Source organism: Pseudomonas sp. BMS12 (genome assembly GCF_001592875.1).
Classification (GTDB): domain Bacteria; phylum Pseudomonadota; class Gammaproteobacteria; order Pseudomonadales; family Pseudomonadaceae; genus Aquipseudomonas.
Genome location: NZ_LSOF01000013.1, coordinates 140569 through 195979, shown reverse-complemented (window position 1 = coordinate 195979; position 55411 = coordinate 140569). Strand labels below are relative to the sequence as shown.

56 protein-coding genes and 1 pseudogene (2 of these 57 running past the window's edge) are annotated in these 55411 nt (G+C 63.9%); 23 read left to right on the top strand and 34 right to left on the bottom strand.

Going from position 1 to position 55411, the window contains the following annotated elements; translation table 11 throughout:
- The 5 genes in view from pilV to AYB31_RS13335 are tightly spaced (at most 38 nt apart) and all read left to right on the top strand, a layout consistent with a single transcriptional unit that may run on beyond the window.
- Positions 1-98, top strand: partial view of a type IV pilus modification protein PilV gene (gene pilV, locus AYB31_RS13355; RefSeq protein WP_068829180.1) — the end only. 415 nt of this gene lie to the left of the window's left edge; only the last 98 of its 513 coding nucleotides appear in the window; its start codon lies beyond the left edge, outside the window; the stop codon is at positions 96-98.
- A gap of 2 nt (positions 99-100) precedes the next feature.
- Positions 101-850, top strand: coding sequence for a PilW family protein (locus tag AYB31_RS13350; RefSeq protein WP_068829179.1), 750 nt, complete (start codon positions 101-103; stop codon positions 848-850).
- Entirely contained in the window at positions 847-1410 is a 564-nt protein-coding gene (locus AYB31_RS13345; protein ID WP_068829178.1) for a pilus assembly PilX family protein, read from the top strand. Before AYB31_RS13350 ends, AYB31_RS13345 begins: the two co-directional genes overlap by 4 nt.
- Positions 1411-1448: 38 nt before the next feature.
- Positions 1449-5432, top strand: coding sequence for a pilus assembly protein (locus AYB31_RS13340; protein ID WP_068829177.1), 3984 nt, complete (start codon positions 1449-1451; stop codon positions 5430-5432).
- Entirely contained in the window at positions 5429-5857 is a 429-nt protein-coding gene (locus AYB31_RS13335; RefSeq protein ID WP_068829176.1) for a type IV pilin protein, read from the top strand. The genes AYB31_RS13340 and AYB31_RS13335 overlap by 4 nt, the downstream gene beginning before the upstream one ends.
- A gap of 57 nt (positions 5858-5914) precedes the next feature.
- Here AYB31_RS13335 and ispH read toward each other — a convergent pair whose 3' ends face one another.
- The 6 genes from ispH to murJ all read right to left on the bottom strand — a co-directional run bounded on the left by ispH (position 5915) and on the right by murJ (position 13256).
- On the bottom strand, positions 5915-6862 hold the full coding sequence (ispH, locus tag AYB31_RS13330) for a 4-hydroxy-3-methylbut-2-enyl diphosphate reductase (RefSeq protein WP_068829175.1): 948 nt from the start codon (positions 6860-6862) through the stop codon (positions 5915-5917).
- A gap of 62 nt (positions 6863-6924) precedes the next feature.
- Positions 6925-7362 carry an FKBP-type peptidyl-prolyl cis-trans isomerase gene (gene fkpB / locus AYB31_RS13325; RefSeq protein ID WP_068829174.1) on the bottom strand — a complete coding sequence of 146 codons (438 nt, stop codon included), beginning with the start codon at positions 7360-7362 and terminating at the stop codon, positions 6925-6927.
- Positions 7355-7861, bottom strand: a complete 507-nt coding sequence (lspA, locus tag AYB31_RS13320; RefSeq protein ID WP_068829173.1) for a signal peptidase II — start codon at positions 7859-7861, stop codon at positions 7355-7357. Before lspA ends, fkpB begins: the two co-directional genes overlap by 8 nt.
- Positions 7854-10685 (bottom strand): isoleucine--tRNA ligase, encoded by a 2832-nt coding sequence (gene ileS / locus AYB31_RS13315; protein ID WP_068829172.1) that lies wholly within the window; start codon positions 10683-10685, stop codon positions 7854-7856. Before ileS ends, lspA begins: the two co-directional genes overlap by 8 nt.
- A 14-nt stretch (positions 10686-10699) precedes the next feature.
- Entirely contained in the window at positions 10700-11638 is a 939-nt protein-coding gene (ribF, locus tag AYB31_RS13310) for a bifunctional riboflavin kinase/FAD synthetase (protein WP_068829171.1), read from the bottom strand.
- 73 nt (positions 11639-11711) lie between these two features.
- Entirely contained in the window at positions 11712-13256 is a 1545-nt protein-coding gene (gene murJ / locus AYB31_RS13305) for a murein biosynthesis integral membrane protein MurJ (RefSeq protein ID WP_068829170.1), read from the bottom strand.
- Between the two features lie 182 nt (positions 13257-13438).
- On the opposite strand from murJ, the gene rpsT reads away from it, so the two are divergent.
- Positions 13439-13711, top strand: a complete 273-nt coding sequence (gene rpsT, locus AYB31_RS13300; protein WP_068829169.1) for a 30S ribosomal protein S20 — start codon at positions 13439-13441, stop codon at positions 13709-13711.
- 94 nt (positions 13712-13805) lie between these two features.
- On the opposite strand, the gene AYB31_RS13295 is transcribed toward rpsT, so the two are convergent.
- The 5 genes from AYB31_RS13295 to rplU all read right to left on the bottom strand — a co-directional run bounded on the left by AYB31_RS13295 (position 13806) and on the right by rplU (position 17382).
- Entirely contained in the window at positions 13806-14264 is a 459-nt protein-coding gene (locus AYB31_RS13295; RefSeq protein WP_068829168.1) for a CreA family protein, read from the bottom strand.
- Between the two features lie 11 nt (positions 14265-14275).
- Entirely contained in the window at positions 14276-15394 is a 1119-nt protein-coding gene (gene proB / locus AYB31_RS13290) for a glutamate 5-kinase (RefSeq protein ID WP_068829167.1), read from the bottom strand.
- Positions 15395-15460: 66 nt separating this feature from the next.
- Positions 15461-16684: an Obg family GTPase CgtA gene (cgtA, locus tag AYB31_RS13285; protein ID WP_068829166.1), complete on the bottom strand. Its 1224-nt coding sequence runs from the start codon at positions 16682-16684 to the stop codon at positions 15461-15463.
- Between the two features lie 105 nt (positions 16685-16789).
- Entirely contained in the window at positions 16790-17047 is a 258-nt protein-coding gene (rpmA, locus tag AYB31_RS13280; RefSeq protein WP_043308927.1) for a 50S ribosomal protein L27, read from the bottom strand.
- 23 nt (positions 17048-17070) lie between these two features.
- The gene (rplU, locus tag AYB31_RS13275; RefSeq protein ID WP_068829165.1) at positions 17071-17382 is read right to left on the bottom strand and encodes a 50S ribosomal protein L21; all 312 of its coding nucleotides are present in this window, start codon (positions 17380-17382) and stop codon (positions 17071-17073) included.
- A gap of 306 nt (positions 17383-17688) precedes the next feature.
- Between rplU and AYB31_RS13270 the strand changes: the two genes are divergently transcribed.
- Together AYB31_RS13270 and AYB31_RS13265 are read left to right on the top strand one after the other, a co-directional pair.
- A complete protein-coding gene (locus AYB31_RS13270) occupies positions 17689-18657 on the top strand; it encodes a polyprenyl synthetase family protein (protein WP_068829164.1) in 969 nt (322 codons plus the stop codon).
- Positions 18658-18792: 135 nt separating this feature from the next.
- Positions 18793-19035, top strand: a complete 243-nt coding sequence (locus AYB31_RS13265) for a PA4570 family protein (RefSeq protein ID WP_068829163.1) — start codon at positions 18793-18795, stop codon at positions 19033-19035.
- A gap of 168 nt (positions 19036-19203) precedes the next feature.
- On the opposite strand, the gene AYB31_RS13260 is transcribed toward AYB31_RS13265, so the two are convergent.
- The 5 genes from AYB31_RS13260 to AYB31_RS13240 form a co-directional block, all read right to left on the bottom strand.
- Positions 19204-19821, bottom strand: coding sequence for an FKBP-type peptidyl-prolyl cis-trans isomerase (locus AYB31_RS13260; protein WP_068829162.1), 618 nt, complete (start codon positions 19819-19821; stop codon positions 19204-19206).
- 121 nt (positions 19822-19942) lie between these two features.
- Positions 19943-20431 carry a TIGR00645 family protein gene (locus AYB31_RS13255; RefSeq protein ID WP_068829161.1) on the bottom strand — a complete coding sequence of 163 codons (489 nt, stop codon included), beginning with the start codon at positions 20429-20431 and terminating at the stop codon, positions 19943-19945.
- Positions 20432-20611: 180 nt separating this feature from the next.
- On the bottom strand, positions 20612-20953 hold the full coding sequence (locus AYB31_RS13250; RefSeq protein ID WP_068829160.1) for a PA4575 family protein: 342 nt from the start codon (positions 20951-20953) through the stop codon (positions 20612-20614).
- 177 nt (positions 20954-21130) lie between these two features.
- Entirely contained in the window at positions 21131-23590 is a 2460-nt protein-coding gene (locus AYB31_RS13245; RefSeq protein ID WP_068829159.1) for a Lon protease family protein, read from the bottom strand.
- Positions 23591-23674: 84 nt separating this feature from the next.
- Positions 23675-23998, bottom strand: coding sequence for a TraR/DksA family transcriptional regulator (locus AYB31_RS13240; RefSeq protein WP_068829158.1), 324 nt, complete (start codon positions 23996-23998; stop codon positions 23675-23677).
- A 137-nt stretch (positions 23999-24135) separates the two neighbouring features.
- On the opposite strand from AYB31_RS13240, the gene AYB31_RS13235 reads away from it, so the two are divergent.
- Both AYB31_RS13235 and AYB31_RS13230 read left to right on the top strand, forming a co-directional pair.
- Positions 24136-25977: an Lnb N-terminal periplasmic domain-containing protein gene (locus AYB31_RS13235; protein WP_068829157.1), complete on the top strand. Its 1842-nt coding sequence runs from the start codon at positions 24136-24138 to the stop codon at positions 25975-25977.
- A gap of 137 nt (positions 25978-26114) precedes the next feature.
- On the top strand, positions 26115-26744 hold the full coding sequence (locus AYB31_RS13230; RefSeq protein WP_068829156.1) for a hypothetical protein: 630 nt from the start codon (positions 26115-26117) through the stop codon (positions 26742-26744).
- Positions 26745-26785: 41 nt separating this feature from the next.
- Here AYB31_RS13230 and ettA read toward each other — a convergent pair whose 3' ends face one another.
- Positions 26786-28453: an energy-dependent translational throttle protein EttA gene (ettA, locus tag AYB31_RS13225; protein WP_068829155.1), complete on the bottom strand. Its 1668-nt coding sequence runs from the start codon at positions 28451-28453 to the stop codon at positions 26786-26788.
- 358 nt (positions 28454-28811) lie between these two features.
- Here ettA and AYB31_RS13220 point away from each other — a divergent pair, with 358 nt between their 5' ends.
- Together AYB31_RS13220 and glyA are read left to right on the top strand one after the other, a co-directional pair.
- A complete protein-coding gene (locus AYB31_RS13220) occupies positions 28812-32861 on the top strand; it encodes an EAL domain-containing protein (RefSeq protein WP_082805296.1) in 4050 nt (1349 codons plus the stop codon).
- A 175-nt stretch (positions 32862-33036) separates the two neighbouring features.
- Complete coding sequence (glyA, locus tag AYB31_RS13215; protein WP_068829154.1) at positions 33037-34290, top strand: serine hydroxymethyltransferase; 1254 nt, start codon at positions 33037-33039, stop codon at positions 34288-34290.
- Positions 34291-34350: 60 nt separating this feature from the next.
- Here glyA and AYB31_RS13210 read toward each other — a convergent pair whose 3' ends face one another.
- Positions 34351-34857, bottom strand: a complete 507-nt coding sequence (locus tag AYB31_RS13210; RefSeq protein WP_068829153.1) for a DUF3015 domain-containing protein — start codon at positions 34855-34857, stop codon at positions 34351-34353.
- A 144-nt stretch (positions 34858-35001) separates the two neighbouring features.
- Between AYB31_RS13210 and AYB31_RS13205 the strand changes: the two genes are divergently transcribed.
- Positions 35002-35373: a PilZ domain-containing protein gene (locus AYB31_RS13205; protein WP_068829152.1), complete on the top strand. Its 372-nt coding sequence runs from the start codon at positions 35002-35004 to the stop codon at positions 35371-35373.
- A 56-nt stretch (positions 35374-35429) separates the two neighbouring features.
- On the opposite strand, the gene AYB31_RS21720 is transcribed toward AYB31_RS13205, so the two are convergent.
- On the bottom strand, positions 35430-35585 hold the full coding sequence (locus AYB31_RS21720; protein WP_161489382.1) for a hypothetical protein: 156 nt from the start codon (positions 35583-35585) through the stop codon (positions 35430-35432).
- A gap of 112 nt (positions 35586-35697) precedes the next feature.
- Positions 35698-37065: a DNA repair protein RadA gene (gene radA / locus AYB31_RS13200; RefSeq protein ID WP_068829151.1), complete on the bottom strand. Its 1368-nt coding sequence runs from the start codon at positions 37063-37065 to the stop codon at positions 35698-35700.
- A 64-nt stretch (positions 37066-37129) separates the two neighbouring features.
- Here radA and AYB31_RS13195 point away from each other — a divergent pair, with 64 nt between their 5' ends.
- Positions 37130-37621: a GNAT family N-acetyltransferase gene (locus tag AYB31_RS13195; protein ID WP_068829150.1), complete on the top strand. Its 492-nt coding sequence runs from the start codon at positions 37130-37132 to the stop codon at positions 37619-37621.
- Positions 37622-37624: 3 nt separating this feature from the next.
- Here the strand turns inward: AYB31_RS13195 and AYB31_RS13190 are convergent, their stop codons facing one another.
- Entirely contained in the window at positions 37625-37903 is a 279-nt protein-coding gene (locus AYB31_RS13190; RefSeq protein ID WP_068829149.1) for a YdcH family protein, read from the bottom strand.
- A gap of 158 nt (positions 37904-38061) precedes the next feature.
- On the opposite strand from AYB31_RS13190, the gene AYB31_RS13185 reads away from it, so the two are divergent.
- Together AYB31_RS13185 and mscL are read left to right on the top strand one after the other, a co-directional pair.
- Positions 38062-38316, top strand: a complete 255-nt coding sequence (locus AYB31_RS13185) for a YdcH family protein (protein ID WP_068829148.1) — start codon at positions 38062-38064, stop codon at positions 38314-38316.
- A gap of 69 nt (positions 38317-38385) precedes the next feature.
- Positions 38386-38796 (top strand): large-conductance mechanosensitive channel protein MscL, encoded by a 411-nt coding sequence (mscL, locus tag AYB31_RS13180; protein WP_068829147.1) that lies wholly within the window; start codon positions 38386-38388, stop codon positions 38794-38796.
- A 91-nt stretch (positions 38797-38887) separates the two neighbouring features.
- On the opposite strand, the gene AYB31_RS13175 is transcribed toward mscL, so the two are convergent.
- A complete protein-coding gene (locus tag AYB31_RS13175) occupies positions 38888-39664 on the bottom strand; it encodes a ferredoxin--NADP reductase (RefSeq protein WP_068829252.1) in 777 nt (258 codons plus the stop codon).
- 181 nt (positions 39665-39845) lie between these two features.
- On the opposite strand from AYB31_RS13175, the gene AYB31_RS13170 reads away from it, so the two are divergent.
- The 4 genes from AYB31_RS13170 to AYB31_RS21515 all read left to right on the top strand — a co-directional run bounded on the left by AYB31_RS13170 (position 39846) and on the right by AYB31_RS21515 (position 43678).
- Entirely contained in the window at positions 39846-40970 is a 1125-nt protein-coding gene (locus AYB31_RS13170; protein ID WP_068829146.1) for a methyltransferase, read from the top strand.
- A 157-nt stretch (positions 40971-41127) separates the two neighbouring features.
- The gene (locus AYB31_RS13165; protein ID WP_068829145.1) at positions 41128-42555 is read left to right on the top strand and encodes a cytochrome ubiquinol oxidase subunit I; all 1428 of its coding nucleotides are present in this window, start codon (positions 41128-41130) and stop codon (positions 42553-42555) included.
- Positions 42552-43556: a cytochrome d ubiquinol oxidase subunit II gene (gene cydB, locus AYB31_RS13160; protein ID WP_068829144.1), complete on the top strand. Its 1005-nt coding sequence runs from the start codon at positions 42552-42554 to the stop codon at positions 43554-43556. The genes AYB31_RS13165 and cydB overlap by 4 nt, the downstream gene beginning before the upstream one ends.
- A complete protein-coding gene (locus AYB31_RS21515) occupies positions 43556-43678 on the top strand; it encodes a DUF2474 family protein (protein WP_153020710.1) in 123 nt (40 codons plus the stop codon). Before cydB ends, AYB31_RS21515 begins: the two co-directional genes overlap by 1 nt.
- On the opposite strand, the gene AYB31_RS13155 is transcribed toward AYB31_RS21515, so the two are convergent.
- Positions 43675-44547, bottom strand: a complete 873-nt coding sequence (locus AYB31_RS13155; protein WP_068829143.1) for a LysR family transcriptional regulator — start codon at positions 44545-44547, stop codon at positions 43675-43677. The genes AYB31_RS21515 and AYB31_RS13155 overlap by 4 nt on opposite strands.
- Positions 44548-44644: 97 nt before the next feature.
- Between AYB31_RS13155 and AYB31_RS13150 the strand changes: the two genes are divergently transcribed.
- Both AYB31_RS13150 and AYB31_RS13145 read left to right on the top strand, forming a co-directional pair.
- Complete coding sequence (locus AYB31_RS13150; RefSeq protein ID WP_068829142.1) at positions 44645-45046, top strand: DoxX family membrane protein; 402 nt, start codon at positions 44645-44647, stop codon at positions 45044-45046.
- An 8-nt stretch (positions 45047-45054) separates the two neighbouring features.
- Positions 45055-45759: a glutathione S-transferase family protein gene (locus AYB31_RS13145; protein WP_068829141.1), complete on the top strand. Its 705-nt coding sequence runs from the start codon at positions 45055-45057 to the stop codon at positions 45757-45759.
- Here AYB31_RS13145 and AYB31_RS13140 read toward each other — a convergent pair.
- On the bottom strand, positions 45728-46063 hold the full coding sequence (locus AYB31_RS13140; protein WP_068829140.1) for a DUF3703 domain-containing protein: 336 nt from the start codon (positions 46061-46063) through the stop codon (positions 45728-45730). The genes AYB31_RS13145 and AYB31_RS13140 overlap by 32 nt on opposite strands.
- A complete protein-coding gene (locus AYB31_RS13135) occupies positions 46053-46682 on the bottom strand; it encodes a cation transporter (protein WP_068829139.1) in 630 nt (209 codons plus the stop codon). The genes AYB31_RS13140 and AYB31_RS13135 overlap by 11 nt, the downstream gene beginning before the upstream one ends.
- 61 nt (positions 46683-46743) lie before the next feature.
- Here AYB31_RS13135 and AYB31_RS13130 point away from each other — a divergent pair, with 61 nt between their 5' ends.
- Positions 46744-47154: a MerR family DNA-binding protein gene (locus AYB31_RS13130; protein ID WP_068829138.1), complete on the top strand. Its 411-nt coding sequence runs from the start codon at positions 46744-46746 to the stop codon at positions 47152-47154.
- Here AYB31_RS13130 and AYB31_RS13125 read toward each other — a convergent pair.
- The 9 genes and pseudogenes from AYB31_RS13125 to AYB31_RS22320 form a co-directional block, all read right to left on the bottom strand.
- Positions 47151-47723, bottom strand: coding sequence for a nucleotidyltransferase family protein (locus AYB31_RS13125; protein WP_177332296.1), 573 nt, complete (start codon positions 47721-47723; stop codon positions 47151-47153). The genes AYB31_RS13130 and AYB31_RS13125 overlap by 4 nt on opposite strands.
- Entirely contained in the window at positions 47720-48691 is a 972-nt protein-coding gene (locus AYB31_RS13120; protein WP_068829136.1) for an XdhC family protein, read from the bottom strand. Before AYB31_RS13120 ends, AYB31_RS13125 begins: the two co-directional genes overlap by 4 nt.
- A complete protein-coding gene (locus tag AYB31_RS13115; protein ID WP_068829135.1) occupies positions 48691-49896 on the bottom strand; it encodes a c-type cytochrome in 1206 nt (401 codons plus the stop codon). The genes AYB31_RS13120 and AYB31_RS13115 overlap by 1 nt, the downstream gene beginning before the upstream one ends.
- A gap of 4 nt (positions 49897-49900) precedes the next feature.
- The gene (locus AYB31_RS13110; RefSeq protein ID WP_068829134.1) at positions 49901-50440 is read right to left on the bottom strand and encodes a (2Fe-2S)-binding protein; all 540 of its coding nucleotides are present in this window, start codon (positions 50438-50440) and stop codon (positions 49901-49903) included.
- Entirely contained in the window at positions 50433-53264 is a 2832-nt protein-coding gene (locus AYB31_RS13105; protein ID WP_068829133.1) for a xanthine dehydrogenase family protein molybdopterin-binding subunit, read from the bottom strand. The genes AYB31_RS13110 and AYB31_RS13105 overlap by 8 nt, the downstream gene beginning before the upstream one ends.
- 193 nt (positions 53265-53457) lie before the next feature.
- Complete coding sequence (locus AYB31_RS13100) at positions 53458-53904, bottom strand: SecDF P1 head subdomain-containing protein (protein WP_068829132.1); 447 nt, start codon at positions 53902-53904, stop codon at positions 53458-53460.
- Entirely contained in the window at positions 53901-54458 is a 558-nt protein-coding gene (locus AYB31_RS13095; RefSeq protein WP_068829131.1) for a DJ-1 family glyoxalase III, read from the bottom strand. Before AYB31_RS13095 ends, AYB31_RS13100 begins: the two co-directional genes overlap by 4 nt.
- A gap of 17 nt (positions 54459-54475) precedes the next feature.
- On the bottom strand, positions 54476-55306 hold the full coding sequence (locus tag AYB31_RS22325) for a methyl-accepting chemotaxis protein (RefSeq protein ID WP_442961818.1): 831 nt from the start codon (positions 55304-55306) through the stop codon (positions 54476-54478).
- A 24-nt stretch (positions 55307-55330) separates the two neighbouring features.
- Positions 55331-55411, bottom strand: a pseudogene (locus AYB31_RS22320) (HAMP domain-containing protein) (its annotated part continues 252 nt past the right edge of the window); the annotation flags it as partial.

Genomic DNA, 55411 nt, shown 5'->3' with positions numbered 1-55411 from the left:
TTGCCTGGAGATCGCTTGGTGACGGATGCCTGGATGCATCAGCACCCGCCAATTCTGACCCTACCATCTGCCGGTTCCGCCTGAGAGGGGAGCTTTGAACATGCACAAACAGCGCGGCCTATCCATGGTTGAAGTGCTGATCTCCCTTCTGATCAGCAGCTTCCTTATTCTCGGCATCACCCAAGTCTATCTGGACAACAAGGAAAATAGCCTTTTCCAACAGAGTCAGGGTGGCAATCTGGAGAATGCCCGTTTCTCCATTCTGATACTGGAACAAACGCTCTCCAGAACAGGCTATCGCAGAATGCCTGACCAACCTCCGGAGACGGTCTTCCCAATCACCTCTACCAGCGACTGCGGGACGCTAAATGCAGGCCAGGTTGCCAAGAAAGTGAGTGACACCTCATTCTGCATTCGCTATCAACCCGCCTTCACTGGCGCCCAGGATTGTGCCGGTAACAATATCGCGGGCATCCCGACCAGCCCCTATCAAGATGGGCCAGTAGTGACCGAGTTCTACGCACTGGTTGACCTCGATACCAGCGACGCAGACAACTCCCTGCAACTGGCCTGCAACGGCAACGTGATCGCCTCCAATATCTCTGCAGTTCGCTTTGAGTATGGCGTCAACAGTAACAGCGAGAAAGTTGTCTCCAAGTACACCAGCTCACCGGCCACCAGCGAAAATATTCGCGCAGTGCAGTTTTCCATCATGGCGGCCAGCCCTACAGAAATAACCAAGAACGCGGGAAGCACAGCCTACACCTACTGGTTTGGCACCGCCCCTGCCGACAAGAAGCTCTACACCATGCTTTCCACCAGCACCAGCATGAGGAACCTGATGCCATGAATACAGCCCTCTCTGGCGCCAGCCTGAAAAGCACAAACAGGCAAAAAGGCGTGAGCCTGGTAATCGCCCTTGTCTTTCTGTTGGTCATTACCGTGCTGGCTATTGCCAACTTACGGGAGGTAACCCTGGAGTCCCGTATCACCGGCAACCTGATTGAAAACAAGCAACTGCTCCAGGTCGCCGATGCCGCCACCCGCGACGGAGAGCGCCGCACAGTTGCACGAGGCCCCCAGGAGCCTACGGATAATTGCTCCAATATCGCTACCGGCAAGCTCTGCCTGCTCAATCGTCTTCCCGATTATCAGATCGATATGACGGACAGCCAGGTGTACTCGCCCAGCGACGGTACCACCATGCACGGCACTGCGCAGTGGTATTCACAACCGGCGCCTAGCGGTGAAGCCGACGGCTCAACGGAAAACCCGGAGTACGGCAACATGGCCTTGGGCATCGGAGTTTTCCGCTACGAGGTTAACGGCATGGCCAGCAGCAACGGCAATCAAGCTGCCGTCAGAACTACCGTGGCACTCAACTCCAAAGGGTTGATTGAAGAAAAGTAAGCCATTACGGCTCGGCCGGTAACACCGGGGAGAATTTCATGAAGATGTCCATTGCCAACCACAAAACCCTGCTCAGCACCCTGGGTTTTTGCCTCTACTTTGCAGGCACATTCAATGTCAGCGCTGCTGCTCTGAATATCAGCCAGAAACCACTGATCCTTAGTGAAACCGTTGCGCCCAACCTGCTACTGACCATCGACGACTCGGGAAGTATGCGCTGGGCCTTCGCTCCAGATGGCATCGACGGCATCGGCAGCAGTCGCAGGGCCAAAGCACCGGCGTTTAACCCGATGTACTACGACCCCTCGGTGACTTACCGCATTCCGACGCGCTACGACAGCAACGGTAACGAATCGACTACTCCCTACAGCACCAGTTTTACCAATGGCTATCACAATGGTTTCAATACTGGGCGAGGAAGTTACAACCTATCGAATGGCTACCGTGTCACTTGGAGTTACGACCCACGTGGAAGTCTTCCCAACCCCCCAGACCCCACTAAAGACTATGGTTTCAACAGCACCGCAAACAAATTTGCCGAAAACCCACAAGCGGACTTCTACTTCAATAGCGGCAGTTTTTCAGGCCCTTCGAGCGGGTCGGAAACAAAGACCATTGGTGGTGTAACCTTCACAGTAACGCGCAAAAGTGGCGGGTCTGGCTGCACTGTTAGCATAGCCACCCCCCAGTTCAGCACTGCTACCCCATCCTGCAGCCGCACCAGCACGAACTACACAGTAACCGTAGACGCACGAAAAGCTGCTGTCCCAGCCTATTACTATGTCAGGGACACCTCGCTGCCCGGCTGTTCTGCATCTGACCTGACCGACGAAGACTGCTACAAATTAGTTCTCGTCTCGTCCACTTCGGGACAAAACCGCCCCGACGATACTGCCTCAGGTGCTGACGAAAGGCAGAACTTCGCCATCTGGTACTCCTTCTATCGCAACCGCGGCTTGGCCACCCAGGCTGCAGCACAGATCGCTTTTGCCACCCTGCCCCCGGAAGTACGTATCACCTGGCAGAACCTCAATGCCTGCACCACTTTCACCGGTAGTGATACAGACTGCAAGGATAACAAGCTCCGCGAATACACCACTGCCCATCGTGGACGCTTGATGTCCTGGCTGCAGGACCCACCTTTTTCAGGAAGCACATGGTTGCGCGCAGCCATGTACCGTGCTGGCGAATTTTATAAAACAACGACACCCTGGCAGAAATACCCAAACGACAGCTCGCAGACCAATAATGCGGGCAACACTTACGCCTGTCGTCCGAGCTATCACATTCTCATGACTGACGGTATCTGGAACCAAAACTTTACCAAACCTGCAGACTACAAGGATGACTCGTCTAGCGAAAATAATGGTGCTGGCTATACCTTGCCGGACGGCACAGTTTACGACGGAAAACGTCATCCTTATGCCGACAGCCAAAAGGAAACGGTTGCCGACTTGGCTTTCAACTACTGGGCCAATGACCTAAATACGACGCTAGCCAACAAGCTGCAGCCCTATTACCCCTTCAAAGATAGCGACCCAACAAAAAGCTATTGGGATGCTCGCAACGACCCGGCAACCTGGCAGCACATGGTCACCTTCACCATGGGTTTGGGATTGAGCAGTTCGCTCACCCAATCCGGCCTCGAATGGGATACCAGCCAGGGGACTTTTGGCGGTACTGGCTACAACAACTTAGTGAGCGGCAGTAAAACGTGGCCACCGGCTGCAAAGGACAGCAGCAATAACGTCTACGACCTCTGGCACGCGGCCATCAACTCCCGCGGCGAGTTCTTCAGCGTCGACAGCCCGGACGCAATGGTCAAAGCCTTCAAGGACATTCTCAACCGCATTGCCGACCGCACCACCTCGGCCGCACGCCCTGCCGTATCGGCATCGTTCGTTTCCGACGCCGATGACAGCGCCATTGAAAGCAATGTCTATGCGACCCAATTCTCCAGCAATGACTGGAGCGGGGAAATTATCAAGACCCTGATCGACGGCAGCGGCGCCCAAACCGTTAAGTGGAAAGCACAAACTGCTAACAAGAACCTGGCAGCAGCTACTCGCAAGGTCATGATGAAGGATCTGACCAACGCCACGACCAAGCTCAAAAGTTTCACCTGGGCCAACCTGAGCACGGCACAACAGAACCTGCTCAGCGTCAATCCAGAAAGCCTGGTTGGTGCAACCGACAGCCTAGGCTCGCAGCGCGTCGACTACATTCGCGGAGTTCGCACCCTGGAAGGTACTACCAGCCCGTCATTCCGTACCCGCAGCACCATCCTGGGCGACATCATCAACTCGAGCCCGGTTGTAGTTGGCACACCGGGTTACCTGTCCTATCTGGCAGATCGCATTGAGAACCCAACGGGTACTCTCAATGGCTATCAGAGCTATGCGACATTCAAAGCTGCCAACAAGCGCACGCTGCGCAAGGAAATGATCTATGTCGGTGGTAACGACGGCATGCTGCACGGTTTCAACGCTGAAACGGGTGTAGAGGAGTTCGCATTCATCCCCACCGAGGTAATCAAGAACCTCAACCGCCTCACGGGCCAGAACTACACAGGCGCCGAACACCGCTACTTCGTCGATGGCACCCCGATCGTTCGTGATGTCTACTTCGGCAATGCTGCAAATGAGGGCTGGCACACGGTCCTGATCGGTACGCTGCGTGCTGGCGGCAAGGCGTTGTTCGCCCTAGACATCACCAACCCGAATGACATAAAGCTGCTATGGGAATTCGACTCCACGACTGACACCGACCTGGGCAACACTTTCGCCCAACCGGAGATCGTCCGCCTGCACAGCGGTCAGTGGGCGGTTTTGATGGGCAATGGCTATAACAGCACCAACGACCGCGCCGCCCTGATGATCATCGATATCAAGACCGGCAATCTGCTGAAAAAATTGGTCGTACCTCAAGTCGTGGACTCTGGCGTTACCCTGCCGAACGGCCTGTCCAGTGTGCGCGGGGCGGACAACAACGGCGACGGCCTGGTCGACTACGCCTATGCCGGTGACCTTCAGGGTAATCTGTGGCGTTTCGATCTGGTGCCAACTGTCAGCCCAGTCAGCTCAGGCAGCACCGATACCTCTCTGACGGGCGACCCCTTCTCCCGCAGCTCACTGACGAATGTCACTACCAATGACTTCACTATTGCCTACGGCAGCACACCCATCTTTACCGCACGGGACTCTGTAAGCGGTCTTGGCAAACGTCAGGCCATCACCATCCAGCCATCCCTGGTACGCCACCCTTCCACCATTGGCTACCTGGTGTTGATTGGCACCGGCAAGTACCTGGAAAGCAGCGACGCCAACGTAGACACCAGCCGCGCCATGACGGTTTATGGCGTGTGGGATCGTCAGACCAAGCGCCAGAGCACTTCTGCCAGTACAGCCAAAGCGACGGATCGCGCCGGCATGCAGGCCCAAAAATTCACCTCACAGGTGGACAATGCAGTGATTGGCGACAGCTCACAGTCAGCTATCAACGACATTCGTCTGCTGAGCCAGGACACGGTCAAGTGGTTCAAGGACTACAACGCCAGCAACCCCAACGCAACCTCGAACGACACCAGCAACGATGCGTCGGTCAACCTCTGGGGCTGGTCACTCGACCTGTCCGTAGGTAATGTGCGAACGGGCGAGATGGTCATCAACAACATGTCGGCACGCGGACAAACCCTGTTCCTGAGCAGCCTGACACCCAATCAGGACCCTTGCGCCGCTGGCGCCGACACCTGGTTGTATGGCATCGACGCCTACACAGGTGGCCGCACCAAATACAACGTGCTGGACCTGAACAATGACAAGGTGGTCAATTCGAGTGACCAATATGGTTCAGCCAAGGATATCGTCTCCGGCCGACGCTTCCCGGCCATTGGCGGCTTCACCCTGGCCCCTGGCAACAAAGTCTACGGTAGCGACGGCGCAGGTGATCCTGCCACCGTTGGCGACGATCCAAACAACAGCGGCCGCCAGAGCTGGCACATTATTCCCGAGGAGTTCCAATGAGCAGTAAGCAGGCTGGATTTACTTTGCTTGAGATGATGCTGGCAGTTGCCATCATCGGCATCCTTGCAGCCATTGCGATTCCCAACTACTCCGAGTACGTAGCCCGTAGCAAACGCTCTGAAGGGCAAGCACTTCTCAGCGAAGGAGCAGCGCGCCAGGAGCGCTTCTTCGCGCAGAACAACAGCTACGTAACCAACGCTGCCAACATAGGTCAACTGGCCTTGCGCAACACATCTGGGACCAAGGTAATGTCAGAAAACGGCTACTACGAGATGACTGTAAGCTCTGAAGCCAATGATGGTGGCTATACCCTCACCGCCACACAAAAGTTCGGAGACGGATCTTGCGGTAACCTGAAACTCAACGCACTCGGAGTAAAAAACCGAACCGGCTCCGGAAAAACCGTGGAGCAGTGCTGGAAGTAAACCCCAACTATAAAAAGGCCCGGAATTTCCGGGCCTTTTCGTATGCGTATCCGCTGCTCAATCCAGAGCTACCACCCTGAGTTCCTTAGGCATCGAGAACGTCACATTCTCCGGCCGACCATCCAGTTCTTCCGCACCGGTCGCACCCCAGCTGCGCAGCTTCTCGACCACTCCGAGCACCAGCACCTCTGGAGCCGAAGCTCCAGCAGTGATGCCGATGCGCTCAGTGCCCTCGAACCACTCCTGCCGAAGGTCTTCGGCGCCATCGATCAGGTATGCAGGGGTATCCAGGCGCTCGGCCAGTTCGCGCAAGCGGTTGGAGTTGGAGCTGTTCGGGCTGCCGACAACCAGCACCAGATCGCACTCGGCGGCCAGTTGCTTGACCGCATCCTGGCGGTTTTGGGTGGCGTAGCAGATATCGTCCTTGCGCGGCCCACCGATGCTGGGGAACTTGGCGCGCAGGGCGTCGATGACCTTGCTGGTGTCGTCCATCGACAGGGTGGTCTGGGTGACGAAGGCCAGGGACTCCGGGTTGCGAACCTGCAACTCGGCCACATCGGCTTCGTCTTCCACCAGGTAGATATCGCCGCCGTTGCTGCGGTCGTACTGGCCCATGGTGCCTTCGACTTCCGGATGCCCCTCATGACCGATGAGGATGCACTCGCGGCCGTCGCGGCTGTAACGCGCCACCTCCATGTGTACCTTGGTTACCAGTGGGCAGGTGGCATCGAAGACCTTGAGACCACGGCGCTCGGCTTCCTGACGTACGGCCTGGGAAACACCATGGGCGCTGAAGATGACGATGACGTTGTCCGGTACCTGGTCCAGCTCCTCGACGAACACGGCGCCACGGGCGCGCAGGTCCTCGACCACGAACTTGTTGTGCACCACTTCATGGCGCACATAGATCGGCGCGCCGAACACTTCCAGGGCGCGATTGACGATCTCGATGGCGCGATCGACGCCGGCGCAGAAGCCGCGGGGGTTGGCGAGTTTGATTTGCATACGGAGAGTCTCGGCGCGCGGTAAAGGCAATGGGGAGAGTGTACGCCTCTCCCGCGGAGGGATCAGGCCGGGCGAACTTCGATGATTTCCACGTCGAAGCTCAGGCGTTTGCCGGCCAGCGGGTGGTTGAAGTCGATGGTCACCTGCTGCTCGTCGAAGGCTTTGACCACCCCGGGCAGCTCGGTGTTGGCGGCGTCATTGAAGATCACCAGCAGACCTTCGGACAGCTCCATGTCGACGAACTGCGTACGCGGCATCACCTGTACGTTCTGCGGGTTGGGCTGACCAAAGGCATTCTCCGGCTCGATCTGCAGGCTGCGCTTGTCGCCGGCCTTGAAGCCGTACAGCGCCGCCTCGAAGCCGGGCAGCAGGTTGCCGTCACCGACCTTGAAGGTGGCTGGCGCCTTGTCGAAGGTACTGTCGACCACATCGCCGCTTTCCAGCTTGAGGGCGAAGTGCAGGGTGACTTCCTTGTCCGGACCAATACGCTGCTCAGTCATGGGCGGGCTCTCCGGACTTCTTGCTCTTGAACATATCCAGCGCCAGCATCACGGCGCCGACGGTAATGCCGCTGTCGGCCAGGTTGAAGGCCGGGAAGCGGTAACGATCCTGCCAGTGCACCAGGATGAAATCGACCACGTGACCAAGCACGATACGGTCGTACAGGTTGCCCAGCGCTCCGCCGAGCACCAGGGCCAGGGCGATGGCCAGCCAGGTTTCGTCGTGCTTGAGACGCTTCATCCACACCACCAGCACGGCGCTGACACAGACGGCGATCGCGGCGAACAGCCAACGTTGCCAGCCGGATTCGCCGGCCAGGAAGCTGAACGCAGCGCCACGGTTGTAGACATGAACCCAGTCGAAGTAGCCGTCGATCACGGTAACCCGCTGGCCGTACTCCAGTACCTGCAGCACGACCTGCTTGCTGCCCTGGTCGAGGACAAATACCAGCACCGCCAGCCACAGCCAGACCAGGCGACCGAAGCGCGCATCAGACATGCTTACGCACCTCGCCAGCACCTTCGATGTTGCTCACGCAACGCTCGCACAGCTCGGGATGGGCGGCGTTGGCGCCGACATCGGCACGGAAATGCCAGCAGCGACCGCACTTGGCGTGGGCCGACTTGACGATCTTCAGCTTGAGCCCGGCCAGTTCGGTCGCCACCGTATCGGTCGGGGCCTCGGCCAGCGGCGCGACGGCAGCCGCAGAGGTGATCAAGGCAAAACGCAGCTCGTCGCCCAGCTTGGCCAGGGTCGCCTGCAGCGACTCGTCGCCATACAGGGTAACTTCCGCCTGCAGACTGCCGCCGATGGCCTTGGCCGCGCGCAGGTTCTCCAGCTCCTTGTTGACCGCCGCCTTTACCGCCATGACCTGATCCCAGTACTCACGGTCCAGCTCGAAGCCTTGCGGCAGACGCTCCAGGCCTTCGTACCAGGTATTCAGCATCACCGACTCGTTGCGCTCACCCGGCAGGAACTGCCAGATCTCGTCGGCGGTGAAGGCCAGGATCGGCGCGATCCAGCGCACCAGGGCCTCGGCGATGTGGAACAGCGCGCTCTGGCAGGAGCGGCGCGCCACGCTGTCGGCAGCGGTGGTGTACTGACGATCCTTGATGATGTCGAGATAGAAACCGCCCAGCTCCTGCACGCAGAAGTTGTGCACCTTGGAGTAGACGTTCCAGAAACGGTACTCGCCATAGGCCTCGATGATCTCGGCCTGCAGACGGGCAGTGGCGTCCACCGCCCAGCGGTCCAGATCGAGCATCTGCTCGGCCGGCAGCAGGTCCTTGGCCGGGTCGAAGCCATTTAGGTTGGAGAGCAGGAAGCGCGTGGTGTTGCGGATACGCCGGTAGGCATCGGCGCTGCGCTGCAAGATGACCTTGGACACGGCCATCTCACCGGAATAGTCGGTGGAGGCGACCCACAGGCGCATGATGTCGGCGCCCAGGCTGTCGTTGACCTCCTGCGGCGCGACCACATTGCCGAGCGACTTGGACATCTTGCGACCATTCTCGTCGACCACGAAACCATGCGTCAGCAACGCCTTGTACGGGGCATGCCCGTCGATGGCGCAACCGGTCAGCAGCGACGAGTGGAACCAGCCACGGTGCTGGTCGGAACCTTCCAGGTACAAGTCCGCGCGCGGGCCGACCTCATGGCCCAGCGGGTGCGAGCCACGCAGCACATGCCAGTGAGTGGTACCGGAGTCGAACCAGACGTCCAGGGTGTCGCTGATCTTGTCGTACTGCGCGGCCTCGTCACCGAGCAATTCGGCGGCGTCCAGCTTGAACCAGGCCTCGATGCCTTCCTGCTCGACGCGTTTGGCGACTTCTTCCATCAACTCGACGGTGCGCGGGTGCGGCTCGCCACTGGCCTTGTCGAGGAAGAACGGGATCGGCACACCCCAGTTGCGCTGACGCGAGATGCACCAGTCCGGGCGCCCGGCGATCATGCTGTGCAGGCGCGCCTGGCCCCAGCTCGGCACGAACTGGGTCTGCTCGATGGCGCCCAGCGCGCGCTCGCGCAGGGTGCTGCCGTCATTGGCCTGCTTGTCCATGCCGACGAACCACTGCGCGGTGGCGCGGTAGATCAGCGGGGTCTTGTGCCGCCAGCAGTGCATGTAGCTGTGCTGGATGCTTTCGTGTTTGAGCAGCGCGCCAACTTCTTCAAGCTTGGCGACGATGGCCGGGTTGGCCTTCCAGATGAACTGCCCGCCGAAGAACGGCAGATCGGCCACGTACACACCGTTGCTCTGTACCGGGCTGAGGATGTCGTCATTGCTCATGCCGTAGTGCTTGCAGGAGCGGAAGTCGTCCTCACCGTAGGCCGGTGCCGAGTGGACGATACCGGTACCGGCGCCCAGCTCGACGTATTCGGCCAGATAGACCGGCGCGAAGCGCTCATAGAACGGATGGCGGAAGCGGATATTTTCCAGCGCCGAGCCGACCGCAGTTGCGATCACCTGGCCTTGCAGGCCATAACGTGCCAGGCAGCTCTCGACCAGCTCCTCGGCCAGCAGCAGCAGGCGCTCGCCGGCATCGACCAGGGCGTAGGTGAATTCGGGATGGACGTTCAGCGCCTGGTTGGCCGGGATGGTCCAGGGCGTGGTGGTCCAGATCACGATGGCGGCTGGCTTGGCCAGCTCGCTCAGGCCGAAGGCGGCGGCCAGCTGGGCGGCATCCTCGACCACGAAGGCGACGTCGATGGCATCGGACTTCTTGTCCTGATACTCCACCTCGGCCTCGGCCAGCGCCGAGCCGCAGTCGAAGCACCAGTTGACCGGCTTCAGGCCCTTGAACACGAAGCCCTGCTTGACCATCTCTGCCAAGGCGCGGATCTCCCCGGCTTCGTTGGCGAAGGCCATGGTCTTGTAGGGATTGTCCCACTCGCCGAGCACACCGAGACGGATGAAGTCGGCCTTCTGCCCCTCGATCTGCTCGCCGGCGTAGGTGCGGCAGCGTTCACGGGTGATGTCGGCCGGCTGATTCTTGCCGAAGGTGGTCTCGACCTTGTGCTCGATCGGCAGGCCATGGCAGTCCCACCCCGGCACATAGGGTGCATCGAAGCCAGCCAGGGTCTTGGAACGGACGATCATGTCCTTGAGGATCTTGTTGACCGCGTGACCGATGTGGATGCTGCCGTTGGCATAGGGCGGGCCGTCGTGCAGGACGAACTTCGGCCGGGTTGCACCGATCTCCCGCAGCTTCTGGTACAGACCAATGCTGTCCCAGCGCGCCAGGGTTTCCGGCTCGCGCTGCGGCAGGCCGGCTTTCATCGGGAAGGCAGTATCCGGGAGGTTCAGCGTGGCTTTGTAGTCGGTCATCTCAGGCTCTTCGATCAGTCAAGCGGTTGGCCAAGCCAGTAGGCCCGGGCGGCGGCGACATCCGCGTCAATCGCCGTCTTCAGCGCCTCCAGGGAGGCGAAACGCTGCTCGTCGCGCAGCTTGTGGTGGAATTCCACCGTCAGGCGCTGGCCATACAGGTCGCCAGCGTATTCCAGCAAATGCACTTCCAGGTGTGGGCTGCCATCCCCGTCCACCGTCGGCCGCTGGCCGATATTGGCCACGCCGTGCAGGCGGCGCTGCTCGTGCAGCGTACTGACCAGAAACACGCCCTGCAGCGGTGGCTTGCGCCGCTTGAGCTGCACATTGGCGGTCGGCGTACCGAGCTGGCGCGCCAGCTTCTGGCCATGCAGCACGCGCCCGGCCAGCGCATAGGGGCGCCCCAGCAGGCGCTCGGCCAGTTCCAGCTCACCGGCCTGCAAGGCCTGGCGCACACGTGTGCTGCTGATGCGCTCGCCATCCAACTCGACGGTCAGCGCCGCCTCGACACTGAAGCCGTGCTGCGCGCCGGCCTGCACCAGAAAATCGAAATCACCACTGCGACCGGCACCGAAACGGAAGTCGTCGCCGACCTCCAGATGCTGGATGCGTAGCCCGTCGACCAGTACCTGGCGCACGAACTCATCGGCAGACAGCTCACGCAGGCGCCGATTGAAGGCCAGGCACAACACCCGGTCGACGCCCTCGGCCGCCAGCAGTTCGAGCTTCTCGCGCAGCCGGGTCAGGCGCGCCGGCGCGGTGTCCGGGGCGAAGAACTCGCGCGGCTGCGGCTCGAAGATCACCACGCAGCTGGGCACGCCCAGCTCGATGGCGCGCTCGCGCAGGCGCGCCAAAATGGCCTGATGGCCACGGTGCACCCCATCGAAATTACCGATGGTGGCAACGCAGCCCTGGCTCAGCGGAAGCAGATTGTGGAGGCCTCGGACCAGCTGCATAGCATGCTACTTGCTTACAAAGTGGCCGATTATACGCACAGGCGGCTATCGGTGACAGGCAGCACGTCCGCCATCAGCCCACCGCCCGCCGGGCAAAATCACGCGGACGAAAGCCGAGCAGCAGCAAGGTGCCGAAATAAGCCAGCACTCCGGACGCCACCAGCGCCCCGAGACGCAACAGACGCATCAGCATGTCGCCCTGCCCCCAGGCGGGCATGAAGTGCAACACTGCCAGCAGCACCGCGACCATCACCGCAACCGCCGCCACCAGCTTGCACAGGAAGATCGTCCAACCCGGTTGTGGCTGGTACATACGTCGACTGCGCAACTGCCAGTACAACAGCCCGGCGTTCAGGCAGGCCGCCAGACTGATCGCCAAGGCCAGGCCGGCGTGCTTGAGGTCCAGACCAAAGACGAACAGCGCATTCATCGCCTGAGTTGCCAGCAGACTGACAATGGCAATGCGCACCGGTGTCTTGATGTTCTGCTGGGCGTAGAAACCGGGCGCCAGGATCTTGATCAGGATCAGCGCCAGCAGACCGACCGAATAGGCGACCAGCGCCTGCTGGGTCATGGCCGAGTCATGGGCAGTGAACTTGCCATATTGGAACAAGGCAACGATCAACGGCTCGGCAATGATCGCCAGGGCCAAGGTGCAGGGCAGCACCAGCAGGAAACACAGGCGCAAGCCCCAATCGAGCAGCTTCGAGTACTCCTCGCGGTCGGCACTGGCGTAGGTCTTGGCCAGCGCCGGCAGCAGAATGGTCCCCAGCGCCACGCCGAGCACACCGGACGGCAGCTCCATCAGACGATCGGCGTAATACATCCAGGACACCGAGCCCGCCACCAGGAAGGAAGCGAAGATGGTGTTGATGATCAGCGAGATCTGACTCACCGACACACCGAAGATCGCCGGCCCCATCTGCTTGAGCACCCGCCACACACCGGTATCGCGCAGACTCAGGCGCGGCAGCACCAGCATGCCGATTCTTTTCAGCGCCGGCAGCTGCCAGAGGAACTGCGCCAGGCCGCCCACCAGCACCGCCCAGCCGAGCGCCATGATCGGCGGATCGAAGTAGGGCGTAAGCCACAGGGAAAAGGCGATCATGCTGAGGTTCAGCAAGGTCGGCACGAAGGCCGGCACCGAGAAGCGGTTCCAGGTATTGAGCACCGCCCCGACCAGGGACGACAGCGAGATCAGCAATATATAGGGGAAGGTCACCCGCAACAGGTCGGTGGTCAGCGCGAAGCGCTCGGGCTCGTCGGCAAAACCGGGGGCGCTGATCCAGACGATCCAGGGCGCGGCGAGAATGCCGAGCAGAGTGACCAGGGCCAGTACCAGTGTCAGCAGGCCGGCGACATAGGCGAGAAAGGTGCGCGCAGCCTCTTCGCCCTGCTGCGTCTTGTACTCCGCCAGGATCGGCACGAACGCCTGGGAGAAGGCGCCCTCGGCGAAAATACGCCGCAGCAGGTTCGGCAGCTTGAAGGCCACGACGAAGGCATCGGACGCCACACCCGCGCCGAAGGTCCGCGCAATGATGGTGTCGCGAACGAAGCCCAGCACGCGGGAAAGCATGGTCAGGGAACTGACGGCAGCCAGGGATTTGAGCAGGTTCATGGAGTCTCGGTGATCCGCAATGCCGGTGCAGGCGCCCCGGCGATAGAGGCGAGGAGTGTAACCAGCCACCGCTGGTCAGGCCAGCTCAGCAAAACTGATTCAGGCTTGACAGATGCGCCAGGCATCGGAATAATTCGCGGCCTTATTTGTTTGCTATCCCCTTATTTTCAAGGAGCTTGACGGTGGCCAATACACCTTCTGCCAAAAAACGCGCCAAACAGGCTGAGAAGCGTCGTAGCCATAACGCCAGCCTGCGCTCCATGGTCCGCACCTACATCAAGAACGTGGTCAAGGCTATCGACGCCAAGGACCTGGAAAAGGCTCAGACCGCCTACACCCTGGCTGTACCTGTGATCGACCGCATGGCCGACAAAGGCATCATCCACAAGAACAAGGCCGCTCGTCACAAGAGCCGCCTGAACGGTCACATCAAGGCCCTGGCTACCGCCGCCTAAGATGTAACGTTCAAAAAAAACCGGCCTCTGGCCGGTTTTTTATTGCCTGCAATTCCTGCAGACACAAAAAAGCCGGGGAATCCCCGGCCTTTCCCTACTGGCTGGTCCAGGGCCTGATCGGGATCGCCGTCACCGCATTCTGCGGACTACCCTCGATGACCCGGTCGCTGTACACCAGATAAACCAGCGTATTACGCCGCTCATCGAAGAAGCGCACCACCTGCATGGTCTTGAACACCAGCGAAGTGCGCTCCTTGAACACCTCCTCGCCATCCTTCAACTTCTCGGCAAAGCGAATCGGCCCGACCTGGCGACAGGCAATGGAAGCCTCTGCGCGATCTTCTGCCAAACCAAGACCACCCTTGATGCCTCCGGTCTTGGCGCGCGACAGGTAACAGGTCACCCCCTCAACCTTGGGATCATCGAACGCCTCGACCACGATCTTGTCGTTCGGCCCCATCCACTTGAACACGGTGGAGACCTCACCAATTTCCTCCGCCTGCGCGCACAACGGCAGCAGCAGACACAAGCCCAGCAATCCCTTGATGCGCATTGCGCGCCTCCTCAGACCAGAATCAGATTGTCCCGATGCACCAGTTCCGGTTCATCGACATAGCCCAGTAACTGCTCGATGGACTCCGAGGAACGCCCGGCGATCTTCTGCGCCTCCAGAGCACTGTAGTTGACCAGACCGCGAGCCACCTCGCGCCCATCGGGCGCCACACAGACCACCATCTCACCGCGCCGGAAGCTGCCACGCACCTCCTTCACACCAACCGGCAACAGGCTCTTGCGGTCCGCCGTCAGCGCCTTGACCGCACCAGCATCCAGCACCAGAGTGCCGCGCGTCTGCAGATGACCCGCCAGCCACTGCTTGCGCGCCGCCAGCAATCCGCGCTCAGGCGCCAGCAAGGTACCCAGGCGCTCACCCGCCTTGAGACGATCCAGCACACGCTCGATGCGCCCACCCACGATGATGGTATGCGCACCGGAACGAGCAGCCAGACGCGCCGCACGCAGCTTGGTCTGCATACCGCCACGCCCAAGGGCGCCGCCGGTTCCGCCCGCCACTGCATCCAGGGAAGCGTCGTCGGCGCGCGCCTCGGAGATCAGTTGGGCATCGGGATTGTGCCGCGGATCGGCATCGAACATACCGTCGCGGTCGGTAAGAATCACCAGCAGATCGGCCTCGACCAGGTTGGCCACCAGCGCCGCCAGGGTATCGTTATCACCAAAGCGGATCTCATCGGTAACCACGGTGTCGTTCTCGTTGATCACCGGCACCACACCCAGCTCGACCAGGGTGCGCAAGGTGCTGCGGGCATTCAGGTAGCGCTTGCGATCGGAGAGATCATCATGAGTCAGCAATACCTGCGCCGTGTGCCGGCCATGCTCGGCAAAGCTGCTTTCCCAGGCTCGCACCAACCCCATCTGCCCCACAGCAGCCGCAGCTTGCAGCTCATGAATGGCACTAGGACGAGCGCTCCAGCCCAGGCTACTCATACCCGCAGCAACGGCACCGGACGACACCAGTACCAGCTCCACACCCGCCGCCCGCAGGGCAACCATCTGCTCGACCCACACCGCCATGGCGGCACGATCCAGGCCGCGCCCGTCGGCGGTCAGCAAGGCACTGCCAATCTTCACCACCCAGCGCCGCGCGCCGGTCACCTTGTCCCGCATGATGCCCTCTACCCCAAGCCAGTCAGCACAACGCCGCTATAAAGCGGCGCTGCACGATACCTACTCTCAGTCCCTGACGTAAATGATCTCGGGACCGTCTTCATCATCCTCGAAGTCATCCCAATCGTCATCATCACCCACATCATCGACACTCTTCAGACCCGCGCGGCGCAGTGCCCGCTTGTCATCCAGCGCCTGCAGACGGGCGCGCGCCTCGTCCTCGATGCGCCGATCCAGCTCGGCCAGGCTCGCGGCAAACGCCTCGTCCTCCGCCATACGCTCGGCTCGCTCGTCCATGTAGCGCATGATCGCCTGGGTCAGCGCCTCGGTACCCTCGCTCTCCAGGGCGGAAATCACGAATACCGGCCCCTTCCAGTCCAGTCGATCGACTACCGCCTGCACACGCTCTTCGTGCTCTTCTTCCAGCAACTGATCGGCCTTGTTCAGCACCAGCCAACGCTCGCGCTCGGCCAGCGCCGGACTGAATTTCTCCAGCTCGCGCACGATCACTTCAGCCGCATCGGCCGGATCACTCTCGTCCAGCGGCGCCATGTCCACCAGATGCAGCAACAGGCGAGTGCGCGCCAGGTGCTTGAGGAAGCGGATACCCAGACCAGCACCCTCGGAGGCGCCCTCGATCAGACCGGGAATATCGGCAATCACGAAGCTCTTGTAGCGCCCGACACTGACCACGCCCAGGTTTGGCACCAGGGTGGTGAACGGGTAATCGGCCACCTTCGGCTTGGCTGCCGATACCGAGCGAATGAAGGTGCTCTTGCCAGCATTTGGCAGGCCGAGCAGCCCCACATCGGCCAACACCTTGAGCTCCAGCTTGAGATCGCGGGCATCACCCGGCTTGCCCGGCGTAGTCTGCCGCGGCGCACGGTTGGTGCTGGACTTGAAGCGAGTGTTGCCCAGACCATGCCAACCGCCCTGCGCCACCAGCAGACGCTGACCCGGCTTGGTCAGGTCGCCGATGATTTCCTGGGTCGCTGCATCGATCACCGTGGTACCAATCGGCACCGGCAGAATCAGATCATCACCCTTGGCGCCAGTACACTCGGTACTGCCACCCTTCTCACCATTCTTGGCATTGAAGCGGCGGGTATAGCGATAGTCGACCAGGGTATTCAGGTTCGGATCAGCCTCCATGAACACGGAACCGCCGTCACCGCCATCGCCGCCGTTGGGGCCACCCTTCTCGATGAATTTCTCCCGGCGGAAACTCATCATGCCGTTACCGCCGTCGCCGGCTTTTACAAATATCGAAACTTCATCGACGAATTTCATTGGATCGCCTCCCGCCGCGACAGCGGGCTAGTGAACAGAAAACACAGGATACACAGAAACAAAAAAGCCCCGTCGCGAGACAGGGCTTCTTCAGCAAACGCAACCTTAGGCGGTCACGATGCTCACGTAACGGCGGTTGAACTCGCCCTTTACGTCGAACTTGATCACGCCGTCGACTTTCGCGAACAGGGTATGATCCTTGCCCATGCCAACGCCGTAACCGGCGTGGAACTGGGTGCCGCGCTGACGCACGATGATGTTGCCGGCCTTGATGACCTGGCCGCCATACATCTTCACGCCAAGGCGTTTACTTTCTGAGTCGCGGCCGTTACGAGTACTACCGCCAGCTTTTTTGTGTGCCATGAGTCAAATCTCCTATAAAGGGATCAGGCCTGGATGCCAGTGATCTTGATTTCGGTGAACCACTGACGGTGGCCCTGACGCTTCATGTGGTGCTTACGACGGCGGAACTTGATGATGGTCACTTTGTCATGACGGCCCTGGCCAACCACTTCAGCGACAACCTTGGCGCCATCGACAACCGGAGCGCCGATTTTCACGTCGTCACCGTTGCCAACCAGCAGAACGCGGTCGAAAGTCACGGATTCGCCAGTAGCGATTTCCAGCTTCTCGACCTTGAGGAATTCACCTTCGGCGACTTTGTACTGCTTGCCACCGGTAACAATTACTGCGTACATGGATTTATCTCCGTTAAACCTGCTCACCCGACTCTTTATAGGAAGAGTTATTGGCCGGCATGGCTGCATGGGGCCGGAACTGACGCCCGTGCAATTGCGTAAGGCAGGGAGTGCCCATAGAAGTTAGGGGCCGCGATTGTACGGAAAGCCGCAAACCCGCGCAAGCCCCGCCAGGCCTCGCCTTGACAGTCCAGAACCCGCCCCCTAGCATGCCGCGCAGCCCGTCCCTGTGGGCTCGCCCCGCAAAATCTGCCCTCACCGACAATGGTAGGTGCAGACCCAAAGCTTCAGGAGTCCCCCTCACCGATGCAACCCCAGGCCTTCTATAGCGTGGTAGCGGACGATTTCGCCGCCGTCGACGGTATCATCCGCCAGCAGCTGAAATCCCACGTTCCCCTGGTGGAAAAGATCGGCGACTACATCATCTCCGCCGGTGGCAAACGCCTGCGCCCGCTACTGGTGCTGCTCAGCGGTCGCGCCCTGGGTTATGAGGCCGACGATCTGCGCCTGCTCTCCGCCACCATCGAATTCCTGCACACCGCCACCCTGCTGCATGACGACGTGGTCGACATGTCCGGCATGCGCCGCGGCCGTGCCACCGCCAACGCCCAGTGGGGCAACGCGCCGAGCGTGCTGGTAGGCGACTTCCTTTATTCGCGCTCGTTCGAAATGATGGTCGAGCTGGGCTCCCTGCCGGTCATGCAGATCCTTTCCCGGGCTACCCGGGTCATCGCCGAGGGCGAGGTCCTGCAACTGTCCAAGGTGCGTGACGCCAGCACCACCGAGGAGACCTATATGGAGGTCATCCGCGGCAAGACCGCCATGCTGTTCGAGGCCTCGACCCACAGCGCCGCCGCGCTGGCCGGCGCCAGCGCTACGCAGACCCAGGCCCTGCAGCGCTTCGGCGACCACCTGGGCATCGCCTTCCAACTGGTCGATGACCTGCTCGACTACCAAGGCGATGCCGCGACCCTGGGCAAGAACGTTGGTGACGACCTGGCCGAAGGCAAACCGACCCTGCCGCTGATCTACACCATGCGCGAGGGTAGCGCCGAGCAGGCTGCCCTGGTACGCACGGCGATCCAGAAAGGCGGCATCGAGGACCTGGAAAGCATCCGCGCTGCGGTCCAGGCCTCCGGCGCCCTCGACTACACCGCACGTCTGGCCCGCGAGCATGCCGAACAGGCGATTGCCTGCCTCGACGGCCTGGAGCGCAACGCCCACCGCGACGCCCTGGTCGAGCTGAGTCACTTCGCCGTCGCCCGCACTCACTGAGCCATCTCAGGCAGCGATCAAGCCCGTCCATGCGACGGGCTTTTTATTGCCCGACAGATGGAAGCGATTGACGCTTGCTATTTATGTAATAAGAATTATTCTCATCTCAATCATGAATTCACAAGGAGATGAGCCATGACTTATCTGATCGACGCTTGGCTGGATCGCCCGCACCCCTACCTGCGCATTCTCAATCGCGAAACCGGCGAAGTCTGTGCGGTGCTGGAGGAGGAAGCCATCGACGAACTGCGCGACCAGGGCGACCTCGACCTGGCCAGCCTCAACTCCAGCGAGCCCAGTGTGCTCAAGGAGCTGGTACGCGGCCTGTTCCTCTTCTGCTACGCCCGAGCGCTGCGCCCACACGGCGAGACGCACTGAGCCGAGAACCGCACAGGCGGCGCCGCGGACGAGGCCAACGGCGGCACACTCCGGCCGGATCACACCGAGATAGGGAAAGATCGCTGCATGGGCTTAGCCCCATGCGCGAAGGCAAAGGCGCCCTCGCAGATGCCCGGACGCTCAGGACGAGCGCCCGGGCATCGCTTCTTACAGGATGTCGAGCAGCTCGACGTCGAACACCAGCACGCTGTGCGGCGGGATGCTGCCGGCAGCCTGGCCACCATAGGCCAGCTCGCTCGGCACATGCAGGCGCCACTTGCTGCCGGTACCCATCAGTTGCAGAGCCTCAACCCAGCCGGCGATCACGCCGCCCACCGGGAATTCCGCCGGCTGGCCGCGCTCGTAGGAGCTGTCGAACACGGTGCCGTCGATCAGGGTGCCATGGTAGTGGGTGCGTACATGGTCTTCGCGCGACGGCTTGGCGCCCTCGCCTGCCACCAGCACTTCGTACTGCAGGCCCGATTCCAGCACAGTCACGCCTTCACGCTTGGCGTTCTCGACCAGGTACTCGCGGCCAGCTGCGGCGGCAGCTTCGGCCTTGGCAGCGGCCTCGGCCTGCATGACTTCACGGATCACACGGAAGCTGGCGTTCAGCGCTTCGGGGGAAACCTGGCTCGGCTGGTTGCCGAATGCATCGCGCAGGCCCGCCACAATGGCCTCCAGGCTGGCGCCCGGCGGCGGGTTGTCGCGCAACTGGTCACCCAGCTGGCGGCCAATACCGTAGCTGACACGGGCTTCGTCGGTGGAGAGGTTCAGTTCGGACATGGCCGGGGCTCCGTCAGGGGGCAAAAAAAGGTCGGCCAGACTAGCACAGCCACCCGCAAACGAAACCGCCCGAGCACGGCGAAGCGGTCGGGCGGTTGATACGCGGGCAACAGATACCAGGTCAGTGCTTGGTCAGCTTGTCCAGATAACCCATGGCAAAGGCCGAAGCCACAAAAGCCATATGGATGATCACGTACCACATCAGGTACTCGGTCTTGATGTTCTCGGCATTCATGAACACCTTGAGCAGGTGAATCGAGGAAATCGCCACGATGGACGCCGCGACCTTCATCTTCAGCGAGCCGGAGTCCATCTTGCCCAGCCAGCTGAGCTTCTCCTTGCCATCATCGATGTCCAACTGGGACACGAAGTTTTCATAGCCGGAGATCATCACCATCACCAGCAGGCCGCCGACCAGCGCCATGTCGATCAGCGACAGGATCACCAGAATCAGGTCAGCCTCTGCCATGGAGAAGATGTTGGGGACGATGTGGAAGACTTCCTGGAAGAACTTCAAGGCCAACAGCAGCAGGCCAAGCGACAAGCCGAAGTAGATGGGTGCCAGCAACCAGCGCGAGGCGTACATCGTGTTTTCGATAAAGCGTTCCATAGGGTCTCGCCGAGTGGGGAAAATCGGCCGCGAGTATAACCAGCCGCCTCGTCCGCACAAAGACACGAAGCTTTGCAGGGTTTATCCCCGCAATCTGTGGATAACCTTGTGGGCAGGCCCGGGAATAATCGCTCCAGCGCCCGGCCATCTGCGCTGGCTATCAGATTGGGCAAAAAGCGTTCAGCTCTCCGGACGGAACATGCAATCGTCGACGCGACGTGAGCACTCGCCGTTCAAGCGGCGCAGCTCGGCCTGCAGATGCAGGCGCCAGATGGGCGGTTCGGCACAGGGCGCGTAGCCTTGCACAGCGAGGCACTGGGCGATCGATTCGAGCACCGCCTCAGCCACCTGAGGCCCGTGGAACGGGCCTTGCGCCTTGATAGCAGAAGGCTGTGCAGCGGACATGCCGGCCGCACAGAGCAAGGTCCACAGTCCTCGCTCCCCGGCCAGAGGGCGAATCTCGCACTCGATACGGGTGATCAGGCCGAGGCACTGACGGGTAAGACAGAGGCTACGCGGCATGGCGACGGTCCTCGCGTGGTCTGGCCTTCAGACTACACCCCGATAGCGCGCCGGGAAAAGGCCAAAGTTATCCCCGCATACTGTGGATAACTCTGTGGAAGGACCTGGGAAAAACCGCTGCCGGCAACGCCCCGTGCGGGCGCCGCCGGACTGCTCGGCGACTGACCAGCCGCCACCTCACTCCTTGACGATCTTTGGCACCGGCTTGGCTCTGGGTTTTGCTACCTTGGCTTTGGCCACATCCTTTTCCTTGTCCTTCTCTTCCTCCTCCATACCCAGCTCGGCGATGCTGCGCAGGCGCTCCACCACTCGTGCATTGACGCTGCCCTTGGCGAACTGGCCCTTGGCATCCTGCGCGCCGGCCGCCTCGCCGAGCAGCAGACCCAGCGCATCGTCGACATGGCGCACGGCATACACATGAAACTGCCCGGCACGCACCGCCTGTAGCACCCGTTCATCGAGCATCAGGTTGCTGACGTTGGAATGCGGGATGATCACGCCCTGCTCGCCGGTCAGGCCGCGCGCCTCACACAGGCGGAAGAAGCCCTCGATCTTCTCGTTGACCCCGCCGATGGCCTGTACCTCGCCGAACTGGTTGATCGAGCCGGTAATCGCGAAGCACTGCTTGAGCGGCATGCGCGCCAGCGCCGAGATCAGGGTGCAGACCTCGCCAAGCGAGGCGCTGTCGCCATCGACATAGCCGTAGGATTGCTCCAGGGCGATGCTGGCGGAGATTTCCAGGGGGAACTCCTGGGCGTAGCGACTGCCGAGGAAACCGGTGAGGATCATCACGCCCTTGGAGTGAATCGGCTGCCCCAGGTTGACCTCGCCCTCGATGTCGACGATGCCGCTGCCGCCCGGGTAGACGGTGGCGGAAATTCGCGCCGGCACGCCAAAGGCCGAGTCGCCGACCTGCAGCACGGTGAGGCCGTTGCACTTGCCGATGGCCGAGCCTTGAGTATCGATCAGGATGATGCCGGCCAGCATGTCGTCGATGATCCGCGCCGAGACCCGCCCGGTACGGTCGGCCTTGGCCTTGAGCGCGCGTTCGATGTGGCCTACGTCAGTCACCGTGTCGCCCGCCAGCTGGCGCACGAAGTCGGCCTCGCTGACCAGCTGGAACAGGTCGCCGATGCGCGCCGACAGGCGCCCCTGGTGTTCGGCCAGGCGCGCACTGTAGGTGGCCAGGCGCGCCACCGCAGCGGCGGTCAGCGGCGCCATGCCCTCTTCCGATGTGCGCGTCTTAAGCAGCTGGGCAAACTGCTCGAGACTGTCGTCGCCGAGGCTGATCTCCTCGTCGAAGTCGACCAGCACCCGGAACATCTCCTGGAAGTCCGAATCCATGTCCTGCAGCGCGTAATACAGCTGGCGCGAACCTATGATGATGACCTTGAGCTGTAACGCAATCATCTGCGGGCTGAGGGTCACGGTGGCGATGCGGCCGAGGTCGCCCAGCGGCGACTCCATTTTCAGCTGGCGCGAATGCAGGGCACGTTTGAGTGCGTCCCAGACGAAGGGCTCACCGAGCAGCTTCTCCGCCTCGACAATCAGGTAGCCGCCGTTGGCGCGATGCAGTGCCCCCGGACGCAACTGCCGGTAGCTGGTGTAGAGCGCGCCCTGGTCGGTGTTGTACTCGATACGACCGAACAGGTTGTCGTAGGTCGGGTGCGACTCGAACACCACCGGCACGCCGCCATCGACATGGTGACCGACCACCAGGCTGGGGCTGTACTGCTCCTCGAGCATCTCGCGGCGCTGGGCGTCCGGCTTGTCGTCCAGCAGCTGGTCGACCACGGTTTTCAGCAGGTTGACCTGCACGGCCTGAAGATAGGCGCAGACGCCGGCATTCTCCGCGTACTGCTGTGACAACGGCGCCAACAGCGGCTGCAGGGCCAGGCTGATGGTCTCCTCGTTGAGCTGGCGCATCTGGTTGCTGCTCTCGCGCTTCCATTGCGGCAGGCTGGCCAGCTCCTCGTTGAGACGCTCCTCCAGCTCGGAAATATCGACATGGAAGCGCTCGCGCTCGGCGTCTGGCAACTGGGCGAACTCGGCCTCGTCGAGGGCCTTGCCGTCTTTCATCGGCGTGAAGGCGATGTTGGTGCTGTCGCGATACAGGGCGACATCACGCTCCAGCGCCAGCTTCTCGATCAGATCCAAGGCCTTGTCGTAGCGCTGGTTGAAGACGCGGTCGATGGCGCTCTTCTTCTGCTGGTAGGTCGGCGTCTCAAACACCGCCGGAAAGGTCGCCAGCAGATTGTCGATCAGGTGACCGATGTCGGCGATGAAGGCCGCCGCGCTGCCGGCGGGCAACTGCAGGGCACGCGGCTCGCGCGGTTCATCGAAATGGTTGACGTAGACCCAGTCCGCCGGGGTCGGCTGGCGCTTGGCCTCGGCCTTGAGATAGCGCTGCACGAAGGAGAAGCGGCCGGTGCCCGGCTCGCCCATCACATAGACGTTGTAGCCCGGGCGCGGCATCGCGACGCCAAACTGCAGGGCCTCGACCGCGCGCTCCTGGCCAAGCACGCCGCGAAAAGGCTCGAGATCATCGGTGGTAACGAAGTTGAACTGGTCAGGGGCACAGGGGCGGGTCAGAGCATCGGGCGCCAGACGCAGGCTGGCAGCGAAGGATTCGGGCATCGGAAGTCCTTGTCGAAGCGGCGGGCCGCGAGATGGAGCCATTCTGGCGCCGCCTCGCCGCCGCTGGCAAGGCGCATTAGCCGCTCATGCCTGGTGCTTATCGGCACAGGCCAGACAGCACTCCGCGGCCGGTAGTGCCTGCAGGCGTGCAGGTTCGATAGGCTCGCCGCAGCGCTGACACTGGCCGTATGTGCCCTCGGCCAGACGCAGGCGTGCCAGCCCGACCTGACGCAACCCCGCCTCGGCTTCCGCCAGCAGCGCCTGCAGCACCTCGTCGTTCTGCCGCTCCTGGGCCTGCTCGGCGAAATCGGCGTTATGCGGCAATCCCAAGTCGTGGCGGATGGCCTTGGCGCGCCGACTGTACTCGTCGAACAAGCGTTCCAGCGCAGATCCGGGGTCGAAGCTCATGGCACACCTCCTAGCTGATTAGCTTCAGTGTGGCCGCTTTGTCTGCACTTGCATTGATCGCGATCAGGGCCTTGCTTGACAGGCTTGAACGAGCCTGCGAAAAGCGTTGCACAAAGCCCCGGAAGAAGGCGCCCCGCTTGAAACGGAAGTTGCCCTGGCTGGCCCTGTGCCTGGCCGCCCCCCTGCATGCCGGCCAAGTCGATCTGACCCAGCTGGCCGCCGACCCCTACTGGATTTCCCTCGGGCACTACGAACGCGGCACGCTCGGCGGCTGGAGCAGCTATGTCGATGACCGCGACTTCTTCCTCGCCGCCAACGGCGATCACGACCCATTGGCCGAACTGCAGGCCACCCGCGACGCGCTCTATGCCTCGCCGAGCCTGGGCGACAAGCACCCGCAATGCGTATTCCCCGCCCGCACTCGCTGGCTGCGCGAACGCCTGAGTCTGAACGATCTGCCCCAGGTCGAGTGCAGCGAATTCCGCAACTGGTACGCCGACATCAAGCCGCACAGCACGGTGCTGGTGTTCCCGGCGGCCTACCTGAACAGCCCCTCATCGATGTTCGGCCATACCCTGCTGCGCATCGACCAGGTCGATATCGACAGCGACAACACCGCCATGCTCAGCTATGCGGTGAACTTCGGCGCCTTCATCGAGGGCGCCGACAACAGCATCCTCTACGCCTGGAAGGGCCTGATGGGCGGCTACCCAGGCCTGTTCGCCCTGCTGCCCTACCGCGAGAAGATGGCCGAGTACAGCCGCCTGGAAAACCGCGACCTGTGGGAATACCGCCTCGACCTCACGGCCGAGGAAACCGGGCGCATGGTCGAACACCTGTGGGAGCTGAAACAGATCCAGTTCGATTACTTCTTCTTCGACGAGAACTGCTCCTACCGCCTGCTGGAACTGTTGGAAGTCGCCCGCCCCGGCCTCGAACTGACCGATGAATTCCCCCTCACCGCCATTCCCGCCGACACCGTGCGCGCCGTGAAGGACGCCGGCCTGGTGCAGCGCATCGACTACCGCCCCTCGCGGGAGAAGGAGCTGATGGCCCGCGCCGCGCCACTGGACGCCAATGAACTGCAATGGACCCAGGTGCTGGCCGCCGATGCCGGGCAGCTGCAGAACGCCGAGCTTCAGGCTCTGCCCGCCGAGCGCCGGGCCCTGGTACAGGATGCTGCCTTCCGCCTGCTGCGCTACCAGGCCAACAGCACCACGCGCGAGCCGGACAGCGCCCAGCGCAGCTACCAGCTGCTGCGCGCGATCAACCAGAATCCACCGCCGACCTTGCAGGTTGCGCGTCCGGACCTGCCCGAAGAGGGCCACGAGTCACGCACCTGGCAACTCGGCGTCGGCAGCCGCGGCGACCGTGCCTTCGCCGAATACGGCTTGCGCATGGCCTATCACGACCTCAACGACAACCTCAGCGGCTTTCCGCTGGGAGCACAGATCGAAATCCTCGGCCTCAAGCTGCGCCAGTACGAGGAAAACCACTGGCAACTGCAGGAACTCAACCTCGCCACCATCCGTTCGCTGACCCCGCGCAACGCCCTGCTGCAGCCCTGGAGCTGGCAGGTCGGTGGCGGATTGCAACGGGTACCCGGCGAAGATGGCGAGGAAACCCTGGTCAGCCACCTGAGTGGTGGCGTCGGCGGCACCTGGCAGCTGGGCGAGAACACGCTCGCCTACGCCCTGGGCACCGGCCGAGTGGAGCACAACTCCGACTTCGCGCCCTATCTCGCCTCGGCCATGGGCTTCGACAGCGGCCTGCTGTGGCGCAACGGCCTGGGCAACCTGAGCCTGGAAGCCAAGGGCGATTACTTCCACAACGGCGAGGTGCGCCGACGCCTGGCGCTGACCCAGCAATGGGAAGTGTCGCGCGACCTGGGCCTGCGCCTGAGCGCCGCCCGCGACTTCAGCAAAGTGGGCGACAGCGACAACGAAGTGATGCTGCAGCTGCGCTGGTACTACTACTGATCATGGCCGGGGCTCGTATTGTCATCCGATGCGAGCCCCGGCAAAAAGCAGATGACGCGCCGCCACCGACAGGATAAAAATCGACCGGGACTCAGGAACGAGTCGCTGCCGCCCCCCGCACAGAACAAGGACGTGCCATGCCCCGCTCTCCCCGCTTGACCCAGCTGTGGTTCCTCTATCCCCTGGTGATCGTCACGCCGCTGGCGTTGCTGGGCTGGTTCGACCCGATACTGGTCAACCCGGGCCGCTACCTGGAGCTGCTGTTCGCCAGCCTGCTGCTGATAGTGCTGACGATCAGCCTGATACTGCTGGCGCTCGCCGGCCAGCGCTCGTACCTGTGGCACTACCTGCATGAAAAGCGCTGGAGCAAGATCGGCTTCGTGCTCGTCCAATTGGCAGCGCTGCTGTTGATGGCACCCCCAGCCATGGCCCTGGGCATTCCCAGCCTGCTGCATCGACTGGGCTCCCAACCGGCCGAGCAGGTGGTCACCGTCGTCGGCAAGCACGCCCGCTACGAAGCGCCGCTGGGTTGCGCCGGCAAGCTTTATATCGCCGAGTACGACCATCTGCTCAACGACAGCCTGTGTGACCTGCCCTACGAGCTGTGGGCCACGGCCAAGCGCGACGACACCCTGCTGCTGACCGGCGAGCGCTCGTTGCTGGGTTTCAAACCGCTCCTGATCAGCCTGAGAAACCCGAACGGAGTGGAGACCACCTCCGGCCTGCCGCTGTTCACCGACGGATCGCCGGTTGTGGAGGAGAAATAAGAAAGGGGCCTGCAGGCCCCTTTCTTGTTTGCCACCGACGCTTACTGCGCCAGCTTCTTGTAACGCACCCGGTGCGGCTGTGCGGCGGCGTCGCCCAGGCGCTTCTTGCGATCGGCTTCGTACTCGGTGTAGTTGCCTTCGAAGAACTCGATGTGCGAGTCATCCTCGTACGCCAGGATGTGCGTGGCCACGCGGTCGAGGAACCAACGGTCGTGGGAAATCACGATGGCGGCGCCAGGGAAGTCGAGCAGCGCCTCTTCCAGGGAACGCAGGGTTTCCACGTCGAGGTCGTTGGACGGTTCGTCGAGCAGCAGGACGTTGGCGCCTTCCTTCAGGGTCAGGGCCAGGTGCAGACGGCCACGCTCACCACCGGAGAGGTCCTTGACGAACTTCTGCTGGTCACCGCCCTTGAAGTTGAAGCGACCGACATAACCGCGCGACGGCACCTCGTAGTTGCCGATGCGGATCATGTCGAGACCGTCGGACACGGCTTCCCACACGGTCTTGCTGCCGTCCAGGTCTTCGCGGCTCTGGTCGACGCAGGCCAGCTGCACGGTATCGCCGATCTCGATGGAACCGGAGTCCGGCTGCTCCTTGCCCATCAGCATGCGGAACAGGGTCGACTTACCGGCGCCGTTACCGCCGATCACGCCGACGATGGCGCCTTTCGGAATGCTGAACGACAGGTCGTCGATCAGCACGCGATCGCCGTAGCCCTTGGTGACGTTCTTGAACTCGATGACCTTGTCGCCCAGGCGCTGGCCGGCCGGGATGTAGATCTCGTTGGTCTCGGCGCGTTTCTGGAATTCCTGCGACTGCATTTCCTCGAAGCGCTGCAGGCGGGCCTTGGACTTGGACTGGCGGGCCTTGGCACCTTTGCGCACCCACTCCAGCTCTTCCTTCATGGCCTTCTCGTGGGCCGACTGCTGTTTGGATTCCTGGGCCAGACGATCCGACTTGGCTTCCAGCCAGCCGGAGTAGTTGCCCTCGTAAGGGATACCGGCGCCACGGTCGAGTTCGAGAATCCAGCCGGCGACGTTGTCGAGGAAGTAACGGTCGTGGGTGATCGCCACCACGGTGCCGGGGAAGTCGTGCAGGAAGTGCTCCAGCCAGGCCACCGAGTCGGCGTCCAGGTGGTTGGTCGGTTCGTCCAGCAGCAGCATGTCCGGGGCCGACAGCAGCAGGCGGCACAGTGCCACGCGGCGCTTCTCACCACCGGACAGGTGCTCGACCTTGGCGTCCCACGGCGGCAGGCGCAGGGCGTCGGCGGCGACTTCCAGCTGGCGCTCCAGGTTGTGGCCGTCGCTGGCCTGCAGAATGGCTTCGAGCTTGGCCTGCTCGGCGGCCAGGGCGTCGAAGTCGGCATCCGGCTCGGCGTAGGCGGCGTAGACCTCGTCGAGGCGAGCCTGGGCCTGCTTGATCTGGCCCACGGCCTCTTCGACGATCTCGCGCACCGTCTTGCTCGGGTCGAGCTGCGGCTCCTGCGGCAGGTAACCAACGTTGATGCCAGGCATGGCGCGGGCTTCGCCGTCGAACTCGGTGTCGACGCCGGCCATGATGCGCAGCAGGGTGGACTTACCCGCGCCGTTCAGGCCGAGCACGCCGATCTTGGCGCCCGGGAAGAACGACAGGGAGATGTTCTTGAGGATTTCCCGCTTCGGCGGCACGACCTTGCCGAGCCGATGCATGGTGTAGACGTATTGAGCCATGGTGACCTTGGTTCTGAATGACGGGTAAAGACGAAGGGGCGCTGCAGCGTTGGCCGATCGGCCGTGGCATAACCCCGGAGCAGGGAGCATCATAGCCGCTCGTGCCCGCGTGCGCGCGGCAAAGCTACCGTAATGCCCCGGGGGCCGGCAAACCACTCGACGAGCAGTGATAGCACTTTGCCGCTTTTGCAGGCATGCTAGCCCGCTTCGATTTCCTGCCCATGCCCGCTCCGGCAGCCGTATCCGCAGGGTTTAACGCGTGCCCCGACTCCACCTCCGCAGCAGCCGTACCCCTGGTGATACCGCCAGACCTAATCGTGGCTCCCTGAAAGGCCTGCTGGCGCTGCTGGTAGCGCTGATGCTCGGCCTGTTGCTGTGGCAGCTGTATCAGGAAACCCGTCAGCTGGAGCAGGTGCAGCTGCAACGCAATCAGGAACACGCCGCACAACTGGCCGAACAACTGGGCCTGGTGCTGCGCCTGAAGGCCGAAGCCGGTCAGGCCTTTCTCTCCAGTTACGCCAGCCAACCCGTCGCCAGCGAGCAGCGCCAGCAATTGCTTGAGCGCCTGCGCGGCGTGTACCCCGCCCTGCACAGTCTGGCCTGGGTCGACGCGCAGGGTCAGTTGCAGGCCGATAGCGCACCGCAGGCAGCCGATGCAACGCTGGCCTGGCCGCAGCAGGATTACCACTTCGCCTACCACGACGGCCTGATTCGCCTCAGCCTGCACGCCGCCGATCACCCCGGCGGCTGGCGCATACGCCTGACCCCCGAGGCCTTCAGCCACTGGCTGCCCGCCCAGGCCGAGAGCCTGACCTGGCAACTGCGTGATGAACGCGACGGTGTCAGCATGCTGCGCCATGGTGGCCCCGGCCCTCGCGCCAGTGCCGTCGGCGACTACCCCGTACAGGGCAGCGACTGGCAGGTACAGGCGCTGTTCGACGCCACCCGCCTGCACATCCAGCTGCTGCCGCTGCAGGCCGGCAAACTGCTGCTGTTCATTCTCTGCGCCGTGCTGGCCCTGCTCGCCCTGTTCAGCCTGCTGCGCGAGCAACGCAGCCTGCGCGAATCCCAGGCGTTGTCGCGCCGCGCCCTGGAGGATGCCATCGGCGCACTCGGCGCCATCGACGAGCGCGTGCTGGTGACCCAACCCGATGGCCATATCAGTTACCTCAACCCCCGAGCCGAGCAGATGTTCGGTCTGGATCTGGGCACTGCCAGCCAGATGCACCTGTTGCAGTTGCTGCCGGGCCTGGCCCCCTGGCTGAACAGCGCCTTTTACGAACAGAGCGAACCGATCGAGGTGTTGCTGGACGGCCGCACCCGCCTGTTCAACGTCACCTGCCACACGCTCTACACCGACAATCCCGAGCCTGGACGGGCCTGGGTGCTGCGCGACGTGACCGAAGAACGCCAGGCCCTGCGCGTGCTGCAGGACACGCGCAGGCGCTATCAGGACATCTTCGAAGGCAGTGGTGTCGCCCTCTGCGTGCTCGACCTGTTCGAACTCAAGGCCTTCCTTGAGGCCCAGGGCCTGCGCCACAGCTCGCAGCTGCCGGCCTGGCTGGAAGGCGCCGAGGAACGCAGCCACGAACTGCTCAGCCACATACGGATCAGCGAGGTCAATCGCGTTGCCCAGCAACTGATCGGCGTGGAGTCACCCGCGGACATCTGGCAGCACCTGATCGGCAGCACGCCATTACGCCCGCAAGGCGCGCGTTTCGGCCTGATCGCCGCCCTGCTCGACGGCAACCGCGACATGATGGTGGAAACCCGCATGCGCACGCCCCAGGGCCATGAGCGCTACCTGTGGCTGACCCTGCAACTGCCCAAGCGCCGCGAAGAGCTGCGCGCGGTGACCCTGAGCATCCACGACATCACCAGTCGCAAGCGGGTCGAACTTTCGCTGGTCGAACGCGAGCGCTTCTGGTCCGATGTGCTGCGCGCGGTGCCGGACACCCTGTACGTGCACGACATGAGCAACAACCGCGTGTTGTTCAGCAACGACCGCCTGGGCCCCGACCTGGGCTACAGCAAGGACGAACTCAAGCGCTTCGGCGCGCGGCTGTGGGAAAAGATCCTCCACCCCGACGACGTCGAGCTGTACCAGCGCGTGCGCAACCTGCAGAAGGTGGTGGGCGACGGGCAATTGCTCAACTGCCAGTTGCGCTGGCGCCACCGCGACGGCAGCTGGCACTGGTTCGACATTCGCGAGCACGCCCTCAGTCGCGACCGTCACGGCCGGGTCAGCCGCCTGATCGGCGTGGCCAAGGACATCACCGGGGAAATCGCCGCCCAGGCCAGCCTGCGCGACAGTGAGCGCAGCTACCGCCTGCTGGCGGAAAGCATGAGCGACGTGATTCTCTCCAGCGACAGCCACCTGCGCCTCAACTATGTCAGCCCGTCAGCGCAGAACTTCTTCGGTTACAGCCCGGAATGGCTGCTGCAGAACGGCGTGCTCGGCACCCTCACCAACCCGCGCCAGCTCGAACAGCTAATGGAGTTGTGGGAGGAAATCAGCGACGCCCTCGGCAGCACCGAACAGCTGTTGACCATCGAGCGGCGCCTGGCCGAACAGACCCTGATCTTCGACAGCATGCGCGCCGACGATCGCAAGATCACGGTGGAGATGCGCCTGTCGCTGATGCGGGACGAGCAGGGCCGCTTCGAGGGCGTGCTTGGCATCGGCCGCGACGTGTCCCAGCAGCGCCGCGCCGAGCGCGACCTGCGCATGGCCGCCACGGTCTTCGAGCACTCCACCGCGGCGATCCTGGTCACCGACCCGGCCGGCTACATCGTGCGCATCAACGAAACCTTCCAGCGCATCACCGGCTATGCCGGCAACGAGGTGCTCGATCAGTTTCCCAACATGCTCACCGCCGACCGTCAGCAAGCCGCGCAATTCACCTACATCATCGCCCAGCTCAACCAGCGCGGCAGCTGGGAGGGTGAACTCTGGCTCAAGCGCAAGGGTGGCGAGCAGTTCCCGGCCTGGGTCGGCATTACCGCGGTGCATGATGATGACGGCGACCTGGTCAGCTACGTGTGTTTCTTCAACGACATCAGCGAGCGCAAGGCCAGCGAGCAGCGCATCCATCGCCTGGCCTACTACGACGCCCTGACCCTGCTACCCAACCGCACCCTGTTCCAGGACCGCCTGCACACCGCCCTGCAGCATGCCGAGCGGCATGACGAGTGGGTGGTGCTGATGTTCCTCGACCTCGACCGCTTCAAGCCGATCAACGACTCCCTCGGCCACGCCGCCGGCGACCGCATGCTCAAGGACGTGGCCGTGCGTCTGGCCGCCTGCGTCGCCGAAGACGACACCGTGGCGCGCATGGGCGGCGACGAATTCACCCTGCTACTACAACCGCGCAACACCCGTGAAGGCGCCCTGAATCGGGCCATCCACGTGGCCGAGCAGATCCTCGCCAGCCTGGCCCAGCCCTTCGTCCTGCAAGGCCGCGAGTTCTTCGTCACCGCCAGCGTCGGCATCGCCCTGGCACCGCAGGATGGCGACGAGCTGAGCCAGTTGATGAAGAACGCCGACACGGCGATGTACCACGCCAAGGAACGCGGCAAGAACAACTTCCAGTTCTACCAGGCAGAGATGAACGCCACCGCCCTGCAGCGTCTGGAGCTGGAGAGCGACCTGCGCCACGCCCTGGAACAGGAGCAGTTCGTGCTCTATTACCAGCCGCAGCTGTCCGGCGACGGCCGGCGCCTGACCGGGGTCGAGGCGCTGCTGCGCTGGAACCATCCACGTCGCGGCCTGGTGGCGCCGGACGAGTTCATTCCGGTGCTGGAGGAGCTGGGCCTGATCGTCCAGGTCGGCGACTGGGTCATCGCCGAAGCCTGCCGCCAGCTCAAGGCCTGGCATGAAGCCAAGATGCGCCTGCCGAAGATCTCGGTGAACCTGTCGGCCCGCCAGTTCGCCGACGGTCAGCTGGGCATGCGCATCTCGCGCATGCTCGGCGACAGCGACCTGCCACCGGCCTGCCTGGAGCTGGAACTGACCGAGAGCATCCTGATGCGCGACGTCGGTGAGACCATGCCGGTACTGGCAAGCCTCAAACGCCTGGGCCTGTCCATCGCCGTGGACGACTTCGGCACCGGCTACTCCTCGCTCAACTACCTCAAGCAGTTCCCCATCGACGTACTTAAGATCGACCGCAGCTTCGTCGACGGCCTGCCCGGCGAGCAGGATGCGCAGATCGCCCGTGCCATCATCGCCATGGCCCACAGCCTCAACCTGTCGGTGATCGCCGAGGGTGTGGAAACCCAGGAACAGCTGGATTTCCTACGCGAGCACGACTGCGACGAGGTACAGGGCTACCTGTTCGGCAAGCCCATGGCGGCCAGTCAGTTCGAGGCGCAATTCGGCGGCACAGCCCTGTTCGTGCTGACCTGAAATCCACAGGGTGAGCACCGCTTGTCCGCGACTTGACCGCCTTTCATGTGCCAGGCCGCAGGACATCGGGTAGAATGCGCGCCTTCCTTAGAACCTGTTGACGATCTGCCGCGCGTCGGTCCTGTGTCGTTAGACAGACTCTTACTACCGCCCGCTGATAGATCAGGTGACCACCATGTTCAGCCGTGATTTGACCATTGCCCGCTACGATGCAGAACTCTTCGCCGCCATGGAGCAAGAAGCCCAGCGCCAGGAAGAGCACATCGAACTGATCGCCTCCGAGAACTACACCAGCCCGGCGGTAATGGAAGCCCAGGGCAGCGTGCTGACCAACAAGTACGCCGAAGGCTACCCGGGCAAGCGCTACTACGGCGGCTGCGAATACGTCGACGTGGTCGAGCAGCTGGCCATCGATCGTGCCAAGGAGCTGTTCGGCGCCGACTACGCCAACGTCCAGCCGCACGCCGGCTCCCAGGCCAACAGCGCCGTCTACCTGGCCCTGCTCAGCGCCGGTGACACCATCCTCGGCATGAGCCTGGCCCATGGCGGCCACCTGACCCACGGCGCCTCCGTCTCCTCCTCCGGCAAGCTGTACAACGCCGTGCAGTACGGCATCAACGACCAGGGCCTGATCGACTACGACGAAGTCGAGCGTCTGGCCGTCGAGCACAAGCCGAAAATGATCGTCGCCGGTTTCTCCGCCTACTCGCAGGTACTGGACTTCGCCCGCTTCCGCGCCATCGCCGACAAGGTCGGTGCCTACCTGTTCGTCGACATGGCCCACGTGGCCGGTCTGGTCGCCGCCGGCGTGTACCCGAACCCGGTACCGTTCGCCGACGTGGTCACCACCACTACCCACAAGACCCTGCGCGGCCCGCGCGGCGGCCTGATCCTCGCGCGCAAGAACGAAGAGATCGAGAAGAAGCTCAACTCCGCCGTCTTCCCAGGCGCTCAGGGTGGCCCGCTGGAGCACGTGATCGCCGCCAAGGCCATCTGCTTCAAGGAAGCTCTGCAGCCCGAGTTCAAGGCCTATCAGCAGCAAGTGGTGAAGAACGCCCAGGCCATGGCCAGCGTGTTCATCGAGCGCGGTTTCGACGTGGTTTCCGGTGGCACGCAGAACCACCTGTTCCTGCTGTCGCTGATCAAGCAGGACATCACCGGTAAGGACGCCGACGCCGCCCTGGGTCGTGCCTTCATCACTGTGAACAAGAATAGCGTGCCGAACGATCCGCGCTCGCCCTTCGTCACTTCCGGTCTGCGCATCGGTACCCCGGCAGTCACCACCCGCGGCTTCAAGGAAGCCGAGTGCCAGGAACTCGCCGGCTGGATCTGTGACATCCTGCAGAACATGGGCGACGAGTCCGTGGTCGACGCAGTACGCGAGAAGGTCAAGGCCATCTGCGCCAAGCTGCCGGTGTACGGCAACTAAGCGTCAGACGCACAAGAAAAAGCCCGGCCAAATGGCCGGGCTTTTTTGTTGCTGCCAGGTTTAAGCAGGCTGCTTGGCGTAGCGCGCCAGACGCCCGTCGCGGCTCATCACCTCCAGGGTGGCTGCCAGCACCTGCTCGCCGGTAGCAGTCTCGCTGGCGAAGATTTCGCCGAAGTGCTCATGGGTCACCTGGGCGAAGTGCTGACGATCCTGCTGTTCGATGCCGAGCAGGGTGGCATAGGCGTCCAGCGCCTCGCCCTGGCCCTGGGCCATGTCTTCGGCAATGTTGTCGAGCATGCCGTTCATGGCGAAGATCGAGCGGCCGCCGTACCCCAGCTTGACACTGGTGTCACAGCCGTTGGTGCCGGAGGTCATGCCGAAAGTGGCATTACCCGAAGTACCATTGGTGGTGGTTGCCAGGAAGTGCGGAACAAAGCCGCGCTGGCCGTCGAATACCATGTTGCCCCAACCACAACCATTGCCACCCGCAGCCTCGGCGAAAACACCCGCGCTGGCCATACTCAGCACACCGAACAGCAACCCTTTGCCCAACAGTCGTTTTGTCATGTCCATTGCTCCGCAATTAGTAGGTCATCAAACCGCCATAGCAGCTTTGGTTACAGTTGCCACTCTGTCAAACCAGCACGGCCCACCCATCGGCAAATGGCTGACCGTTGGCTATAGTGTCTTAAACCCTTCAGGAGTCTTGGCATGAGTGAATCTGCCACCGAGCGTCGGCGCTTTCAGCGCATAGCCTTCGACGCCGCCACCGAACTCGCTCAGGGCGAGCGGCGTTGGGCGGTCAGCCTGCATGACGTGTCTCTCAAGGGGCTGCTGGTCAAACGCCCGCGTGGCTGGAACGGCGATCCGGACCAACCCTTCATGGCCACCATTACCCTGGATGCCAATACCCAGCTGCAGATGGAAGTGGTGCTCACCCGTACCCGCGACGAGCTGCTCGGCTTCGTCTGCCGGCACATAGACTTGGATTCGATCAGCCACCTGCGGCGTCTGGTGGAGCTCAACCTCGGTGACGAGAGCCTGCTGGAGCGGGAACTGGCGGCGCTGGGCGAAGACGACTAGCTCAAGCGTTGATGAACAAGGGCGCCAATCGGCGCCCTTGTTCTATCTGATCTGGCTCACTTGCCCCCGCTGGTGCCAGGCTTCAGCCGACGCAAGCGCGTCAGCACCCGGCGCGCACCCATGCTCGCCTCGCGACGCGCCTCGGCGTTATCGCGCGGCCGACCCGGCTCGTAATTGAGGGTTTTGGCGAAGAAGTCGAAGAACAGGAACATGGGGCCATCTCCTTTTTATGGACAGCCCCATGCTCCCAGCTCGCCGCCCGGAGGCGCTTGATCTGCGACAACACTGACTAGCAGCCGTCAGCGACAGAGCGTCGCAGCCCGCCTACTCGAAAAGGGCATCCAGCGCCTGCTCCAGGCGCGTCACGGCGATCACCTGCAGCCCTGGCGGCGCCTCCTTGGGCGCATTGCCCTTGGGCACGATGGCGCGCTTGAAGCCGTGTTTGGCCGCCTCCTTGAGGCGTTCCTGACCGCTCGGCACCGGGCGGATCTCGCCAGACAGACCGATCTCGCCGAACACCAACAGGTCGTGCGGCAACGGCTTGTTGCGCAGGCTGGAGATCACCGCCGCCATCAGCGCCAAATCCGAGGCCGTCTCCAGCACCTTGACCCCGCCGACCACGTTGAGGAACACGTCCTGGTCGTAGGTGGGAATGCCGCCATGGCGGTGCAGCACGGCCAGGAGCATGGCCAGGCGATTCTGATCCAGACCCAGCGTGACGCGTTTCGGGTTGGCCATGTGGCTAGTGTCGACCAGCGCCTGCACCTCCACCAGCATCGGCCGGGTGCCTTCCCAGGTCGCCATCACCACGCTGCCGGGCACCGCCTCCTGGGCACGGGTGAGAAAGATCGCCGAGGGGTTGGTGACCTCCTTGAGGCCCTTGTCGGTCATGCCGAACACACCCAGCTCATTGACCGCGCCGAAGCGGTTCTTCACCGCACGCAGCAGGCGCAGGCGGCCGTCGGATTCGCCCTCGAAATACAGCACGGTGTCGACCATGTGTTCCAGCACGCGCGGGCCGGCCAGGGCGCCCTCCTTGGTCACGTGGCCGACCAGGAAGATCGCCGTGCCGCTCTGCTTGGCGTAGCGCACCAGCAGCGCCGCGCTCTCGCGCACCTGGGCCACGCCACCGGGCGCCGACTGCAGCTGCTCGGTGAAGATGGTCTGGATCGAGTCGATCACCATCACCTTGGGCTGCTCGCGGCGGGCCACGTCGATGATCGACTCGATGCAGGTCTCGGTCATCACCTTGAGCTTGTCCTGCGGCAGCTCCAGGCGCCGCGCGCGCATGGCCACCTGCTGCTGGGATTCCTCGCCGGTGACGTATAGAGCAGGGAGGCGCTGGGCGATATTGCACAGGGTCTGCAGCAGGATGGTCGACTTGCCGATGCCAGGATCGCCGCCGATCAGCACCACCGAGCCGTCCACCAGGCCGCCACCGAGCACCCGATCCAGCTCGCCGGAGACGGTGGAAAAACGCGGCACCTCCTCGACGCTGACTTCGGCCAGGGTCTTGATCTGCGCCTGCTGCCCGGCCCAGCCGCCGCGCCCGGACGGCGCAGCGGCGCCGCCGCTCTCGATCACGGTCTCGGTCAGGGTATTCCAGGCGCCGCACTCGCCGCACTGCCCGGCCCACTTGGGGAAGGTGGCGCCGCACTCGGTGCAGCCATACATGCGCTTGGCCTTGGCCATGGAACTCTCCGCCGCGTCAAAAGCGGCGATAATAGCGCCACGCCACGCCACGAGTCGCCCCATCATGCAGATCGAACTGATCCCCACCACGCCCGAGCAGCTGCCGCTGATCGCCAACCTCTACCAGTACTACGCCTACGAGTCGTCGGACTGGGAGCAGGAGGACGTGGAAACGGATGGTCGCTTCTACATCCACCAGCCCCATCTGCAGCGTTACTGGCAGGACGAAGGCTGGAGCGCGCAGCTGATCCTGGTCGATGGCTTCATCGCCGGCTTCCTGCTGATCGAACGCAGCGAGCTGCCCGGCATCGACGCTCTGGAGCTGGCCGACCTGTTCATCCTGAAGAGATACCGCCGTCAGGGCATCGGCCGCGCGCTGGTACAACAGGTACTGGGCAGCGGCGGCACCTGGCTGTTGCGTTTCTATGGCCAGGACGAGCTGGCCGCAGCCTTCTGCCGGCAGATGCTCGTCGAGGTGCCGCTGGGTACGCGGCAGATCTGGCCGGACGATGATGCCGAGCTACTCAGCTACCTGATCAACCCGCCGCTGCACTGAGGCTCAGCCCTTGCAGCCGTTGCCGCAGCCACAGCACTGCCCGGCGGCACGCTTGAGCTGGCGAGCCAGATCGTCCTTGAGACCGACACGTGTCTGCTTCAACTGACCGAGCGCGGCAGTGTCGAGCGTCTCGATACCGTCCTCGACCCGGCAGATGCGCTTGTCCAGCGCCTCGTACTCCTCGGCCAGGCGGGCGAAGTGCTCGTCGCCCTGGCGCAACTGCTGCAGCTGGGCACGCAATTCCGGGAAGTCGCGGACGAGGGGATGATGATCGACATGCATGGCACTACTCCTGAATGGGCATGCGCTCACCCTAGCCCTCCGCCGCATCGGCCTCATTGATCGGGATCAAGCCAGTACGACCGTCCGCCACCTGAGCAACGCCGACACCAAGCACTGAGCTAGGCTGAAACAAGCCAGTACTATCGGGAGTCCCCACCATGCCGCTCGAACATCATCCCCTCGTCCGTGAGTTTCCCGAGTTCCGCCAACAGATGCAGGCCCTGCATGCCAGTGACCCGCACTTCGCGCAAATGGCCCTGCACTACGAAACGCTGGATAAACGCATCTACGAAGTGGAGGACGGCCGCCAGTCTCTCGATGACCTGGCCCTGCAAGCCCTGAAGAATGAGCGGGTGATACTCAAGGACCAGATCGCCGAACGCCTGAGCAAAGCCAACGGCGCCGGTGGCTGAAGCCGACCGTGGCAGGCCTCCCTGGCTGGTTTACACTGCAGCGCATAACCAGAAACCAGGGAGTGAAACATGAGCATCCTCAGCGAATTCAAAGCCTTCGCAGTCAAGGGCAACGTGGTCGACATGGCCGTCGGTATCATCATCGGCGCCGCGTTCGGCAAGATCGTCAGTTCTTTCGTCGGCGACGTGGTCATGCCACCGATCGGCCTGCTGATCGGCGGGGTCGACTTCTCCGACCTGGCCATCACCCTCAAGGCCGCCGAGGGCGACATTCCCGCAGTGATGCTGAGCTACGGCAAGTTCCTGCAGACCCTGCTCGACTTCCTCATCGTCGCCTTCGCCATCTTCATGGGGATCAAGGTGATCAACCGCCTCAAGCGCGAGGAAGAAGCTGCGCCGGCCGCACCGCCTGCACCGACCAAGGATCAGGAACTGCTCAGCGAGATTCGCGACCTGCTCAAGTCGCAACAGAAGCAGTAAAAGGTAACGGCGCCCAAGGGCGCCGTTGTCATTCAGGGGTCTGCGCGATGTCTGTTCGCGGCTAAAGCCGCTCCCACGCCCCTCAATCAACCTACCAGTAGTTCTCCACCGCCACCGCACCGGGCCGGCGACTGAGCGACAGCTGCATGTCGCGGGCTTTCAGCACGGCGCGGGTGTCCTCGATCATCTGCGGATTGCCGCAGAGCATCACCCGCGAATGCTGCGGGCTCAGTGCCAGGCCGGCGGCGTGCTCCAGCTCGCCGCTGGCGATCAGCGTGGTAACCCGTGCGTTGAGCGCGCCGGGCACCTGCTCGCGGGTCACCACGGGCACATAGGTCAACTTGTCCCCGGCGCCTTCCAGCCACTCACGCTGCGGCAGCTCGGCAATCAGGTCCTGGTAGGCCAGCTCGCCACGGTCGCGGGCGCTGTACACCAGCACGATGCGCTCGAAACGCTGCCAGGCCTCCAGATCCTGCAGGATCGACAGGAACGGCGCCAACCCGGTGCCGGTGCCAATCAGCCACAGATCACGACCATCGGGGAAACGATCGAGAGTGAGAAACCCGGTCACCATCTTTTCCACCAGCAGCTCATCGCCAGCCTTGAGGCGACTGAGTTCGGAGGTAAATTCACCGCCTGGCACGACAATGGAGAAGAACTCCAGATAGTCATCGTGCGGTGCCGACACCAGCGAATAGGCACGCCAGACCACCTTGCCATCGGCCTTGCGCACCCCCAGGCGGACGAACTGCCCGGCACGGAAGCGAAAGCCGGGGTCGCGCGAACAGCGCAGGCTGAACAGGGTCGGCGACCAGACGCGGACCTCGCTAAGGCGCTGGCGGGTGAACTTCTCTTCGCTGGCGGTCATACTTTCCCCCTTGCTCATAACCACTGCTGACCAGAACGCTCAAGTGGGAGCGGCTTTAGCCGCGAAGCTGCCATAGGGCTTTCATCGCGGCTAAAGCGGATTGCCGCCCAGCCGCTCCCACACAAATGCCCAGCTGTTGCAGTCTCGCGCAAAGCGCCGCCCACAAACACCGACGGTTTCCATGCCTATTCTCGACACGCCCTTCGCCCAGCTCGACCTGATCCGCCAGCCCGAGATGGCCAACGAGCCGCTGCAGGCCTTCGACGCCGCCGACGAGTACCTGCTCGCACGCACCCACGAACTGGGCCTGCAGCCGGGTAGCCGGGTGCTGCTGCTCAACGACGGTTTCGGTGCCCTGGCCTGCTCGCTGGCGGCGCATTGCCGGGTGACCAGCAGTGGCGACTCGCACCTGGGACATCTGGCGCTGCAGAAAAACCTGGTGCGCAACAGCCTGGCCGCAGACAGCGTGGGTTTCATCCCGGCCAGTGAAAGCGTGGAAGGTCCCTTCGACCTGGTGCTGATCCGCGTACCCAAGACCCTGGCCCTGCTGGAAGAACAGCTGATCCGCCTGCACGGCCAGTTGGCGCCGGGTGCCCAGGTGATCGCCGGCGCCATGATCAAGCACCTGCCCCGCGCCGCTGGCGAGCTGCTGGAACAGTACATCGGCCCGCTGCAGGCCTCGCTGGCGGTGAAGAAGGCGCGCCTGCTCACGGCCACGCCCACGAGCAAGCCGGCGCCCGTGTCACCCTACCCCACGCGTTATCGGCTGGATAAACCGTCCATCGAACTGCGCAACCACGCCAACGTGTTCTGCCGCGAGGGCCTGGATATCGGCACCCGCGCCTTCCTCCCGCATCTACCGAAAAGCCTGGCGCCGCAACGCGTGGCCGACCTCGGCTGCGGCAATGGCGTGCTGGCCATCGCCTTCGCCCTGGGCAACCCCGAGGCCGAGCTGACCCTGGTCGACGAGTCCTACATGGCCGTGCAGTCGGCCGAGGAAAACTGGCACGCGGCACTTGGCGCGCGCCCGGCGATCTTCCGCGCCGCCGATGGCCTGGCCGGCCAGGAGCCGGACTCGCTGGACCTGGTGCTGTGCAACCCGCCCTTCCACCAGCAGCAGGTGGTCGGCGACTTCCTCGCCTGGCGCATGTTCCAGCAGGCCCGCGCCGCGCTGGTCACCGGCGGTGAGCTGTGGATAGTCGGTAACCGCCACCTTGGCTACCACGCCAAGCTGGCGCGACTGTTCCGCGGCGTGGAGCAGATCGCCGCCAACCCCAAGTTCGTGGTGCTCAAGGCCAGCAAGTAACCCGATGGCCGGAGGTCGCCCTGCGGACAGGATGTAGCCCTGCACCGCCCAGCGCGGAGACACTGCGGCAATTTGCCCAATGCGACAATCCGCCGGCTACGCCCGTGGTCTAAGGTGGCGGATGATTGATCCAGATCAATTTATGGAGCGAGCATCCATGTTCGGCCTCGACGCATTGGAACTGGCGCGCCTGCAGTTCGCCTTCACCGTCTCATTCCACATCATCTTCCCGGCCATCAGCATCGGCCTGGCCAGTTACCTGGCCGTGCTCGAAGGCCTGTGGCTGAAGACCAAGCGCGAGGTCTACTACGACCTGTACCGCTTCTGGCTGCAGATCTTCGCCGTGACCTTCGGCATGGGCGTGGTCTCCGGGGTGGTGATGAGCTACCAGTTCGGCACCAACTGGAGCCAGCTGTCCACGGCGGCCGGCAGCATCATGGGGCCGCTGCTGACCTACGAGGTGCTGACCGCCTTCTTCCTCGAGGCCGGCTTCCTGGGGATCATGCTGTTCGGCCTGAACAAGGTCGGCCGCGGCCTGCACTTCTTCGCCACCCTGATGGTGGCCATCGGCACGCTGATCTCGACCTTCTGGATTCTCTCTTCCAACAGCTGGATGCACACTCCGCAAGGCTTCAGCCTGGTCGACGGAGTGTTCACCCCGGAGTCCTGGTGGGACATCGTGTTCAACCCGTCCTTCCCCTACCGCCTGGCACACATGGCGGTGGCGGCCTTCCTCAGCACCGCCTTCGTGGTCGGCGGCACCGCCGCCTGGCACCTGCTCAAGGGCAAGCGTGACGAGGCCACCCGCATGATGTTCTCCATGGCCCTGTGGATGGCACTGCTGGTGGCGCCGATCCAGGCCTTCATCGGCGATGCCCACGGCCTCAACACCCTCGAATACCAGCCGGCCAAGGTGGCGGCGATGGAAGGCCACTGGGACACCGAGAAAGGCGTGCCGCTGCTGCTGTTCGGCATTCCCGACATGCAGGCGGAAACGACCAAATACGCCATCGGCATACCGCGCCTGGCCAGCCTGATCCTCACCCATGACCTCGACGGCGAGATCAAGGGGCTCAAGGAGTGGGCACCAGAGGATCGGCCCAACGCGCTGATCGTGTTCTGGAGTTTCCGCGTGATGGTCGGCCTGGGGCTGCTGATGATCCTCTGTGGCGTACTCGGTCTGTGGCTGCGCCGCGGCGGCAAGGTCTACGAGGCCAAGGGCTTCCAGCGCCTGATGCTGCTGATGGGGCCGAGCGGGATCATCGCCCTGCTGGCCGGCTGGGTGACCACCGAAGTCGGTCGCCAGCCCTGGGTGGTGTACGGCCTGCTGCGCACCTCGGATGCCGTGTCCAACCACAGCGCCGGGCAGATGGGCACCTCGCTGGCGATCTTCGTGGTGGTCTACTTCGCCGTGTTCGGCGTCGGCATCACCTACCTGCTGCGCATGATGCGCAAGGGCCCGGTACTCGGCCTGATCAGCGCCGAACTCGCCGAGCAGGGCGGTCCCGGCCACAGCCGCACCCCGGCGCGCCCGCTGTCGGCCTCCGCCGAAAGTGTCGAAGACGAACAGGAGCAACGCCCATGAGCATCGACCTGCCACTGATCTGGGCCGGGGTGATCGCGTTCGGCATCTTCATGTACGTGGTGATGGATGGCTTCGATCTGGGCATCGGCATCCTCTACCCCTTCTTCCGCGACAAGGACGAACGCGACGCCATGATGAACACCGTCGCGCCGATCTGGGACGGTAACGAGACCTGGCTGGTACTGGGCGGCGCCGGGCTGTTCGCCGCCTTCCCGCTGGCCTACTCGGTGGTGCTCAGCGCGCTGTACCTGCCACTGGTGATCATGCTGATCGCGCTGATCTTCCGCGGCGTGGCCTTCGAGTTCCGCTTCAAGGCCAAACGCACCCGCTACGTCTGGGACGCCGCCTTCATCGGCGGCTCGGTGCTCGCCACCTTTGCCCAGGGCGTGGTGCTGGGGGCCTTCATCGAAGGCATCAAAGTGGAAAACCGCCAGTTCGCCGGGGGCGCCTTCGACTGGCTGGCGCCCTTCCCGCTGTTCTGCGGAGCCGGCCTGGTCGTCGGCTATGCCATGCTCGGCTGCGCCTGGCTGCTGCTGAAAACCGAGGGCGAGCTGCGCCGCAAGATGTACCGCCTGATGCTGCCGCTGACCTGCCTGCTGCTGCTGTTCATCAGCGCGGTGAGCATCTGGACGCCGCTGAGCCACGCGGCCATCGCCGAGCGCTGGTTCACCCTGCCCAACCTGTTCTACTTCATGCCGGTGCCGACGCTGGTGGCGGTGACCGTGCTCGGTATCGTCCGCGCCGTGCACCTGAAGATCGACTGGCAGCCCTTCGTGCTGACCCTGGCGCTGATCGCCCTGGCCTACACCGGCCTGGCCATCAGCCTGTGGCCGAACATCATCCCGCCGTCGGTGAGTATCTGGGAGGCCTCGGCACCGCACAGCAGCCAGGCCTTCGCCCTGGTCGGGGTGGTGATCATGGTGCCGATCATCCTCATCTACACCGCCTACAGCTATTACGTGTTCCGCGGCAAGGTGAAGGTCGGCGAGGGTTACCACTGATGAACGAGCACAAGCCACCGCTGGCCCAGCGCCTGGCCTGGTTCGCCGCCCTGTGGCTGGGTGGCGTGCTGGCGGTGGGCATCCTCGCCTACGCCATCAAGTGGGGCATGGGCCTGGCCTAGTGGGCCAGGCGCGGGTCCTCGCGCAGGCGCTCATAGAGGAAGTCGGACAGGGCGCGGATGCGCCCCACCCGCCGCAAATCCGGGTGGGTGAGAATCCAGATCGGCGTATCCAGCTCGGGCCTGGGCTCCTCCAGCCGAACCAGCTCCGCGCAGCCCTCGGCCAGCGGACAGAGCAGCAGCCCCAAGCCCATGCCCTGGCGCACACACTGCAGCATGCCGACCAGACTGTCGCTGCGCGTCACTATCCGCTCGACGGGTACCTGCTCGGCCATCCAGGCCGCCTGTTTCAGGTGCGCCAGCGACTCGTCGAGGCCGACCCACAGGTGTTCTCTCAAGGGCCGTTCGCCCATGCGGGCCAGGTACTCGCGCGAGCCGTAGAGCGCAGTCTGCATGCGCCCGGCACTGCGCCCCAGCAAATGTTCGGGCGGCTGATGGGTACCACGCACCGCCATATCCGCCTCCCGGGGCGTCAGACGCAGGAAGTCGTTGCGGCTGACCAGCTGCAGGCTGACAGCCGGGTGCAGACGCTGGAACTCGGCTAGCAGCGGCGTGAGCAGGCTAGCGAACAGGGTGTCGGTGGAAGTCAGGCGGATGCTGCCGCGAATCTGCTGTTCCAACCCGCGCACCTGGCGCTCGGCGCTACCGATCTGCTCGTCCAGGCCGCCCAGCCGTGCCACCAGCTCGTCCCCGGCCGGGGTCAGCACATAGCCCCCGGACTGCCGTTGAAATACGGCGACGCCCAGCCCCTGTTCGAAGTGCTGCAGCCGACGCAGCACGGTGCTGTGGTTGACCCCGAGGTGACGGGCGGCGGCGCTGAGCGAGCCATGCCGGGCAACCGCCAGGAAAAACTGCAGATCACTCCAGTCCATCTTTGCATTTCCGCATAAAGGAAATGCGGATATTGCAAATTTTCAGGCATCCATGCAAAGCGCAGACTGGCCACCCACCACCCTCTCGGGAGTCGCCATGACCACGCTCACCCTCTCCGCTCGCCCCGACCTCGGCCTGTTGCTCCTGCGCGCAGGCCTGGCAGGCATGTGGCTCAGCCACGGGCTGCTGCTCAAACTGCTGACCTACGGCGCACCCGGCCTGAGCGCCTGGCTAGAGGAGACCGGCCTCCCCGGAGCCCTGGCCTGGCCCCTGATCCTGGCCGAGACGCTGGGCGGGCTACTGATCCTGCTGGGCCTGCATGGCCGCTGGGTGTCCCTCGTCCTGTTGCCGATCCTGTTCGGGGCAGTCTGGGTGCATGCAGCCAACGGCTGGGTGTTCAGCAATGCCGGTGGCGGTTGGGAATATCCGCTGTTTCTGGCCGGCGCCTCGCTGGCGCATGTCCTGCTGGGCGACGGTCGCCTGGCCCTGCATCGGTGAGCGCCGCCATGATCACTGCGCAGCTGGTCAGCCACCCACTCTGCCCCTACGTGCAACGGGCCGCCATCGTCATGGCGGAAAAGGGCATCGCCTTCACCCGTAGCGACATCGACCTCGCCAACAAGCCGGACTGGTTCCTGCGCCTGTCGCCGCTGGGCAAGGTGCCTCTGCTGCAGATCGACGGGCAGACGCTGTTCGAGTCCGCGCCCATCGTCGAGTATCTGGAAGAAATCGCCGAGCCGAAGCTGCACCCGCAGCAGCCGTTGCAGCGGGCCCAGCACCGCGCCTGGATGGAGTTCGCCTCCACCCTGCTGAGCGATATCGCCGTGCTCTACCGGGCCACTCCGGAAGGCTTCGACGAGGCCTGGCAGCGCGTGCAGCAGCGCCTCGAAACCCTGGAGCAGGCGCTCGGCGAAGGGCCCTTCTTCAGCGGTAACACCTTCCACCTGGTCGATGCTCTGTTCGCCTCGGTGCTGCGCTACTGGGAGGTCTTCGACCTGCTGGTGGAGTCTCGCCTGCCGGCGCGACTGGTTCGCCTGCACGCCTGGCGCCAGGCCCTGCTGCAGCGACGCAGCGTCAGCAGCGCGGTGGCGCCCGATTACCCGCTGCGCCTGCGCGACTTCATCGAGGCGCTGCCGGGGAGCCATCTGGGTACTCGGCTGCGGGCATTGCACACGCCACTCAGCCCAGCAGGCGCCGCAGCTCCTCGCTGATCGGCATCGGGCGGAACGCGCTGACCCGCGCCCGCCCGCTGTTGCCCAGCGGCACCCAGAGGCGCGAGAACAGCAGCGCGGCGAGGATTCGCGGCACCTGCCCGGCCACCTCACGCCAGTCGCCGGCCATCCAGCCGGCGCGCAGCATCAACCAGTGCGAGCGCGCATGGCGCAGCGGCAGACGCTGACCGAGGATATGCGCACGCTCCAACCAGACCAACGCCCCCGGCGCATCGCCACGCTGCAGCGCCGCCTCGGCCTCGGCGAAGGCCTGGTCCAGGGCCACTGCCAGCTCAGTGCGCATGGCCGTGCTCGCTCTTCAGCTCGCCATCGGCGTGACGCAGCACCTGCACCGCCGAGCTGATCGCCAGGGCAGCCATGATGCCGGCGACAATCAGGTCCGGCCAGGCGCTGCCCGTACCGAACACGCCCAGCGCGGCGGCCAGCACGGCGAGGTTGCCGAGGGCGTCGTTGCGGGTACAGAGCCAGACGCTGCGCATGTTGCTGTCACCCTCGCGGTAGGCATACAGCAGTACCGCCACGCCTAGGTTGGCCAGGAGCGCCAGCGTACCCACTACGCCCATGGTCGGCGCACTCGGTACTTCGCCCTGCCACCAGTGCCACAGCGCCGCGCCCAGCACGCCGAGGCCGAACAACAGCATGCTCGCCGCCTTGAACTGCGCCGCACGCGCCCGCAGGGCCAGGCTCATGCCCAGCACCCAGAGGCTGATCGCGTAGTTGGCGGAGTCGCCGAGAAAATCCAGCGAGTCGGCCAGCAGCGAGACCGAGCCCGCCTTGAGGCCGGCACCGATCTCCACGGCGAACATTGCCAGGTTGACCAGCAGCGCGATCCACAGGATGCGCCGGTAACGCCCGTCGTTCTGTGCGGGTCCGTTGTCGTGGTTGCAGCAGTGAGCACCCATTTGGCATCTCCTTGGTTCAGGTGCAGACTAGGCTAAACCCTGTAGCAACTACGGAGTCAACATGAGCAAACCCATCACCATCGGCCTGCTCGCCCGCGAGAGCGGCGTCAACCTCGAGACCGTGCGCTTCTACGAGCGCAGCGGCCTGCTGCCCGAGCCACAGCGCAGTCCGTCCGGCTATCGCCATTACCAGGAGCAGGACGTCCGGCGGCTGCGCTTTATCCGACGCGGCCGCGAGCTGGGCTTCAGCCTGGAGGAAATCCGCAACCTGCTGGAGCTCGCCGCTCACCCCGAACAACCCTGTGCCAGTGCCGACCAGATGGTGCGCGAGCACCTGGACAGCATAGATGCGCGCATCCGTGACCTGCAGAACATGCGCGCCGAGCTGGGCAAGCTGGCCGACTGTCACAGCGAACACGCCGAGCACTGCCGCCTGCTGGAGGCACTGGATAGCCGCGAGTGCTGCCTCTAGGACTGCTCGATGAGCGCCGCGGGCTCGTCGACATCGCGCAGCACGCCGGGGTCGTCCAGCGCCACGCCAATACAGGCCTGTGGATGCGCGGCCAGCACTGCGCGCGCGCCCTGGTCGCCCTGCAGCGACTCCAGCTCGCTCCAGAACTGCCGCCCGAACAGCACCGGATGGCCACGTTCGCCACGGTACAGCGGAAACACGATGCGCTCGGCTGCGGCCTCCGCACGCAGGGCCTGCAGGCTGGCCGGCGCCACCCAGGGCATATCGCCGAGCAAGACCGCCACGGCCTCGCCGGGCACCTCGCGCAAGGCCCGCATGCCAGCCGCCAGGCTGTGCCCCATGCCCGCGGCAGACTCGGCACAGTGCAACACATGCACACCGGGAGGCAGGTCGAACGCCTGCGGGTCATCCTCCTCGCGCAGCACCAGCCAGACCTCGCCGAACTGCGCCTGCGCCCGCGCCACGCTGGCGGCCAGCAGGCCACGGCCATCGGCCAGGCGCGCCACGCGCTTGTCGCTGCCGAAGCGAAGACTGGCGCCGGCGGCCAGCATTAGGGCGACAACCGTCACAGGTGCTCGCGGGGGATGCCGTTGCGCACCCGCAGGATGTCGGCCAGCACCGCCAGGGCAATTTCCGCCGGGGTGCGACTGCCCAGGTTGAGACCGATCGGCGCCGTGATCCGCGCCAGCTGCGCGTCATCCAGCCCACCAACCCGATGCAGGCGCTCCATACGCTTGGCGCTGGTGACCCGGGACCCCATCACGCCGATATAGAAGGCATCCGTACGCACCGCCTCGATCATCGCCAGATCGTCGATACGCGGGTCGTGAGTCAAGGCCACCACGGCCGTGTCGGCGTGACAAACGCCGGCACGAATCACTTCGGAGGGCAGCTCGCGGCGTACGTCCACGCCGGGCAGCTCGACGCCTTCAAGTACCTCGTCGCGCGGGTCGCACAGCAGCACCTCGAAACCCAGCGCCAGGGCAAACTCGGCACAACACTGGGCGACGCTGGAGTAGCCGGCCAGCAACAGGCGCTGGGCGGCCCCCATGCGGATCCGCAAGCTCTGCCCCTGGCGCTCGATGCGCGGCCCCTGCGCATGATCATCACGCAGCCGGCGCGGTGCGCCGCTCAGCGAGATCTCGCGCAGCAGCCGGCGCTGACCGTCCAGGGCACTGGCCATCTCGCGCAGATAGGCCTGGTTGTCGCAGTCCGGCGCGAGGTTCTCCACCAGCACGTCCAGCACACCGCCACAGGGCAGACGAATGTCGCCACTGGCCTCGCCGCCATCGCCATAGCGCACCAGACTGGCGGGGGCAGCGAAGGCGCCGGCGGCCAGGCGTTCGAGAAAGGCCTCTTCGACGCAACCGCCAGACAGCGAGCCGACCCACTGACCGGCACCGTTGGCCGCCAACAAAGCCCCGGGCGAGCGCGGCGCCGAGCCGTAGGTGGCCAGCACCGTGCACAGCCATACCCGTTCGCCGGCTGCCGCCCATTGCAGGGCGCGGGCGACAACCTGTTGGTCGAGCTGTTGCATCAGTGCCCCGTCTCGCCGCGCAGCGTACTGACGGCAGCAGGGCTCAGGTCGCCATCAAGGCCACCCCAGGTCTGACGCAGGTAGTTGAGCAGGTCGGTCAGCTCGGCGTCGTCGAGCGCGGCATGGAAGCCCGGCATCGGCTGCATACGCTCGAAACCGGTGAACTGCTGCTCGCGGATGCCATCGTCGATCACCCGCAGCAGGTTGCGCGGTTCCTGCAGACGCAGCGTGGTATTGCCGTTCATCGCCACTGCCACGTGTGGCACGCCCTCGCCTTGCGCACCATGGCAGCCGGCGCAGACGTTCAGGTAGTGCTGGCGGCCTTGCTGGGCGCTCGCGCTGAGCTGATCTAGCGCCCGCTCCTCGATCTGTCGCGGCGCAGGCGGCTGATCACCGAGCAGGTAGGTGGCCATGGCCTGGTGGTCGTCTTCGGGCAGGTACTGGGTGCTGTGGTGCAGTACCGGGAACATCTCGTTGAACATCGAGCCCTGGGCACTGATGCCGTGCTGGAGGAAGCGCGCCAGGTCATCGGTGTTCCAACCGCGCGCGGCCAGGTCCTCAGCCAGCAGGCTGGGCGCCTGGTAGCCGCCGAGCACGCCGCCCTGCAGGCGCTGCTCCTGCTCCAGCGCCCCCAGCGAGTTGCGCGGCGTGTGGCACTCGCCGCAGTGGCCGAGCACCTCGACCAGGTACTGGCCACGCTGCCAGGCCTCGCTGCGGCCTTCGGTCGACTGCAGCTGCACGCGGTTCTTGTACAACAGGTTCCAGAAACTCAGGCTGAAGCGCAGGTTGTAGGGAAACGCCAGCTCGGTCTGCGGATTGGGCTTGGCCACCGGCGCCAGGCTCATCAGGTAGGCGTAGATGGCGTCGGAGTCTTCGCGGCGGATCAGGTGATAGGAGGTATAGGGCATCGCCGGATACAGCTTCACCCCGTCGGGACGCTCGCCCTCGGTCAGCACCCGGTACAGGTCGTCGGCACTGTAGTGGCCGATACCGTGGGTCTTGTCCGGGGTGATGTTGGTGCCGTAGATGATGCCGTAGGGCGAGGCCAGCGGCAGGCCGCCGGCATAGGCGGCGCCACCTTCGGCGGTGTGGCAGGCCACGCAATCGGCGGCATGCGCCAGGTAGCGGCCACGCTCGATCAGTTGCTCGTCGGCCGCCTGGGCCAGGAGCGGCAGCGCCAGGGCCGCCATCAGCAGGATGCGCATGGGCTCAACCTTCCTTGACCAGTCCGAGGGTTTCGACCACGTCTCGGGCAGCCTTGTAGTAGCGCACATAGCCGGTACAGCGGCAGATGTGCTTGCCCAGCGCCGACTCGATCTCCTGCTCCAGCTCGCTGCGCCGTACCGGCTGGCGCTGCAGCTTCTCCACCAGCACGGTGGCGGCGTTGACGTAGCCGGGGGTGCAGTAGCTGCACTGGAAGGCGAACTGGTCGACGAAGGCCTGCTGCACCGGGTTCAGCTCCACCACCGCGCCGGCGTCATCGCGCTTGGCGTGGCTTTCCACGGTACGCACGCGCTTGCCATTGAAGAAGTGCGCGCCGGTGATGCAGGTGCGGATCTCCTCGCTGGTGCCATCGGCATGGTCGAGGATCGCCACACAAGCATGGCAGATGCCCTGACCGCAGCCCAGGCGTGAGCCGGTCAGGTTCATGTACTCGTGGAGAAAGTCGATCATCATCAGGTCGTCGGCGACCTCGATGGGGCCGACCGCCTGACCGTTGAGGATCAGGCTCATTAGGTGCTTAGCCATGCAGGGCCTCCTTGATGCGGGCCGGAGTCAGGGGCAGGTCGCGCAGGCGCTTGCCGGTGGCGTGAGCCACGGCGTTCACCACGGCGCCGACCACGGGGATCATCGTCACTTCGGCAATGCCCTTGGGTGGGTCGCTCGGCGACAGCGGCGGCAGGATCTCGGCAGTCTGCGCCCACACCGCGACGTCCTTGGCGCGCGGTAGCACGTAGCGGTTGAAGTTCCAGGTGCCCTCACCCGGGCCGCCCTCATACAGCGGCAGCTCCTCCAGCAGGGCGTGGCCGATACCCATGGCGATGCCGCCTTCGAGCTGCCCAAGCACCAGTTCGGGGACGATGGTGCGGCCGCACTCAAGCCAGGAGTGGTGATTGAGTACCCGCGCCTCGCCGCTGCCCTTGTTGACCTTGACCTCGACCAGGGTGGCCACCGGGCTGTAGTAGGTGACCATGGCGTTGTTCAGCTGGGTGTCCGGGTATTTCACGCTGACCCGGTCGAGCAGGTGGAAGCCGTGGCTGCTCATGCGCGCCTGCTTCGCCGCGTCGGCACCGACGCCGTACTTCACCGCCAGGCCATCGAGCGGCACACGCTCGCGGCTGCCGTCGATGTCGAACTCGGCCTCGGCCCAGCTCCAGCGGTTGAAGCCATGCACGCTGACCCCGGTGACCAGGCCCAGCTCGTGGGCCTTCTTCGCCAGCACGGCGAAGGCAATCGGCGGCAGGCCGTCGGCGGTGAGCTTGCCCTCGACCCAGTGGGCGTTCTCGCGGCGCACCACATAGGGGTTGGCCAGCCCGCCCTGGACGCCCTGGCTCCACAGGTGCAGCGCCGCCGGCCACAGGCCGTGGTTGAACAGCAGGCGCCCGGCCTCGCGGGTGGCATGGCCGCTGTAGTAGGCCGAGTTGGTGGCCGAGGATGGCGAGGCGATGCGCGCCACCCAGCGCGGGTCGCGCAGCGCGGCGTCCTGCTCGGCCTGGCTGACGATGTAGGGGTTGCCGCTGGTGGTCAGCGCCAGCTCCGCCCACTCGGTGACGCCGGTCTTGATCTCGTCGGCCGGCACGCCGAGCCAGTCGGCCACCAGCAATGCCTGCGAGGTGGCCATGCCGGTACCCATGTCGATGGCGATCTGGCGCAGGGAAATCCGCCCTTCGGCGTCGAATTCGAGGCTGGCCATGGGCGCTTCGGCGCCGGTGCCGAAGTCCTTCTGGCAGATGGCGAAGCCGACACCATAGAGGTGATCCGGGTCCTCCGCGTCGAAGCGCGCCTTGCGCGCGGCCCGCTCCTTCCACAGCGGGTGCTCGGCGGCCTTGTGCAGGATCTCGTCGAGGCGCAGGGCTCCGGCCGGAATCGCTCCCTGAGTGTTCTTCATGCCGGACTGCATGACGTTCTTCAGGCGCAGGGCGATGGCGTCGACACCCAGGCGTTCGGCCACTTCGTCCACCATCATCTCGGTGGCGGCCATGGTCTGCAGGGTGCCGTAGCCACGCATGGAGCCGGCCTCGACGCTGGCCGAGTGGTAGGCGGTGGCGGCCAGGTCGCTCTGCGGCAGGTAATAGATCGACTGCGCGGCGGTGGCGCCGACCGCCGCCACCGAAGCGCTGTAGTTGATCCGCCCGCCGCCGTTGGCGTCCATGTGCGCGCGGAAGATGCGGAACTGCTGGCTCTGCCGATCGACAGCCAGCTGGTAGTGCATGTCGAACGGGTGGCGCTTGAGCCCGCTCTGGAACTGCTCGTAGCGGTCGTTGGCCAGGCGCACCGGCACGCCGTCGCCATAGATCGCGGCCAGGGCGGCATAGAACACGAAGATGTTGTTGTCCTTGGAGCCATAGCCGACGGTGTAGCCGGGGTGCATGTTCAGCTGCTTAACGCCGAAGCGCGAGGGCGCCAGCATATGCGCGCACTGCTCGGCGACCTCGAACGGGCACTGGGTGGCGACCACGAAATGCAAGGTGCCGGTTGCCGCATCGAACCAGCCGTTGCCGTTATCGGCCTCCAGCGCCGCCGGCTCGATCGACTGGGTGGTGTAGCGCTCGTCGAACACCAGCCAATCCTCGGGCGGGCTCTGCAGTTGCTGCTGCATGCGCTCGGCGTAGTACAGGCCTTCCTGGGTCAGGTCACCACCGAGTTTGGCGCCCTGCGGCCAGGTCGGCCGGCGCTCGCGGATCATCGGGAAGAGCATGCCGTCCTTGAGGCTGGAGAACAGGTCCGGGGCGAAGGGATCCTGATCGGCCACGCGCACGAAGCGGAAACTGCCGTAGGGGTCGGTGGTGTAGGGCTCGGTCTTGGCCCCGTAGCGGACCACCTTGTCATTGAACTTGAGACGGTTCTTGGCCTGGCGATAGCGCTCGAAGTCGCTCCAGATCAGCAGCGCCACCGGGTGGCCGATGAACATCGGCACCTTGCCGGCCGGCAACAGCGGGTCGGGACCGTGCGACTCGGGCCAGGCGATGCCATCGCGGGCCAGGTCCTCGGCGGTCACCACGCGATCCGGCTGCAGGTCGCCGTCCAGCATCGACAGATCGATACCCGCATAGAGATGGTCCACACGCGTGGTCTTGAGCAACAGCGCATGGCCCTGCTGCTGCGGCCAGCCGGGCATGTCCTTGGCGCGGATATCGCGGGCGAACACCTTGTCGCCACAGGCCTTGGACGTGCCGTCGATGCGGCCCTTGGCCTGGGCGGCGTTGCCGTACCAGGGCTTGGGATTGGCGGTGACCCGCTCCTCGAACAATGCCGCGAAGGCACGACTGCCCAGTGGTGCGAGGGTGATTCCGATGCCGGCGATGACGCTGCGCTGCAGGAAGGCGCGGCGAGACAGATCACTGTTGAGCATGTGATTTCCCTTGAAGCGAAGCTGAGGCGCTGAATGACAGCGTAGGCGTCCCGACGAGAGCTCGCCGGACGAAAAGCTGACATTCTAGTCAGGAAATCACTCTATGAACACAGATTAAATAAATAATGTATACAAAATTTTAAGCCTGAGGGCCGCCTTGCAACCTCTGCCCTTCTCGGTGCACCGACGCGCCTCAACGACTCCAGTCGCGCACCAGCGCCTCTGCTTCGTCGAGCGAGTCGAAACCGGTCAGGGCCACCCGGCCGTCCAGCACCGGCTCGCGGATGATCGGAGCCAGACGCAACTCGCCGTCGACCAGCACCGCCAGCGGCTGGTTGATTCCACGCCGGGTCAGCTCGGCCAGGGTCGCGCGTCCTGCCGCGGTGAGCGTCAGCACAATCGCCGGTTGCTGCTCCGGGGTCATGGCCAGCTCGGCCTGCGCGACATCCGCCTCGGTGAGGAACGCCTGCGGCGAGACCCACAGATAGGCGCCGCTGTGACGGTCGGTCATGCCCAGCCAGCCCTCGGCACTGGCGGTGCGGGCGGGCTGAATGGCCAGTCGATGCTCGCCCGGCATACGCGCGTCGCTGGCGCAGCCTGTCAGCAGCGCCAGCAAGACCGCCGCCAGCGCTGCCTTCACGCCGGCACCAGCATGGCTTCGGCCACCGCCTTGCGCGCGGCCTTGCCGGCCAGCTGCTCGACCAGGGTCAGGGCGAACTCCAGCGCCGTGGCCGGGCCCTGGCTGGTAATGCAGTTGCCATCCACCACCACCGGCTGATCGACGAAGGTGCAGCCGGACAGGCGATCGCTGAACGCCGGGTAACAGGTCATGCGGCGCTGCCTGAGCACGCCGTAGCCTTGCAGGGCCAGCGCCGGGGCGGCGCAGATGGCGGCGAACAGCTTGCCGGCGGCGGCCTGCTCGCGCATTTTTTCCGCCAGTGGCTGATGGTCGGCCAGGTGCTGGGCACCAGGCATGCCGCCGGGCAGCACGATCAGGTCGAAGTCCTGGGCCAGCACATCGACCAGCATGGCGTCGGCGGTCAGCCGGGTGCCACGGGCGGCAGTGAACATGCGGCGGTTCTCCACGCTGGCGATCACCACCTCGACCTCGGCGCGGCGCAGCACGTCGATCAGGGTCACGGTTTCGATGTCTTCCACGCCGTCGGCGACGGCAATCAGGGCACGATGGGTCATATCTGCTTCTCACAGGTTCAATAACGGAACTGCCCCACGATACCCCGCAAACGTCGAGAGTTGTCGGCGGCGTGACGCCCTCGCTGCAAAGTGTTTTCTGCCAAGCTCACCGTACGCCCGGCTTCACTACTGAGATTACCGATTCGTTGGTTGATTTCGTCACTGACCTGAGATTGTTCACGCGCAGCCTGTGCGATCTGCGCGCTACTCTGGGACACCGACGTCACCAGGTCACCGATGCTGGTTAGTGCGCGACCGGCCGATTCTGCCTGCTGCACACCCTGCTCCGCATATCGCTGACCTGAATTCATGACTTCTACCGCCGAGCGCGATGTGCTCTGCAGGCGTTGAATCATCATGTCGATCTCCTCGGTTGAAGCCTGGGTACGGCTGGCCAACGTTCTGACCTCGTCGGCTACGACAGCAAAGCCACGCCCCTGCTCGCCGGCGCGGGCTGCTTCGATTGCGGCGTTCAACGCGAGCAGGTTGGTCTGTTCGGCAATAGTGCGAATCACCTCTAGCACCCCGCCGATTTCCTGCGAATGAGCCTCCAATTCGCCGATCACCTTGGCCGCGCTACCAACCTCATCAGCAAGGCGCCGGATATCCGCAATGGTGGCCTCAATAACTCGGTTAGCCCCTTTCACTTCGCGGTCTGCTTCGGCCGTTTGCGCCGAACTGCCGTGTGCATGCTCGGCCACACCCTGCACAGTAACCGCCATCTGGTTGACCGCCGTGGCAACCTGCTCGATCTCTCCACGCAATACATCAGCGCTACGCTCAGAAGCCTGCGCATCATCAATCAGTTGGTCGGCGGAGTGCCCGAGGGTACCTGCAACATCCGCCACCGTAGAGATCTGCTCGCGCAGTCCCGCAGCAAAGCGGTTGAAGGCGTCGACCACTGCACCAATTTCATCCGCCGAATCGCGACGAATTAAAGTCGTCAAATCCCC

Bases quoted from the DNA above. Each gene is read 5' to 3' on its own strand.
- AYB31_RS13350 (WP_068829179.1), top strand. From the start codon at position 101: ATGCACAAACAGCGCGGCCTATCCATGGTTGAAGTGCTGATCTCCCTT.
- AYB31_RS13345 (WP_068829178.1), top strand. From the start codon at position 847: ATGAATACAGCCCTCTCTGGCGCCAGCCTGAAAAGCACAAACAGGCAA.
- AYB31_RS13340 (WP_068829177.1), top strand. From the start codon at position 1,449: ATGAAGATGTCCATTGCCAACCACAAAACCCTGCTCAGCACCCTGGGT.
- AYB31_RS13335 (WP_068829176.1), top strand. From the start codon at position 5,429: ATGAGCAGTAAGCAGGCTGGATTTACTTTGCTTGAGATGATGCTGGCA.
- ispH (WP_068829175.1), bottom strand. From the start codon at position 6,862: ATGCAAATCAAACTCGCCAACCCCCGCGGCTTCTGCGCCGGCGTCGAT.
- fkpB (WP_068829174.1), bottom strand. From the start codon at position 7,362: ATGACTGAGCAGCGTATTGGTCCGGACAAGGAAGTCACCCTGCACTTC.
- lspA (WP_068829173.1), bottom strand. From the start codon at position 7,861: ATGTCTGATGCGCGCTTCGGTCGCCTGGTCTGGCTGTGGCTGGCGGTG.
- ileS (WP_068829172.1), bottom strand. From the start codon at position 10,685: ATGACCGACTACAAAGCCACGCTGAACCTCCCGGATACTGCCTTCCCG.
- ribF (WP_068829171.1), bottom strand. From the start codon at position 11,638: ATGCAGCTGGTCCGAGGCCTCCACAATCTGCTTCCGCTGAGCCAGGGC.
- murJ (WP_068829170.1), bottom strand. From the start codon at position 13,256: ATGAACCTGCTCAAATCCCTGGCTGCCGTCAGTTCCCTGACCATGCTT.
- AYB31_RS13295 (WP_068829168.1), bottom strand. From the start codon at position 14,264: ATGCGCATCAAGGGATTGCTGGGCTTGTGTCTGCTGCTGCCGTTGTGC.
- proB (WP_068829167.1), bottom strand. From the start codon at position 15,394: ATGCGGGACAAGGTGACCGGCGCGCGGCGCTGGGTGGTGAAGATTGGC.
- cgtA (WP_068829166.1), bottom strand. From the start codon at position 16,684: ATGAAATTCGTCGATGAAGTTTCGATATTTGTAAAAGCCGGCGACGGC.
- rpmA (WP_043308927.1), bottom strand. From the start codon at position 17,047: ATGGCACACAAAAAAGCTGGCGGTAGTACTCGTAACGGCCGCGACTCA.
- rplU (WP_068829165.1), bottom strand. From the start codon at position 17,382: ATGTACGCAGTAATTGTTACCGGTGGCAAGCAGTACAAAGTCGCCGAA.
- AYB31_RS13270 (WP_068829164.1), top strand. From the start codon at position 17,689: ATGCAACCCCAGGCCTTCTATAGCGTGGTAGCGGACGATTTCGCCGCC.
- AYB31_RS13265 (WP_068829163.1), top strand. From the start codon at position 18,793: ATGACTTATCTGATCGACGCTTGGCTGGATCGCCCGCACCCCTACCTG.
- AYB31_RS13260 (WP_068829162.1), bottom strand. From the start codon at position 19,821: ATGTCCGAACTGAACCTCTCCACCGACGAAGCCCGTGTCAGCTACGGT.
- AYB31_RS13255 (WP_068829161.1), bottom strand. From the start codon at position 20,431: ATGGAACGCTTTATCGAAAACACGATGTACGCCTCGCGCTGGTTGCTG.
- AYB31_RS13250 (WP_068829160.1), bottom strand. From the start codon at position 20,953: ATGCCGCGTAGCCTCTGTCTTACCCGTCAGTGCCTCGGCCTGATCACC.
- AYB31_RS13245 (WP_068829159.1), bottom strand. From the start codon at position 23,590: ATGCCCGAATCCTTCGCTGCCAGCCTGCGTCTGGCGCCCGATGCTCTG.
- AYB31_RS13240 (WP_068829158.1), bottom strand. From the start codon at position 23,998: ATGAGCTTCGACCCCGGATCTGCGCTGGAACGCTTGTTCGACGAGTAC.
- AYB31_RS13230 (WP_068829156.1), top strand. From the start codon at position 26,115: ATGCCCCGCTCTCCCCGCTTGACCCAGCTGTGGTTCCTCTATCCCCTG.
- ettA (WP_068829155.1), bottom strand. From the start codon at position 28,453: ATGGCTCAATACGTCTACACCATGCATCGGCTCGGCAAGGTCGTGCCG.
- AYB31_RS13220 (WP_082805296.1), top strand. From the start codon at position 28,812: ATGCTCGGCCTGTTGCTGTGGCAGCTGTATCAGGAAACCCGTCAGCTG.
- glyA (WP_068829154.1), top strand. From the start codon at position 33,037: ATGTTCAGCCGTGATTTGACCATTGCCCGCTACGATGCAGAACTCTTC.
- AYB31_RS13210 (WP_068829153.1), bottom strand. From the start codon at position 34,857: ATGACAAAACGACTGTTGGGCAAAGGGTTGCTGTTCGGTGTGCTGAGT.
- AYB31_RS13205 (WP_068829152.1), top strand. From the start codon at position 35,002: ATGAGTGAATCTGCCACCGAGCGTCGGCGCTTTCAGCGCATAGCCTTC.
- AYB31_RS21720 (WP_161489382.1), bottom strand. From the start codon at position 35,585: ATGTTCCTGTTCTTCGACTTCTTCGCCAAAACCCTCAATTACGAGCCG.
- radA (WP_068829151.1), bottom strand. From the start codon at position 37,065: ATGGCCAAGGCCAAGCGCATGTATGGCTGCACCGAGTGCGGCGCCACC.
- AYB31_RS13195 (WP_068829150.1), top strand. From the start codon at position 37,130: ATGCAGATCGAACTGATCCCCACCACGCCCGAGCAGCTGCCGCTGATC.
- AYB31_RS13190 (WP_068829149.1), bottom strand. From the start codon at position 37,903: ATGCATGTCGATCATCATCCCCTCGTCCGCGACTTCCCGGAATTGCGT.
- AYB31_RS13185 (WP_068829148.1), top strand. From the start codon at position 38,062: ATGCCGCTCGAACATCATCCCCTCGTCCGTGAGTTTCCCGAGTTCCGC.
- mscL (WP_068829147.1), top strand. From the start codon at position 38,386: ATGAGCATCCTCAGCGAATTCAAAGCCTTCGCAGTCAAGGGCAACGTG.
- AYB31_RS13175 (WP_068829252.1), bottom strand. From the start codon at position 39,664: ATGACCGCCAGCGAAGAGAAGTTCACCCGCCAGCGCCTTAGCGAGGTC.
- AYB31_RS13170 (WP_068829146.1), top strand. From the start codon at position 39,846: ATGCCTATTCTCGACACGCCCTTCGCCCAGCTCGACCTGATCCGCCAG.
- AYB31_RS13165 (WP_068829145.1), top strand. From the start codon at position 41,128: ATGTTCGGCCTCGACGCATTGGAACTGGCGCGCCTGCAGTTCGCCTTC.
- cydB (WP_068829144.1), top strand. From the start codon at position 42,552: ATGAGCATCGACCTGCCACTGATCTGGGCCGGGGTGATCGCGTTCGGC.
- AYB31_RS21515 (WP_153020710.1), top strand. From the start codon at position 43,556: ATGAACGAGCACAAGCCACCGCTGGCCCAGCGCCTGGCCTGGTTCGCC.
- AYB31_RS13155 (WP_068829143.1), bottom strand. From the start codon at position 44,547: ATGGACTGGAGTGATCTGCAGTTTTTCCTGGCGGTTGCCCGGCATGGC.
- AYB31_RS13150 (WP_068829142.1), top strand. From the start codon at position 44,645: ATGACCACGCTCACCCTCTCCGCTCGCCCCGACCTCGGCCTGTTGCTC.
- AYB31_RS13145 (WP_068829141.1), top strand. From the start codon at position 45,055: ATGATCACTGCGCAGCTGGTCAGCCACCCACTCTGCCCCTACGTGCAA.
- AYB31_RS13140 (WP_068829140.1), bottom strand. From the start codon at position 46,063: ATGCGCACTGAGCTGGCAGTGGCCCTGGACCAGGCCTTCGCCGAGGCC.
- AYB31_RS13135 (WP_068829139.1), bottom strand. From the start codon at position 46,682: ATGGGTGCTCACTGCTGCAACCACGACAACGGACCCGCACAGAACGAC.
- AYB31_RS13130 (WP_068829138.1), top strand. From the start codon at position 46,744: ATGAGCAAACCCATCACCATCGGCCTGCTCGCCCGCGAGAGCGGCGTC.
- AYB31_RS13120 (WP_068829136.1), bottom strand. From the start codon at position 48,691: ATGCAACAGCTCGACCAACAGGTTGTCGCCCGCGCCCTGCAATGGGCG.
- AYB31_RS13115 (WP_068829135.1), bottom strand. From the start codon at position 49,896: ATGCGCATCCTGCTGATGGCGGCCCTGGCGCTGCCGCTCCTGGCCCAG.
- AYB31_RS13110 (WP_068829134.1), bottom strand. From the start codon at position 50,440: ATGGCTAAGCACCTAATGAGCCTGATCCTCAACGGTCAGGCGGTCGGC.
- AYB31_RS13105 (WP_068829133.1), bottom strand. From the start codon at position 53,264: ATGCTCAACAGTGATCTGTCTCGCCGCGCCTTCCTGCAGCGCAGCGTC.
- AYB31_RS13095 (WP_068829131.1), bottom strand. From the start codon at position 54,458: ATGACCCATCGTGCCCTGATTGCCGTCGCCGACGGCGTGGAAGACATC.